Here is a 55,492-nt window from a genome sequence, read left to right on the forward strand (position 1 = left end):
GCGGGTGTAGCTCAGTTGGTTAGAGCGCCGGCCTGTCACGCCGGAGGTCGCGGGTTCGAGCCCCGTCACTCGCGCCATGCCCCTCGACAGACGATCGTCGCGATTGACTTCGGCGGCTCCGAAGCCTTCAATGCCATGCAACTATAATGGTCGCGACTGCGTGCATCTGGGGAGATGGCGATGCGGCGCCCTGTGCTTTTGTTGCTTCCGGTTCTGTTCGTCTGCAGTCATTGCTCGGCGCCGGAACCGGGCCCGGCACCGAATCCGAGTACCGACAGCGCGATGATGGGCCCGGACGAGCCGGTGCCCGTTCCGCAGCCTGCGCCGTCCACCGAGGCCGGCGACCCACCGGAAATCCCGGTCGAGAATCATTCCCCGCCGCTTGCCTCGGCGGGGCCGCAGGCCGGCGGAGCAGCCGGGATGCCGCCTCGCACCGCAGCGCGCGAGGCGGAAGGCGGATTGGTGCCCTGCGACGCGGTGGACGATGATGTCCCGGCGGCCGATTGTCGCGAATATACCCGGCAGAAATCGCGGTTGCGCCCCGGCGTACTGGCGTTCGATCCGCCCGCGAAGATGACCGTTGATACCACCTATGATCTGACTCTCAGCATCGGCAAGGCTGCGGACGTCGAGGAAGTGCGCGCAGTGGTGCGCCGCGCGGGGCGTCGGCTCGAGGAGCGCGCGCTGCAGGTCGGCGCGTTCATGACCGCGACGCTGACCGGAAATGCGTTCGAGATCGCGCTGCAGGGAACCGAAGGGCCGTCGCGCAGCCTCGGCGCCGACCGCCGCGACGTCTGGCAATGGCAGGTCAAGCCCCTGCGCGCCGGTTCCCAGCGCCTGCTGCTCACCGTTTCGGCCGACGCGATGGGGCCCGACGGCAAGCGCCGCCGCTTCTCGCTGGCGAACCGCCCGGTGGACGTGCTCGTCGAGGTCTCGGCGTCGCAACGTCGCGAGGATCGCACCAAGGCGATCGAGGATTCGCTTGGGCGGGGCGCGCGGGTGATGGGCGCGCTGCAGAAATGGCTGATCGGGCTGGCGGCGCTGCTGGCGGCGGCGGGCGGCGCGTGGCTGGCGATGCGCAAGTTCGGCAAGCGGAAGGACCCGACGGGCGACAAACCTTCCGCCAAACCTTAGCGGCGCGATCCTCCGAACATCGCGTCGACTGCGTAGCGGCCGGCGCCGAGCGTCGCGAACAGCAATCCGAACAGGATCAGGCTGGTCGCCGGAAAGGCGGCGCGGATGCCGAGCCTTGCATCGACCATCGCGATCGCCACGGCGAAGTGGATCGCGCAGAGCAGCCCCGTCCAGCGCGTGGCGAGCCCCAGCACGAAGCTGACTCCGCAGGCGAACTGTGCCCAGACCGAGACCGGAGCGAGCCAGCGCGGCTCGGGAAAGCCGTGCGCGCCGAGGAAGCGGGCGAATTCCGCCATCCGTGCCGCGCTCTGGATATTGTCCCAGGCGCCCCAGATCAGAAAGGCGCCGACAACCAGGCGGGCCAGCAGGAGTGCGGCATCCGAATAGCCCGCGAGCCCCACGGTACGATTGCGCCTGAAAGCCATGTTTCCTCCGCTAGTGCCGGGCCTCCGCTAGCGCGCTTTCGCGACGCTTGCGACTGCTCAATTGCGCGGAAGGCGCCAGTTTCCGGTCTCCATCCAGCGCAGCAGCGGCTTGAGCGGCGCGATCCAGACCACGCCGAGCACGACATAGATCGCCAGCTGGACGAGGATCGGCAATGCGCCGATCTGGGCCGAGAAGCTGGCGACCAGCACCACCCAGACGAGGATGAGCAGGAGGATCGCCAAGGTGCCCGCGGGCTTGCGCCAGCTGGCCTTCACTTCTCCGCGTGCCACAACATGCCCTCCTCGGTGATGATCGCCTGCAGCGGCACGTCCCAGATGTCGGCGGGAATGGCGGGAACCTCCTGCACCGACCAGGCGATCCCGACCCGCCATGCATTCTCATAGCGCGCGAATGCCCGGTCATAATGGCCCGCGCCCTGGCCGAGGCGATTGAGCCGGCGGTCGAAGCCGACCAGCGGCGTGAGGATGATGTCGGGAGCGACTTCCGGGCTCGTCGGATCCGGCTGGTGAAGACTGAACGGACCCGCGACCAGCGGTTCGCCGAGCTGCCAGGCGAGGAAGCGAATCGGCGAGGCGCGATCGACTACGAAAGGCAAAGCGAGGGTGCAGCCTGCGGTCGCCGCGGCGGCGGCGAGCTGGGTCGGGTCGGCCTCGCTGCCCACCGGGCAATAGGTTGCGATGGTGAGGCCGGGCCGGAGTCGCTCGACGAAGGCCTCGGGCGCGAGGATCGCGGTCGACGATTGCGCCGCGAAGCGGTCGCGGTCGGCGCGGAGCTTGGCGCGCAGCGCGGGCTTGTCGAGCATCATCGGGGAAGAATGCGGTGGCGGGACCGCCATGGCCGTTTGCCAGAATATCCTCTGACGCGCGTTACGTCAGGTGGGAACCATGTGCGACAGACCTGGATCTGCACAGGGACAGCTCCCATGGATGATGAATAGCCTCAGGGATATGCCAAGGCTCGTACCGGGCAGTTCCCGCCGCGGATGCATGTAGGATGGCGAGCGGCGCGGCGCAACCGGGGATCCCGAAATCCCTCTCCCCCTGTGGGAAAGGCAGGGAGCCGATGAAATCGGCGGAAGGGTGAGGGGGCGTGTGACTTGACCAACATCCCCTTATCCTTCCCCCTCGCTAATGCGAGCGGGCCCCTTCCTTCTCCCACAAGGGGAGAAGGAGGCTACGTCTCAAGCCTCCGCCGCGTCTTCCTCGAGCGCCGCCGCCACGGCCTCGAGCCGGTCGGCGATGCGTTCGAGCAGCACCGGCGACACGCCCGCGGGCGGATTGCGCTGCACTTCGTCGACCATGTCGGCGAGGATCAGCGAGAGATAGACCAAAGTGCGCTCGGCGTTGAGCCCGCCCGAGGCGCGATGCGCGGTCTCCGCATGCTTCTGCAGAATCGATTCGAGGTGGCGCAGATGCGGCTCGTCGCCGTCGCGCGCAGCGACCGAATAGCTGCGACCGGCGATGCTGATGTCGATCTCGGCCATCAATCGGCCTCGACGCTCTGGCTCTCGCGCGCGATCAGCACGTCGAGCGAGGCCACCGCTTCCTCGATCCGGGCGCGCAACTTGCTGTGGCGGCGCGCGAGCCGCGCCGTCGCATAAGCGCGCGCCGCTGCTGCGGTCTCGATCCGCGCGAGTGCCTGTTCGATACGATCTTCCGGGCTTGGGGCCATGATTGCGTGGATTAGGCAGCGCGGGCCGGCGCGGCAAGAGTCGATGCGGCTAACCGTCCGTCGTTTTTGCGTGGCGAACGAACGGCTTCGCAAAACCGGCCGGCGCGGCGGTTGACGCGCGGGCGGCTGCGTCCCAAAGGCGTCCGCGACCAGCATGGGGAGTCCCGGTGACCGTTTCCTTCAGCGATTGCGCCAATGCGATCCGCGCCCTTTCGATGGACGCCGTCGAGGCCGCCAATTCGGGCCATCCCGGCATGCCGATGGGCATGGCCGACGTCGCGACGGTGCTGTTCCAGCGCTATCTGAAATTCGATCCCGCCGCCCCCAAATGGGTCGATCGCGACCGCTTCGTGCTGTCGGCCGGCCATGGCTCGATGCTGATCTATTCGCTGCTCCATCTGACCGGCTATGCCCGCCCGACGCTCGACGACATCCGGCGCTTCCGCCAGGTCGGCAGCCCCTGCGCGGGGCATCCCGAGAATTTCGAGCTAGCCGGCGTCGAGGCGACCACCGGTCCGCTCGGCCAGGGGCTGGCGATGGCGGTCGGCATGGCGATCGCCGAGCGGCACCTCAACGGCGTGTTCGGCGACGATCTGGTCGATCACCGCACCTGGGTGATCGCCGGCGACGGCTGCCTGATGGAAGGCATCAACCACGAGGCGATCGGGCTCGCCGGGCATCTCAAGCTCGACCGGCTGATCGTGCTGTGGGACGACAACAAGATCACCATCGACGGTTCGGTGTCCTTGTCGTCGAGCGAGGACATCCCGGCGCGCTACGCAGCCACCGGCTGGCATGTCGTCGAGTGCGACGGCCATGACGAGTTCGATATCGTCTCTGCGATCGAGGAAGCGATTTCGGACGACCGGCCGTCGTTGATCCGCTGCCGCACGATCATCGGCAAGGGGGCGCCCAACAAGCAGGGCACCTCCAAGGTGCACGGCGCCGCGCTCGGCAAGGACGAAGTCGCCGCCGCGCGCGAGACGCTCGGCTGGCACCACCCGGCGTTCGAGATCCCCGGCGACATCCGCGAGGCATGGCTCGCCGCCGGCAAGCGCGGCGCGAAGCCGCACGCCGAATGGCAGGCACGGCTCGACGCGCATCCCGACCGGCTCGGCTGGAACCGGCGCGGCGAGGTGCCGGCCGATCTGCTCAAGCCCTATGTCGAGCAATTGCTCGCCAATCCGCAAAAGGTAGCGACGCGGAAGGCGTCCGAGATGGCGCTCGAGGAAATCAACACCTTGCTGCCCGAGACGATCGGCGGCTCGGCCGATCTCACCGGCTCGAACAACACGCTGACCAAACAGCTCGTCGCGCTCACCGCCGGCACCTATGAGGGGCGCTACCTCTATTACGGCATCCGCGAGTTCGGCATGGCCGCGGCGATGAACGGCATGGCGCTGCACGGCGGGGTGATCCCCTATGGCGGCACCTTCCTCGTCTTCTCGGACTATGCCCGCGGCGCGATCCGTCTCTCGGCGCTCCAGCAGGCGCGAGTCGTCTATGTGATGACGCACGATTCGATCGGGCTCGGTGAGGACGGCCCGACCCATCAGCCGATCGAGCATCTGATGAGCCTGCGGATGATCCCCAATCTCCACGTCTATCGCCCGTGCGACACGGTCGAGACCGCGGAGTGTTGGGAGCTCGCGCTCAGCCGGAGCGACGGCCCGGCATTGCTCGCGCTCAGCCGCCAGAATTTGCCGCAATTGCGCACCGAAGCTGCCGAGAATCGCTGCGCGCGCGGCGGCTATGCGCTGTTCGAAGCCGAGGCGCCGCGCAAGGTGGTGCTGATCGCCACCGGATCGGAAGTCGAGGTTGCGGTGTCGGTCCGCGCGGCGCTGGAAGCGCAGGGCATCGGCGCCGACGTCGTGTCGATGCCGAGCTTCGAGCATTTCGAGACGCAGGATGCGCAGTACAAGCGCGACATCCTGCCGCACGACGCGCTCAAGGTGTCGATCGAGGCCGGCGCGACCTTCGGCTGGGAGCGCTACACCGGCAGCGACGGGCTTCGTTTCGGGGTCGATGTATTCGGCGCCTCGGGTCCCTATCTGGGGCTCTACGAGCATTATGGGCTCACCGCAGGGAACATCGTCCCGCGGATCATCGCCAGGTTGAACGGAGAACAGGCATGACGAAGGTTGCGATCAACGGTTTTGGGCGCATCGGACGGCTGGTCGCGCGCGCGATCCTCGAGCGTCCCGACAGCGGGCTCGAGCTGGTGACGATCAACGACCTCGCCGACGCCAAGTCCAATGCCTGGCTGTTCAGCCGCGACAGCGTCCACGGCAAATATCCGGGCACCGTCTCCGCCGACGGCAACGACCTCGTCATCGACGGCAAGCGCATCAAGGTCACCGCGGAGAAGGACCCTGCCAACCTGCCGCACGCCGCGAATGGCGTCGAGCTGGTGCTCGAATGCACCGGCTTCTTCACCGATCGCGCGTCCGCCCAGAAGCACATCGACGCCGGCGCCAGAAAGGTGCTGATCTCGGCCCCCGGCAAGAATGTCGACCTCACCGTCGTGTTCGGCGTCAACCATGACAAGCTCGAGGCAGCCCACACGATCGTCTCGAACGCATCGTGCACCACCAACTGCCTCGCGCCGGTCGCCAAGGTGCTCAACGACAGCGTCGGCATCGAGCGCGGCCTGATGACCACCGTCCACGCCTACACCAACGACCAGAAGATCCTCGACCAGATCCACCCGGACCTGCGTCGTGCCCGCGCCGCGGCGATGAACATCATCCCGACCACCACCGGCGCCGCCCGCGCGGTCGGCGAAGTGCTCCCCGAGCTCAAGGGCAAGCTCGACGGCTCGGCAATCCGCGTCCCCGTGCCGGACGGCAGCCTCGTCGACCTGACCTTCACGCCCAAGCGCGACACCAGCCGCGACGAGATCAATTCGATCCTCAAGGCGGCGTCGGAGAACGGCCCGCTCAAGGGCGTGCTGGTCTATTCGGACGAGCCGCTCGTCTCGATCGACATCGTCCACACGCCGGCTTCGTCGACCGTAGACAGCCTCGAGACCGCGGTCATCGACGGCAAATTGGTCCGCGTGGTCAGCTGGTACGACAATGAATGGGGCTTCTCGAACCGCATGGTCGACACCGCGACCGCGATGGCGAAGCTGGGTTAAGCTGTTCCCCTCCCGCTCGCGGGAGGGGCTAGGGGAGGGGAGTGCCTCGGCGACGCATTTGCGGCCAGGGCCCTCCCCAGACCCCTCCCGCAAGCGGGAGGGGAGCGCATACGGACAAGGGTCGACATATGCCGCGCAACTTCAAGACGCTCGACGACATGGGCGACGTCACCGGCAAGCGAGTGCTCGTCCGCGAGGACCTCAACGTGCCGATGGCCGATGGTCAGGTGACTGACGACACTCGGCTGCGCGCCGCGGTGTCGACGGTCGCCGACTTGGCCGACAAGGGCGCGAAGGTGATCGTCCTCGCCCATTTCGGCCGCCCCAAGGGCCAGCGTAACCCCGAAATGAGCCTCGCATTGGTCACCAGACCGTTCGAGGCGGTGCTTGGCCGCCCGGTCCGCTTCATCGACGATCAGGACGCCGAGGGCGTGATCGCGACGATGGCCGACGGCGAGGTCGGCATCCTCGAAAATACCCGCTTCGATCCGGGCGAGGAGAAGAACGCCCCCGAGACCGTCGACCGGCTCGCCGCATTGGGCGATCTCTATGTCAACGACGCCTTTTCCGCCGCGCACCGCGCCCACGCCTCGACCGAGGGCCTGGCGCACAGGCTTCCCGCCTTTGCCGGCCGCCAGATGGAGGCCGAGCTCGACGCGCTCGACAAGGCGCTCGGCAATCCCGAGCATCCGGTCGCCGCGGTGGTCGGCGGCGCCAAGGTCTCGACCAAGCTCGACGTGCTCAAGCATCTCGTCGCGCAGGTCGATCACCTGATCATCGGCGGCGGCATGGCCAACACCTTTCTCGCCGCGCGCGGCGTGAATGTCGGCAAGTCGCTGTGCGAGCACGACCTCACCGGCACCGCCGAGGCGATCCTCGACGCCGCCGACAAGGCCAATTGCACGGTGCATCTGCCCTATGACGTGGTGGTGGCGAAGGAATTCCGCGCCAATCCACCGGTGCGCACGGTCAACGTCCACGAGGTCGCCGAAGACGAGATGATCCTCGACGTCGGCCCCGCCGCGACCGAGGCGCTGGGCGACGTGCTCAAGAATTGCCGGACTTTGGTCTGGAACGGTCCGATGGGCGCGTTCGAGACCCCGCCGTTCGACGCCGCCACCGTCGCACTCGCCAGGACCGCCGCGGCGCTGACCAGGGAGGGATCTCTGGTCTCGGTAGCCGGGGGCGGGGACACCGTCGCCGCGCTCAACCAGGCCGGCGTGGCGGACGATTTCACGTTCGTCTCGACCGCCGGCGGTGCCTTTCTCGAATGGATGGAAGGCAAGGAACTGCCCGGGGTCGCCGCGCTGGTGGGCTGAGCGGCCTGGGTAACGTCCCGCTAACCAGTTGTTATCGCGGGCCGGACGCAGCCTGACGCTACGTCGGCCTATAATGATTCCGAGTATCTCGGACGCTTCCGTCGCGTCCGCAGTTTCGGAACCCTGTCATGCTGCGATCCCTGTCGATTTCCAAAAAACTCGCCGCTGCGTTCGCAGCGATCATGGCGGCGGCGGCGATCACGCTCGGCTATGTCTTCCTCGTATCGGCGCATGTCTCGGCGCTCACCGCGACCAACGAGCAGGTCGACAGGGAGCAGGCGCTTTCGGCGCAGGTCGAGAATGCGCTGCTGACCGCGGTCGCGGACCTGCGCGGCTTCGCGGTGAGCGGCGATCCGCGCGACGCGGCGGCGTTCGAGAACAGCATGAAGCGCTTCGACGCCGCGGCGAAGCAACTCGCACCGATGCTGTCCGATCCCAAGGACGCAGCACTGTTGCGGAAGACTTTGGCGGCGACGGCGGCATGGCGTCAGAGCGCGGCGGATCCGCTGCTCGCGCGCATGTCCGAAACCCAGGCCAGCCGGATCCACGAGCTCGCCGGCAGCAGCGGCGCCTCGCATGCCGTGGAGGACATGACCGGCGGCGCCGAGGCGCTGCGCGAAGAGAAATATGCCGCGGTCCAGGCCAGCCTCGAGGAAATGAGCGCTGCCAGCCACGATCAGGAATGGGCGGTCGGCACCGGGGTGGTGGTGATGCTGCTGGTCACGCTGGCCCTGTGGGTGCTGCTGCGCGGCCTGCTCGGCCGTCCGGTCGTCGCGCTCACCGGGGTGATGAAGAAGCTCGCCGGTGGCGAGAACCGCGTCGACGTGCCCGAGGGCGATCGCGACGACGAACTGGGCGACATGGCCCGCGCGGTGCTGGTGTTCCGCGACGCGGCGGTCGCCAAGCAAGCCGCCGATCGCGCCAAGGCGATTGCCGACGCCGAGCAGAAACTGGTGGTCGACACGCTGGCCGCAGGTCTCGGCAAATTGTCGCAGGGCGACCTCACTGCCGAGATCGGCGCGGGCTTCCCCGCGGATTATGCCGTGGTGAGGACCAATTTCAACGACGCGCTCGGCGCGCTGCGCGATCTGATCGGCAGCGTCCGCGAGGGCGCCGAGGCGATCCAGGCGGGTTCGGGCGAGATCGCCACTGCCTCGGAGGATCTCGCCCGCCGCACCGAGAGCAACGCCGCCAGCCTCGAACAGACTTCCGCCGCGATTGCCCAGATGGACGGCCGGCTCAAGGCCGCCGCGCGCGCGGCGGTGGAGACGGTGCATAGCGCCGACGACGCGATCTGCGACCTCCGCGACGGCCGTGCCGTCACCGACGAGGCGGTTCAGGCGATGGAACGCGTGTCGGAAAGCGCCAAGGGCATCGACGACGTGATCGAAGGTCTCGACAAGATCGCCTTCCAGACCCGCGTTCTCGCGATGAACGCCGCGGTCGAGGCCGGCCGCGCCGGCGAGGCGGGCCGCGGCTTCGCGGTCGTCGCCGACCTCGTCTCCGCGTTGGCGATGCGTGCCGAGGAAGAAGCGAAGCGCGCCCGCGAGCAGCTCGTCGCCACCCAGGACGAGATCGGCACCGCCGTCGCGGCGGTCCAGAAGGTCGACGGCGCGCTCGCCGGCATCGCCTCGGGCGTCAGCGACGTCCATAAATTACTGGGCACGATGGCTGCCGACAATCAGGCGCAAGCCACCGCCGTGACCGAGATCAGCGCCGCAGTCGCCACGATGGACCAATCGACCCAGAAGAATGCGGCGATGGTCGAGGAAACCTCAGCGGCGTCGCGCGCGCTCAGCAACGAGGTCGTGGCGCTCGTGCGGCAGGCGGCGCGCTTCAAGGTGGCGCGGAGCGCCCCGGCTACCGGGCGGCAATTCGCGATCCACTGAGCCGTTCGCCATGGATGACCCCGAGTCGGAAAACCGGCTCCCCTCTTGCCGTGCGGCGAAGGCGGCTCGCCTTGTCTGTCGTTGTCAGGCTTTCGCAGGTGCGAAGGGCTGGCTAGAGCCCGCGGCACAGGGACAATCCAAGGGGAAGTCATGAGCATCACGCCCGCAGTCCGCGCCATCCTCGCGAACTACGAATCGGACAATCCCGGGGTCAAAGCCAATCTCGCCCGCATCCTGATGCAGGGCCGGCTCGGCGGAACCGGCAAATTGATCATCCTGCCGGTCGACCAGGGCTTCGAGCACGGACCGGCGCGCAGCTTCGCGGTCAACCCCGACGCCTATGATCCCCATTATCACTATCAGCTGGCGATCGACGCCGGCCTCAGCGCCTATGCCGCGCCGCTAGGCATGATCGAGGCCGGCGCCGACACCTTTGCCGGCCAGATCCCGACGATCCTCAAGCTCAACAGCTCGAACAGCTGGGCGACCGGGATCAACCAGGCCGTCACCGGCGGAGTCGACGATGCGCTGCGGCTCGGCTGTTCGGCGATCGGCTTCACCATCTATCCCGGCGCCGACGACGTGTTCGACATGATCGAGGAGATCAAGGAGCTGTCGGCCGAGGCCAAGGCGGTCGGCATCGCGACGGTGCTCTGGTCCTATCCGCGCGGCGGCAATCTCTCGAAGGAAGGCGAGCTGGCGCTCGACGTCGGCGCCTATGCCGCGCACATGGCGGCTCTGCTCGGCGCGCACATCATCAAGGTCAAGCTGCCCTCCGCGCATATCGAGCAGAAGGATGCAGTGAAGGCCTATGAGGGCACCGACTGGTCGGCCCAGTCGGACCGGGTGAAGCATGTGGTGAAGAGCTGCTTCAACGGCCGCCGCATCGTCGTCTTCTCGGGCGGCGCGGCCAAGGGCGAAGACGCGATCTATCAGGACGCGCGCGACATTCGCGACGGCGGCGGCAACGGCTCGATCATCGGCCGCAACACCTTCCAGCGCAAGCGCGCGGACGCCATCGCGATGCTCGACAAATTGATGCGCATCTACAAGGGCGAGGAATGATCGCGGCGTGACCCCGAGCGAACACCCCTATCATCGCAGCCTTGCGCCGATGATGTGGGTGTTCTTCGGGCTCGCCTGCACCGAATTGGTGGTCGTCCACTTCCTCGTCGCTCTGTGGGACTGGCGCGTCGCGCTCGCGCTGTCGCTGGCCAGCCTCTCGGGAATCGTCTGGCTGGTCATGATCATCGCTTCGTTCCGGCGGTTGCCGGTGCTGCTCGGCGAGGACCAGCTGCTGATGCGCGCCGGGCGATTGCGGGCGATCCGCAGCGTGGCGCACCGGTCGACGGCCCGGCGGCGTTCCACGCCGCGCTCGCAGCTGCTATCGATGCGGCCGACAGGGAGGTGGCGGCACCATGAACAGCAATTTCGGGCGTCGGCCCGTGCTCGCCGGGCTCGCGCTCGCGCTGATCGGCACGCACGCATCGGCAAAGGGGATCAAGATGGAAGACCAGATACCGTTCGGAATGATCGGCAAGATCAAGGCGCAGCCGGGCAAGCGCGCCGAATTGATCGCGATCCTCGGCTCGGGCACCGGGGCGATGCCCGGATGCCGCGCCTATCTGATTGCCGAGGACGGCAAGGATCCCGACGCGACCTGGATCACCGAGATCTGGGACGATGCGGCGAGCCACAAGGCGTCGCTGCAGCTTCCGGCAGTGCGCGACGCGATCGCCAAGGGCCGCCCGCTGATCGCCGGGTTCGAGCTCAGCGCGGAGACTCGGCCGGTGGCGGGCGCGAGTTTCCTGCGGGGCTGAGGTCCATATACAATACCTATCGCCGTCATCCCGGATGTTAGACTTTCCCGGAAAACCGAAGGTTTCACGTCGGAAAGCCTTACAGTCCGGGATCCACCGCGCCGCTGGGCATTCGCCTCTCGGATGACGGTAAAAGAGCCAAGACTCTGGGATAGGGCTTCACCCCTGCAATGTAGGATTTCGCCTGCTGGCCTCGGGCGGCCGGTACTGCCGGCCGTTCTTTGACATCGTCGGATCAGCTCGCAACTTCGTCGGCGCGAAGATGCCGCGTGCGTGTGGCCTGGGCGTCGCCCGGGCGTGACTTTGGTGTCGCGCGGGTGTGACCTTGGCGGCGCGAAAGCAGCGCCTGGGTGAAGCCTCGCTGTCGCGTCGGGATAATTTCGTGAGCGCAGGATCGCCAAAACTGCGCCAGATCCATAACTTTCGCAACTTCCGTCCCGCAAAACCTTGTTCTCCGGCGAAGGCCGGGGCCCAGTTTCGGTTACGGCGGGTAACCCGGGGGGGGCGAACTACGCCTGTTGAGGTGAAAGTGGAGGCTCATCGCCGGAATTGCCCCACCATCCCCTTGAGCGTCAGCGCGTCCTGAATCGCGTGACCTTCGATATCGTTGTTGAAATAGGCCCAGACGCTTCGCCCGCCGCGCGCTTGCTCCAGCATCCAGTCGGCCCAGCCGAGCAGGCGTTCGTCGGGATAGCGTCCCCAATATTTGCCCTCGCCGCCATGGAAGCGGACATAGGCCGCAGGTCCCGTCGCCACTCTCGGGCTCTCCAGTCCGGGCATGTCGTGCGCGCAGAAGCCCGCGCCATGGCGGTCGAGCAGCGCGAAAACCTCGTCGACGTACCAGCTTTTATCCCGGAACTCGAAGATGTTGACTACATCTCTTGAGAGTAGCTGCAAGAAGCTGTCGAGCCGCTCCAGGTTGAGCCTGAAGCGCGGCGGAAGCTGGTAGAGGATCGGGCCCAGCGCCGGCGCGAGGTGGCGGAACGGCGTCATCATCCGGTCGAGCGGCTCGGCGCAATCCTTGAGCTTCTTCGCCTGGGTGAGGAAGCGGTTGGCCTTGACCGCATAGCAGAATCCCGGCGGCGCCTGGTCGCGCCACGCGTCGAACGTCTCGGCCTTGGGCAGGCGGTAGAAGCTGTTGTTGATCTCGACCGTGTCGAAATGCTCGGCATAGAAGGCGAACCAGTTCTTGACCGCCAGCTTCTCGGGGTAGAAGCGGCCACGCCAATGGGCGTAGACCCAGCCCGAACAACCGATGCGGATTTCCGCGAGCCCGGAGTTGACCATGCACGATCCCGAAGACGATTTCGACGCCGACAACGCGCTGGAAGGCTTCGCGGATCAATTCGTTCGCGATTCGCGGCGGCCGGCGTGCCAGCTCTATCTGGTTTCGCCGCTCGACGTGACCGGAGGGTTCGCCGATCGGCTGGCGCGCGCGCTCGATGCCGGGCCGGTGGCGGCGTTCCAGTTCCGGGTCAAGAATGTCGACCAGCACGAGGCCGCGAAGCTCGCCGAGCCGCTCCAGCGCATCTGCGGCGATCGTGACGTGGCGTTTCTGGTCAACGACAGCATCAGCCTCGCGAAGCGGCTCGGCACCGACGGCGTGCATCTCGGCCAGGAGGACGGCGACCCGCGCGAGGCGCGCGCGGTGCTCGGCCCTTCGGCGCAGATCGGAGTGACGGCGCACGACAGCCGCCACCTCGCCATGGAGGCGGGCGAGGCGGGCGCCGATTATGTCGCGTTCGGCGCTTTCTATCCGACGCGCACCAAGGAAGTGCGCCACCGTGCCGAGCCGGTGCTGCTGAGCTGGTGGACGACCGTGTTCGAGATTCCGTGCGTCGCGATCGGTGGGATCACCCCCGAAAATGCACGCCCGTTGATCGCTGCCGGGGCGGACTTCCTCGCGGTCTCGGGAGCGGTCTGGGGTGGCGACGAGGCCGCCGCGATCAAGGCGTTCGAAGCAGTGCTGGCGGGCTGACGCCCGGTCGGACCGGAAACAAGGGCGCGCGCATTCGTTCTCCCGGCCAACCCATGTTGGTCAGGAGCTTGTCTTTGCGTAAAAAATTGCTTGCCGCCGCGGGGCTCGCCGCGATCGCCCTCGCGCCGCTCGCCGCCGCTCCCGAGGCGCCCAAGGGCAAGCCGCCGATCGACTGGACGATCATGCACGCGCAGGTGATTCTCGACGCGCTCGGCTTCTCGCCCGGGATCGTCGACGGGCGCGAGGGCCAGTCGCTCACCGCGGCCCTGAAGGCATTCCAGCTGACCCGCGGGCTCGAGACCAGCGGCGAGCTCGACCGCGCGACCTTGTGGGCGCTCCACGAATATCGTGCCCGGCGCCCGGTTACCCGGGTGACGATCGACCCGGCGATGCTGCGGGGCCCGTTCATCAATCCGATGCCTAGGGAGCCCGAGGACCAGGCGAGGCTGCCCGCGCTCGGTTATACCCGGCCGCTCGAAAAGCTCGCCGAGATGTTCCACACCACCCCCGAGGTGCTGGTCGAGCTCAATCCGGGCGGCGGCACGATCGCGCCGGACACCGCCTTCTTCTTCCCCAATGTCGTGGCCGAGTCGCGCGATTATCAGGGCGAGCTCAAACCCGAATGGCGCCAGACCCTGACCGATCTCAACGTCGATGCGCGCCAGCCGGCGGGCGATCACGTCGTCGTCGACAAGTCCGAGAAGGTGCTCAAGGTGTTCGACGCGAGCGACAAGCTCGTTGCCCAGTTCAGCGCGACGATGGGCAGCCAGCACGATCCGCTGCCGATCGGCACGTGGAAGATCAACGTCATCGATACCAATCCGAAGTTCCACTACAATCCGGACCTGTTCTGGGACGCCAAGAAGGATGACGAGAAGGCGATGCTGCCGCCGGGGCCGAACGGTCCGGTCGGGGTGGTGTGGCTGGACCTTTCCAAGGAGCATTACGGCATCCACGGCACCCCGGAGCCGCAGACGATCGGGCGCACCCAGAGCCATGGCTGCATCCGGCTGACCAATTGGGACGCGGCGCGGCTGGCGCTGATGATCAAGCCCGGCGCCGAAGCCGTGTTCCAGGAATAGTCCCGTGCTAAAGCGGGTGACGATGGGGGTAGGGGCGATCTTGCTTCTGGCGTTGGCCGGACTGGCGTCGATGATCCGCATCGTCCCCGGCGAACCCGCGGCGCCGGTTGCCCCGCCGGCGGTCCAGACCGCCGAAGCGCCGGCGGCGCCCGCCGGCAACTGGACCCATCCGCTGCTGACGGTGCCGGTGCAGGGCGTGTCGCGAGCGCAGATCGTCGACACCTGGGGCCAGTCGCGCGCGAATGGCGCGCGGGCGCATCAGGCGACCGACATCATGGCGCCGGGCGGCACTCCGGTGATCGCCGCGGCGCCGGGCATGGTCGAGAAATTGTTCTACAGCCAGGGCGGGGGCGGGATCACGCTCTATGTGCGCTCGCCCGACCGGCAATGGAGCTATTATTACGCTCATCTCCAGCGCTACGCACCGGGCGTGGCGGAGGGCATGCATGTGAAGGCGGGCGATCTGCTCGGCTTTGTCGGCGACACCGGCAATGCCGGGGCCGGCAATTACCACCTCCATTTCGCGCTGGCGCACATGCATCCGTCGGAGAGCTGGTGGAAGGGCCAGCCGGTCAATCCTTGGCCGCTACTTGCGGGCCGACGCTGACGTTCGTATTATGTTCCCCCACGGCAAGGGAGAACCAATATGCAGGGCGGGTGCAATTGCCGGTATATCCGCTTCCGGATGGTTTCGCCGCCGATCTTCGTGAACGGGTGTCACTGCCGCGTCTGTCAGCGCGAGACCGGATCGGCGTTCGCGATCAATGCGATGATCGAGGCGGACCGGATCGAGATGCTGACCGACGGCGAGCCGGAACTCTTCGTCACCCGGTCCGGGAGCATGGTCACGCGCGGCGCGCGCTGCCCGCGGTGCGGCGTCGGGCTCTGGGGCACCCATCCCGATTTCGGCGATGCCATACGCTTCGTCCGGGGCGGGACGCTCGACGAGCGGATCCTGCCCGACGCGCATTTCTTCACGGTCACGCGGCACCCGCTCGCCCGTGTGCCCGACGACGTGCCGAGCTTTCCGGGCCTGCCGGAACCCGGAGATCCGGAGATCTGGAGCGCCGAGGCGCAGGGCCGCATCGACGCGGCCATGGCGGCGCGCTTGCCCGAAGCGTGATGCATCGCTAAAGGCCCGGCCTTCGCTCTTTCTCAGCTTACAGGTCTCGATCCATGAAGATCAGCGGCGTGGACATCCGTCCCGGCAACATCATCGAATATGAAGGCGGCATCTGGCGTGCCGTGAAGATTCAGCACACCCAGCCGGGCAAGGGCGGTGCGTACATGCAGGTCGAGATGAAGAACCTGCGTGACGGCCGCAAGAACAATGTCCGCTTCCGCTCGGCCGAGACGGTAGAGCGCGTCCGGCTCGACACCAAGGATTTCCAGTTCCTGTTCGCCGAGGGCGACATCCTGACCTTCATGGACAAGGAAACCTACGACCAGACCACGCTGCCGCGCGATTTGCTCGGCGACGCGGCCGCCTTCCTGCAGGACGGCATGGACGTGGTGATGGAACTCTATGACGAAGAAGCGATCAGCGTGCAGCTGCCCGATACGATCGAAGCGACGATCGTCGAGGCCGATGCGGTGGTGAAGGGCCAGACGGCATCGTCGTCGTACAAGCCGGCCGTGCTCGACAATGGCGTGCGCATCATGGTGCCGCCGCACATCGCGTCGGGGACCCGGATCGTCGTCGACGTCTACGAACAGACCTACGTCCGCCGCGCGGACTGAGGATGTTCGCGCGCCTGCTCCTCGCGGCGGCGCTGCTCGCCGCCACGCCGGCAGTAGCGCAGACCCGGCCGGCAGATCCGCTCGTGGCGGTCGGGGACTGGATCGGGAAGTTCGCTGCCTTGTCGGCCGAGCCGGCGAGTGCGGCAGCGGCTTGCGGGCCGCAGCTCAACAGCGTGATTGGGGCGCGCGATGCCGCCGCCGCGCGCGCCGCTGCGGTGCAGGTCCGGCCGTGCACCGATCGGATTAGGGCCGCATATCGTCGTTCGGCGGAGGCGCTGGGGCAGTTCCCGCCGATGCCGGCCGAGCTGCGGGCGGCGGCCCTCAGGTTCGATCCGGATCGGCTCATCGAAAGCCAACGGGTCCAGTTTGCCGCTGCGGTCGATTATATGGACCAGCTCGACTTGCTCCTCGCCAAGGTGGCGGCGGATGATCGCGCGGGTGCAGTGCAATTGCTGCCCAAGGTCCGCGCGGGCGCCGGAATCCTGATCGATGGCACCATCCTGCCGCTGCGCGCCTTTCAGGCCGCCGCGCGTTTCGGTTTCACCCGCAACGGGTTGGAGCTGCGAATCGTTGCAGCGGAGGCGGCCAAACTGACATTGACCGGTCCGATGAGCCGGGCCGGCGTCGATATCGGGAAGGCGCTCGGTGCCTTGGTCCCGCGCGCGACGCAGGCGACAGCCGGGGTTCGAACTAGTTGGGAGCAAGACAAGGTGGCGCTTCGCGCGCTTGGCGGCGGAGGCGCGGCGATGGATCCGCTGCTTGATATCGCCACGCCGCTGGTAGGCGATATGGCATCGGCAGGGGACCAGATGGTATCGGCGCTGCAGCAGGCGGCCCGGCGGCCGGTGGTTCCGCCTGCCGAGGCGCTGGCGCTGCTCAACGCGCTGAACCGCAACGAGATCATGATCGCGAAGTCCATCCAGGGCTTCGCACAAACCCTTCAGACGATTGGCAAGTAATGGTTTCTCACTCCGGCATCATCACCGTCATCGAGCGCGCGGTTCGCAAGGCGGGGCCGCGGCTGCGGCGCGACTTCAACGAGGTCCAGCACCTCCAGGTGAGCCGCAAGGGGCCGGCCGACTTCGTGTCGGTCGCCGACAAGCGCGCCGAGGACACGCTGATCGAGGAGCTCCAGAAGGCGCGGCCCGATTGGGGCTTCCTCGTCGAGGAGCGCGGCGAGATCGCCGGTGATCCCGACAAGCCGCGCTGGATCATCGATCCGCTCGACGGCACCAGCAACTTCCTGCACGGCATCCCGCATTTCTGCATGTCGATCGCGGTAGAGGATCCCCACGGCGCGCAGGGCAAGCCCGAGATCACCCACGGCTATATCTATCAGCCGATCACCGACGAGAGCTTCTGGGCCGAGAAGGGCCGCGGCGCGTGGCTGCAGGACCAGCGCCTGCGCGTCTCGGCGCGGCGCGACCTCGCCGATGCGCTGATCGCCACCGGCATCCCGTTCCTCGGCCATGGCAATTTCGCCGAATGGAGCCGCATCTTCGGCGCGGTCGCGCCCGAAGTCGCCGGAATCCGCAGGATGGGTGCCGCGGCGCTCGACCTCGCCTGGGTCGCGGCGGGGCGCTTCGACGGCTATTGGGAATCGGATCTCAAGCCGTGGGACGTCGCGGCCGGCATGCTGCTGGTCAAGGAGGCCGGCGGCTTCCTTACCGACTATCGCGGGCAGGACATGGCGCGCGAGCGCAACCAGTTCCTCGCCGCCAACGACGTGCTCCATTCGAAGCTGCACAAGCTCGTCGCGAATTCGCTCCGGTGATCCGCGCGGGCGCGCTGCTGCTGGCCCTCGGTGCCGCAGCGGACGCGCCACAGACCCTGTTCGCTGCGCCGGCCGAGCATCGGCTTGTCGAGGGCATCGCCACCGACGGCAAGGTCGTTTGGTTGTCCAGCGTCCTCGATCGTACGATCCTCGTCCGAACGTCGGGCGGGCTCGGCCGTTTCGCCATGCCGAAGGGCACGCTGTATCCGCTGGGGCTGGCGTTCGACGCGCGGCGCGACTGGCTTTGGATCGCGACCGATTGTCCTGAGCTTCCAGGGATCGCGCGGTGCGACAGCGGCGCACTGGTGGCGGTCGACAGGAAAGGGCGGCTGAAAGCGCGGCTCGCGCCAGCGAAAGGCTTCCACCCCGGCGACGTATCGGCGGACGAAGGCGGTGTGTTCGTCTCGGACGCGCTCAACGGCGCGGTCTATCGGCTGGCGCCCGACGCGCGCAGTTTCCGCACCCTGATCGCCCCGGGAATCGGCCGCTCGGCGCAAGGAACCGCGCGCACCCAGGATGGCACGCGCCTGATCGTCGCGGATTACGGCCGGGGCATTGCCGGCGTGGATCTGGCGAGCGGGGAGCGCGCGCTGCTGCCGCTGCCCGACGGCAAGCCGTTGCGCGGCGTGGACGGACTGGTACGCGTGGGAGATCGCTATTTCACGATCTACAATGCCGGCAGCCCCGCTTCGCTGATCGCTTTTCGCGTAACCGGCACCGGGATCGAGTCCGAGGTCGTGCTCCGTGGAGCGCCGCTGACCGACCCGACGCAACTCGTCGCGGACGGCAAGCGTTTGCTGATCGTCGCGGATGCCGGCTGGCCGGCTGCGGCCAAGGGCGAGACGGCGCCGCGCAAAGGGGCTGCGATCGTCGCGTTCGGCGTGCCTTAACCGCTGCTAGTTGCGAGTGATTCTCAGGGTTTTCCGCCCTTGCCGCACTCCTTTCACAGTCCTAGAAGCCCCCCAAGTTTCCGCATCTGCGAGAAGGCATCTTGGTCGATCTATCGCAATATCTGCCGATCCTGCTGTTCCTCGGCGTCGCGCTGTTGCTCTCGGGCACCTTCGTGTTTCTGCCGATGCTGGTAGGCCGGCTCACCGGCACCCATCAGCCGACGCCGGAGAAGCTCACCGAATATGAGTGCGGCTTCCCGGCCTTCGAGGATTCGCGCAGCCAATTCGACGTGCGCTTCTATCTCGTCGCGATCCTGTTCATCATCTTCGATCTCGAAGCCGCGTTCCTCTATCCATGGGCCGTCTCGGTGTTCGACCTCGGCTGGACCGCGTGGATCTCGATGATGATCTTCATTGCCGAGCTTGCGCTCGGGCTTGTCTATGCGTGGAAGAAAGGTGCGTTGGAGTGGGAGTAGAACTCAGCCCTCCGCCTGCGGGGACGCTTCCCAATGTGGCGTTCCTCGACGACATCAATGCCGAGATCGGCGACAAGGGCTTCCTCGTCACCTCGACCGAGGAGCTGTTCCAGTGGGCGCGCACCGGCTCGCTGTGGTGGATGACCTTCGGGCTCGCCTGCTGCGCGGTCGAGATGATCCACGTCAACATGCCGCGCTACGACATGGAGCGCTTCGGCGCCGCGCCGCGCGCCTCCCCGCGCCAGTCGGACGTGATGATCGTGGCGGGCACCTTGTGCAACAAGATGGCTCCGGCGCTGCGCCGGGTCTATGACCAGATGTCCGAGCCGAAATACGTCATTTCGATGGGCAGCTGCGCCAATGGCGGCGGCTATTATCACTATAGCTACAGCGTCGTGCGCGGCTGCGACCGGATCGTTCCGGTGGACATCTATGTCCCGGGCTGCCCACCGACCGCCGAGGCGTTGCTCTATGGCGTGATGCAGCTCCAGCGGAAGATCCGCCGCATCGGGACGCTCGAACGGTGAGGGCGCCCGCTCCAAGATATGCGCCCAACGATGGCGTGATCGCCACGGCCGAGGCTGCGCTCGGCGGCATGCTGGTCGAGAGCAAGGATGCCGTGGGCGAGGTCTCGCTGACCGTCGCGCGCGAGTCGCTGGTGCCGGCGATGCTGGCGTTGCGCGACACGCCGGGGCTCGAATATCAGCAATTGAGCGAGATCGCCGGCGCCGATTATCCGTCGCGCGCCGAGCGCTTCGACGTGGTGTATCAATTGCTGTCGTTCACCCGCAACCACCGCATCCGCGTGCGGGTGACCACCGACGAGGAAAAGCCGGTGCCGTCGGTCACGGGCATCTGGCCGGTGGCCGGCTGGCTCGAGCGCGAAGTCTACGACATGTACGGCGTGCTGTTCGACGGCAATACCGATTTGCGCCGCATCCTCACCGATTACGGTTTCGTCGGGCACCCGCTTCGGAAAGATTTTCCGCAGACCGGCTATGTCGAATTGCGCTATTCCGAAGAAGCCAAGCGCGTGGTCTATGAGCCCGTCAGCCTTGCGCAGGATTTCCGCAATTTCGATTTCATGAGCCCGTGGGAAGGGGCCGCCTATGTGTTGCCCGGCGACGAGAAAGCGGTGCCCGGACCCGGCCCTGCCGACACGCCGCAGGCCAAGCCCGCCGCTCCGGCGCCTGCGCCGGTCGACGCCCCCAAGGTTCCCGAAGCCAAGGGCGCGCCGACGCCGTTGAGCGCCGACGAGATCCAGAAGGCCGACGCGCCTGCGACCAAGGCGGCAAAGCCGCGTGCCAAGCGGGCCAAGACCGATGACAGCACGGCGTCGACCGGCGCGGGGGAAAACTCCCCGGGCAACCGGCGCAAATCCAAGCCCAAAGACCCCGATGTGGTCCCGTCCAAGGGTGAGGGGCAGAACGAATGACCGACACCGTCGAAACGATGATGGACCGCGCCGGCGAGGGTCTCAGCGACCCGGCCACCGGCGACGTCGCCATCGCCAATTACACGATCAATTTCGGCCCGCAGCATCCGGCGGCGCATGGCGTGCTTCGCCTCGTCACCGAACTGGACGGCGAGATCATCGAGCGGATCGATCCGCATGTCGGGCTGCTTCATCGCGGCACCGAGAAACTGATCGAGTACAAGACTTACACCCAGGCTTTGCCCTATTTCGATCGCTTCGATTATTGCTCGCCGATGGCGATGGAGCACAGTTACGTGCTCGCCGTCGAGAAGCTGCTCGATCTCGAGGTGCCGCTTCGCGCGCAATATCTCCGCGTGTTCTTCGCCGAGCTGACCCGCATCAAGAACCACATGCTGAACCTGGGTTCGCACGTGATGGACGTCGGCGCGATGACGCCGAACCTGTGGCTGTTCGAGCTGCGCGAAGACTGCATGAACTTCTACGAGCGGGCCTCGGGCGCGCGTATGCACGCCAATTACTTCCGCGTCGGCGGGGTGCGGCAGGACGTCCCGCTCAAGCTGCTCACCGACATCGCCGATTGGCTCGACACCCGGCTCCCGCGGCTGTTCGAGGATGCGATCAGCCTCGTCGCCGAGAACCGCATCTTCAAGCAGCGCAACGTCGACATCGCGGTGGTCAGCCGTGAGGACGCGATCGCATGGGGTTTCTCGGGGCCGATGATCCGCGCCGCGGGCATCCCCTGGGACATACGGCGTTCGCAGCCCTATGATGTGTACGACCGCATGGAGTTCGACATTCCCGTCGGCACCCGCGGCGACTGCTATGACCGGTTCATGGTGCGCGTCGAGGAGGTCCGCCAGTCGGCGCGGATCATGAAGCAGTGCATCCGCGACATGCCCGAGGGCCCGGTGCTGACCACCGACCGCAAGGTCGCGCCGCCCAAGCGCGGCGAGATGAAGCAGTCGATGGAAGCGCTGATCCATCACTTCAAGCTGTTCACCGAAGGCTATCACGTCCCCGCGGGCGAGGTGTATGTCGCCACCGAGAGCCCCAAGGGCGAGTTCGGCGTCTATCTGGTGAGCGACGGCACCAACAAGCCGTATCGCTGCAAGGTCCGCCCGACTGCGTTCAGTCACCTCCAGGCGATGGATTTCATGTCGAAGGGCCATATGCTCGCCGACATCACCGCCGTGCTGGGCGCGATGGATATCGTGTTCGGGGAGTGCGACCGGTGAGCGGCGACAAGCTGGCAACCGCGCGCGAGATGATCGCGCGCTACAACGCGCAGGATGCCGATGCCTATGTCGCGCTGATGACCGACGGCGCGAGCGAGGCGGGCTATCGCGGCGCGGTGGTCCGTGAGGGCAAGGAAGGCGTGCGCTCGGGGTTGAAGGCGATGTTTGCCGAGTTTCCTGGCAACCGCGTCGAGATTCTCGGCGGCTGGCAGCTGGGCCAGACTGCAGTGCTGCATGAGAAGGTGATGCGCTCGCCCGAGGCCGAGCCCTTCGAAGTGATGGCTGTTTATTCGTTCTCCGACGACAAGGTCGATCGGGTGGAGTTCATTCGCTGATGGCTGACGCCCCACAAATCCCAGACGAGGCCGAGACCCGCGCGCGCTGGGGCGCGTTCGCCTGGTCGGCCGAAAATGCCGAGAAGGCGCGCGAGGTCCTCGGCCGCTATCCGGCGGGCCGGCAGATGTCGTGCACGATCCCCTATCTCGACCTCGCCCAGCGTCAGGTCGGCGCCGAGACCAATACCCAGGGCTGGCTGCCGGTGCCGGTGATCGAGTTCGTCGCGCGCGAGCTCGGCCTGCCCTATATCCGCGTGTTCGAGGTCGCGACCTTCTACACGATGTTCAATCTCGTGCCGGTCGGCCGCTATCATGTGCAGGTCTGCGGCACGACGCCGTGCATGCTGCGCGGATCGGACGACGTGATGGCGGCATGCAAGAGCCGCGGGATGCACAAGGGCCAGACCACCGCCGACGGCATGTTCACGCTGACCGAGGTCGAATGCCTTGGCAGCTGCGCTTCGGCGCCGATGGTGCAGATCAACGACGACAATTACGAGGATCTCGATTTCGACCGCACGATCGCGATCCTCGACGCGCTGGCCAAAGGCGAGCAGCCCAAGACCGGCACGCAGGAGCCGGGCCGCCACACCGTCGAAGCCGCAGGCGGCACGACCAACCTCACCGCGATGGTGACCGGGAACCACGATTATCGCGGGGAATGGGCATGAGCCAGGACACCAAGAACGTCCTGTTCGTGGCGCTCGCGGTGATCGGCGCGATCATCGTCGGCGGCTGGGTGCTCAAGATCGCCTTCAAATTGCTCGGGATCATCATCCTCGTCGGGCTCGCCGTGGTCGCCTTCATGGTGGTCCAGAAGCTCGTGGGGCAGGGGCGCTAGGATGCTGCAGGACAAGGACCGCATCTTCACCAACGTCTACGGCTTCCAGCCGTGGAACCTGTCGGCTGCGCTCCAGCGCGGCGACTGGGACAATACCAGGGCGCTGATGGCGCTCGGCCAGGATACGATCATCGACCGCATCAAGGCCTCGGGCCTGCGCGGGCGCGGCGGGGCGGGCTTCCCGACCGGCACGAAATGGTCGTTCATGCCCAAGGAACCGCGTCCCGATCGGCCCAATTTCCTCGTGATCAACGCCGACGAGTCCGAGCCGGGTTCGTGCAAGGATCGCGAGATCATCCGCCACGATCCGCACAAATTGATCGAAGGCGCGCTGATCGCAGGCTTCGCGATGCGCGCGCGCGCCGCCTATATCTATATCCGCGGCGAATATATCCGCGAGGCAGAGACGCTCTTCGCGGCGGTCGCCGAGGCCTATGACAAGGGTATGCTCGGCAAGAACGCCGCGGGCTCGGGCTATGATTTCGACGTCTTCGTCCATCGCGGCGCCGGCGCCTATATCTGCGGCGAAGAGACCGCGATGCTCGAGAGCCTCGAGGGCAAAAAGGGCCAGCCGCGATTGAAGCCGCCGTTCCCGGCGGGCGCGGGCCTTTATGGTTGCCCGACCACGGTCAACAACGTCGAATCGATCGCGGTCGTCCCGACGATCCTGCGGCGCGGGCCGGAATGGTTCGCGAGCTTCGGCGCCGAGAACAACAAGGGCACCAAGCTCTTCCAGATCAGCGGCCATGTGAACAAGCCGGTGGTGGTCGAGGAAGCGATGAGCATCTCGTTCCGCGAGCTGATCGAGAAGCATTGCGGCGGCATCCGCGGCGGCTGGGACAATCTGCTCGCCGTGATTCCGGGCGGCTCGTCGGTTCCTCTGGTCCCCGCGGCGCAGATCATCGACTGCGCGATGGACTTCGACGGGCTCAAGGCAGTCGGCTCGGGCCTCGGCACCGCGGCGGTGATCGTGATGGACAAGTCGACCGACATCGTCCGCGCGATCTCGCGCCTCAGCTATTTCTACAAGCATGAGAGCTGCGGCCAGTGCACCCCGTGCCGCGAGGGCACCGGCTGGATGTGGCGGGTGATGGAGCGGCTGCGCACCGGCGACGCCGACATCAGCGAGATCGACACGCTCCACCAGGTCACAAAGCAGGTCGAGGGCCACACCATCTGCGCGCTCGGCGATGCCGCGGCGTGGCCGATTCAGGGCCTGATCCGTCACTTCCGCCCCGAGATCGAACGGCGGATCAACGAACGCAACGGCACCGGCGACGCGCCGATGCAAGAGGCTGCCGAATAATGCCCAAGCTCAAAGTAGACGGTATCGAAGTCGAGGTGCCGCAGGGCGCCACCGTGCTTCAGGCCTGCGAAGCCGCGGGCAAGGAGATTCCGCGCTTCTGCTATCATGAGCGGCTGTCGATCGCGGGCAATTGCCGGATGTGCCTCGTCGAGGTGAAGCCCGGGCCGCCCAAGCCCCAGGCCTCGTGCGCGCTTCCTGCCGCCGACAATCAGGAAATCCGCACCGACAGCCCGATGGTCAAGGCCGCGCGCGAAGGCGTGATGGAGTTCCTGCTGATCAACCATCCGCTCGATTGCCCGATCTGCGATCAGGGCGGCGAGTGCGATCTGCAGGACCAGTCGGTGGCCTATGGCAAGGGCCATAGCCGCTACACCGAGCACAAGCGCGCGGTGACCGAGAAATATATGGGTCCGATCCTCAAGACGATCATGACCCGCTGCATCCAGTGCACCCGCTGCATCCGCTTCGGCGAGGAAGTGGCGGGCGTGGACGAGATCGGCGCGATCTATCGTGGCGAGAACATGCAGATCACGACCTATCTCGAAAAGGCGTTCAAGAGCGAGCTTTCGGGCAACACCGTCGATCTCTGCCCGGTCGGCGCGCTCACTCACAAGCCGGTGGCGTTCGAATATCGTCCGTGGGAATTGAAGCGGAACCTGTCGATCGACGTGATGGATGCGGTCGGCACCAACATCCGCGCCGACAGCCGCGGCCGTCAGGTGATGCGCGTGCTTCCGCGGATCAACGAGGACGTCAACGAGGAGTGGGCGCACGACAAGACTCGCTATCATGTCGACGGGCTCGTCCGGCGGCGGCTCGATCGCCCGTTCGTGCGGCGCGACGGCAAATTGGTCGAGGCGAGCTGGGACGAGGCGTTCGACGCGATCGCCGCGGTCAATGCCGGATCGAGCGTCGCGGCGATCGCCGGCGATCTGCTCGATTGCGAGACGATGTACGCGGCCAAGGCGCTGCTCAAGGGCCTCGGCTCGGAGCTGCTCGAAAGCCGCCAGACCGGCATGGCCTATGACGTATCGAGCCTCGGCGCGGTGGCGTTCAACCCGACCATCGCCGGCGTCGAGGATGCCGATGCGATCCTGCTGATCGGCAGCAACCTCCGCTGGGAGGCGCCGCTGATCAACACGCGGGTTCGGAAAGCGATCAAGAAGGGCGCCAAGGTGTTCGCGCTCGGGCCCGAGGTCGATCTGACTTACAAGCTCGAATGGCTGGGCAATGATCTGTCGCTGCTCGGCAAGCTGCCCGATCAAGTGGTCCAGGCGTTCGAAGGCGCGAAGAAGCCGCTGGTCATCGTCGGCCCCGGCGCGCTCAAGGATGGGTTCGGCGCAGCGCTGGCGCTGGTCGAGCCGATGCAACTGGTCCGTGAAGGCTGGAACGGCTTCGGCGTGATCCACACCGCCGCGGCGCGGATGGGCGCGCTGATGCTCGGCTTCGCGCAGACGGGCGGCATCGCCGATGTTGTGGCTGCGGCACCGAAGCTGACCTTCTTCCTCGGCGCCGACGAAGTCGATTTCGCCAAGTTCGATGGCAGCTTCAAGGTGTTCATCGGCCATCATGGCGACAAGGGCGCGCATCACGCCGATGTGATCCTGCCCGCGGCGACCTATGCCGAGAAGCCGGGCACCTATGTGAACCTCGAAGGCCGCGTCCAGCGCGCCGAGCGCGCGGTGTTCGCACCGGGCGACGCGCGCGAGGACTGGTCGATCCTGCGGGCGCTGTCCGACCGGCTCGGCCGCACGCTGCCGTTCGACAGCTTCGAGGAACTGCGCGCGGCAATGGCAGCCGAAGTGCCGGCGCTGGGGCAGGAAGGCCTCGTGACGTTCGAATGGAAGGCGCCTGCGCTTTCGGCCACCGCGTCGGGCTCGGTGGCTTATCCGGTAGCCGATTTCTATCTGACCAACGCGATTTGCCGCGCGTCGCCGACGATGCAGCGCTGCTCGGCCGAACTGCTCCATGGCGAAGACTTTGCGGAGGCCGCGGAGTGATCCTTTTCCATCCCGGTGCTCCTGCGAAAGCAGGAGCCCAGAGCCCCAAGCTCATCGCCCGTGATTCCTGGGCTCCTGCTTTCGCAGGAGCACAAAGGTGCTGCCAATGACCGCCTTCTTCCAGAACACCATCGGCCTGCCGTTCGGCTGGGCGTGGTTCATCGCGACGATCGTCGGCATCCTCGTGATCGCATTGCCGCTGATGCTGGCGGTCGCGATGATCATCTATGCCGATCGCAAGATCTGGGCGGCGATGGCGCTGCGCCGTGGCCCCAACGTGGTCGGCCCGCTCGGGCTGCTGCAGAGCTTCGCCGACGGCCTCAAGGTGTTCCTCCAGGAAACCATCATCCCGTCGAGCGCCAACAAGACCCTGTTCCTGATCGCGCCGATCATCACCTTCACGGTCGCCCTGATCGTCTGGGCGGTGGTGCCGTGGCAGGCGGGCGTGGTGCTCTCGAACATCAACGTGGGACTGCTCTACATCCTCGCGGCATCGTCGCTCGGCGTGTACGGGATCATCCTCGCGGGCTGGTCGTCCAACTCGAAATATCCGTTCTACTCGGCGATCCGCGCTGCGGCGCAGATGGTGAGCTACGAAGTCTCGATCGGCTTCGTGCTGATCTCGGTCGTGCTCTGGGCGGGGACGTTCAACCTCGGCGGCATCGTCGAGGCGCAGCAGGGCCATGTGCTGGGCCTGTTCAACGGTTTCGGATTCAATCCTTTGCTGTTCCCGATGGCGGTGGTGTTCTTCATCTCGTCGCTCGCCGAGACCCAGCGCGCCCCGTTCGACCTGACCGAGGCCGAATCCGAGCTCGTCGCGGGCTACCAGACCGAATATTCGTCGATGAGCTTCGCGCTCTACTGGCTGGGCGAGTACGCCAACGTGTTGCTCATGTGCACGCTCAACGCGACCCTGTTCTGGGGCGGCTACCTGCCCCCGGTCGACTGGGCGCCGCTGTACCTCGTGCCGGGCATCCTCTGGCTGTTCGCCAAGATCCTGTTCTTCTTCTTCGTGTTCAGCTGGGTGAAGGCGACCGTTCCGCGCTATCGCTACGATCAGCTGATGCGGCTGGGCTGGAAGATCTTTCTGCCGCTGTCGCTGACCTTCGTGTTTCTCGTTTCCGGATACCTGATGTGGCTCCGGGTAGGATTTCCCGCATGAGCATCGCCCAACTCGTCCGTTCCTACACTTTGTGGGAATTCATCAAGGCGCACTGGTTGACCTTGCGGTACTTCTTCAAGCCCAAGGCGACGATCAACTATCCGTACGAGAAGAACCCGATCTCGCCCCGCTTCCGCGGCGAGCATGCGCTGCGCCGCTATGCCAATGGCGAAGAACGCTGCATCGCGTGCAAGCTTTGCGAGGCGGTGTGCCCGGCGCTGGCAATCACGATCGAGGCCGAGCCGCGCGACGACGGCAGCCGCCGCACCACGCGCTACGACATCGACATGACCAAGTGCATCTATTGCGGGCTGTGCCAGGAGGCCTGCCCGGTCGATGCGATCGTCGAGGGGCCGAACTTCGAATTCTCGACCGAAACCCGCGAGGAACTGATTTACGACAAGAACAAGCTGCTCGCGAACGGCGACCGCTGGGAACGCGCGATTGCCGCGAACCTTGCCGCCGATGCACCGTACCGTTAAGCGCGCGCCAACAGTGGGACGCACGATGATACACACATTCTCCGTCATTCCGGCGAACGCCGGGATCTCAGGCCGCAAGCGCGCAGCTCCATCGCACGAGACCCCGGCATTCGCCGGGGTGACGAGGGTGTTTTGATCCAGCTCATCGCCTTTTACCTGTTCGCAGTCGTCGTCATCGCCTCCGCGGCGCTGACCATCCTGTCGCGCAACCCGGTGCATTCGGTGCTCTGGCTGATCCTCGCATTCTTCAACGCGGCGGGGCTGATGGTTCTCGCCGGTGCCGAGTTCATCGCGATGCTGCTCGTCATCGTCTATGTCGGCGCGGTTGCGGTGCTCTTCCTGTTCGTCGTGATGATGCTCAATATCGACTTCGCCGAATTGCGTGCGGGCGTGATGCGCTACGCCGCGATCGGGCTGGCTTTGGCCGTGGCATTGGTCGCCGAGATCATCATCGCGATCGGCGCCTGGAGCGCGGGCGGTCTCGAGCTCGGCCGCCGCATCGCGCCGATCGAGGCGGACGTGTACAATATCGAGGCGATCGGACGGCTGCTCTACACGCGTTATCTGTTCATCTTCGAAGGCGCCGGGCTCGTCCTGCTCGTCGCGATGATCGGGGCGATCGTGCTGACCTATCGCCAGCGCAGCGACGTCCGCCCGCAGAACATCAACCGTCAGATCAACCGCCGTTCCAAGGATGCGACGCGCAACATGAACCCACCGGTCGGGCAGGGGGTCGAGCTGTGATCGGCGTCACCCATTATCTCGTCGTCTCGGCGATCCTGTTCACGCTGGGCGTGCTCGGCATCTTCATGAACCGGAAGAATTTGATCGTCATCCTGATGGCGATCGAGCTCATCCTGCTCGCGGTGAACCTCAATCTCGTCGCTTTCTCGGCGGCGCTTGGCGATCTCGTCGGGCAGGTCTTCGCGATGTTCGTGCTGACCGTCGCTGCGGGCGAGGCCGCGATCGGGCTCGCCATTCTCGTCATCTACTTCCGTAGCCGGGGCACGATCTCGGTCGACGACGTCAATCGGATGAAGGGCTGATGCGCGTGCCGAGTTCCGTCATCCCGGCGAAAGCCGGGATCTCCTGGTTTGAAAGCGTGCGCTCGCGGCACGAGACCCCGGCTTGCGCCGGGGCGACGAGGTCCTGCTGATGTCGCCGATTCTCATCATCGTATTCCTGCCGCTGCTTGCGGCGGTGGTCGCCGGGCTGTCGAACAAGGCGTTCGGCAGCGTGCTGCCCAAGGCGCTGACCACGGGCGCGCTGTTCGCGTCGTGCGCATTGTCGTGGCCGATCTTCCTGCAGTATCTCCATGGCGCCGAGGCGACCGTGGTCCCCGTGCTCACCTGGATGAGCTCGGGCGATTTCCATTCGGAATGGGCGCTGCGGGTGGACTCCCTCACCGCAGTGATGCTCGTGGTGATCACCAGCGTCTCGGCGCTCGTCCACCTCTATAGCTGGGGCTATATGAGCGAGGACCCCGATCAGCCGCGCTTCTTCGCCTATCTCAGCCTGTTCACCTTCGCGATGCTGATGCTGGTGACCGCGAACAACCTCGTCCAGATGTTCTTCGGCTGGGAGGGCGTCGGCCTCGCCTCCTATCTGCTGATCGGCTTCTGGTTCCGGAAGCCCTCGGCGAACGCCGCCGCGATCAAGGCATTCGTGGTCAATCGCGTCGGCGATCTCGGCTTCATGCTCGGCATCTTCGGCACCTTCCTCGTGTTCGGCACGATCGACATTCCGACGATCCTCGCCGCGGCGCCGGGCATGGCCGGGTCGACGATCGGCTTTGTCGGGATGCGCTTCGACACGATGACCGTGCTCTGCCTGCTGCTGTTCCTCGGCGCGATGGGCAAGTCGGCGCAGCTCGGGCTCCACACCTGGTTGCCCGACGCGATGGAAGGCCCGACTCCGGTGTCGGCGCTGATCCACGCCGCGACGATGGTCACCGCGGGCGTGTTCATGGTCTGCCGCCTGTCGCCGATGTTCGAGACCAGCCCGACCGCGATGGGGGTGGTGACCTTTGTCGGCGCCGCGACCTGCCTGTTCGCCGCGACCGTCGGCCTCGTCCAAACCGACATCAAGCGCGTCATCGCCTATTCGACCTGCTCGCAGCTCGGCTACATGTTCTTCGCCGCGGGCGTCGGCGCCTATGGCGCGGCGATGTTCCATTTGTTCACCCACGCCTTCTTCAAGGCGTTGCTGTTCCTCGGCGCCGGCTCGGTGATCCATGCGATGCATCACGAGCAGGACATGCGCTTCTACGGCGGGCTTAGGAAGCACATCCCGCTGACCTTCTGGACGATGATGGCGGGCACGCTCGCGATCACCGGAGTCGGCCTGCCGGCAGTGTTCGGCAACCATCTCGCGATCGGCTTCGCCGGCTTCCACTCGAAGGATGCGATCATCGAGGCGGCCTGGGCTGCCGGAGTGCCGAGCGCCTTCTGGGTCGGCGTTTTCGTCGCTCTGCTCACCAGCTTCTATTCATGGCGGGTCGTCTTCCTGACCTTCTACGGCAAGCCGCGCTGGGCAGGCTCGGAGCATATCCAGCACGCAGTCCACGACGCGCACGGCCATGACACGCATCACGATGATGCACCGTCGGCCGAAGACGCCGGTCACGCGCCCGATGCGCATCACGCCGCGCACGACGATCATGCCCATGAGGGCACTGCGGGCTATCACCCGCACGAGAGCCCGTTCGTGATGCTGATCCCGTTGCTGCTGCTGTCGCTCGGCGCGATCGCCGCGGGCTTCGTCTTCCACGGCTTCTTCATCGAGGCGGAAGAGGGCGCGCATTTCTGGAATGGAGCGATCGCGTTCGACGCGCATCTGATGCATGCGATGCACGAGGTGCCGACCTGGGTGAAGCTGTCGGCGACGACCGCGATGCTGCTCGGCCTGCTGGGATCGTGGTATGCCTATATCGGCAAGCCCGGCTTCGCTGCGGCGGTCGCAGGCCATTTCCGCGGCCTCTACGCCTTCCTGCTCAACAAATGGTATTTCGACGAGCTCTACGACTTCCTGTTCGTGCGCCCGGCATTCGCCATCGGCCGCGTGTTGTGGAAGGCGGGTGACGAGAAGACCATCGATCGCTTCGGCCCCAACGGGCTCGCCAACATCGTCCGCCTCGGCAGCGTCGGCGCGGTCAAGCTACAATCGGGATATCTCTACACTTATGCCTTCATCATGCTGATCGGCCTCACTGCGGCGCTGACCTGGGTGATCGCAGGATGAGCGGCTTCCCGATCCTCACCGTCATGCTGCTCGTCCCCGCCGTGGCGGCGGTGGCGTGCCTGTTCGCCAATGCGCAGACCGCCCGCTGGATCGCGCTGGCGGCGACCTTGGTGGACTTCGCCCTCGGCATCGCTCTCTGGGCGAATTTCCAGGCCGGGCCGGACGCGCCGCAATGGCAGTTCGTCGAATATGCCGCCTTGTTCGGCAAGCCCGAGGGCGTGAACATCGCCTGGGCGCTGGGCATCGACGGCTATGCGCTGATGCTGATCATGCTCTCGGTCTTCCTGATGCCGATCTGCATCGGCGCCAGCTGGAAGGCGATCGAGAACCGCGTGCCCGAATATATGGCCGCGATGCTCGCCACCGAGCTGCTGATGATCGGTACCTTCGCGGCGCAGGACATCTTCCTGTTCTACATCTTCTTCGAAGGCGGCCTGATCCCGATGTTCCTGATCATCGGGATCTGGGGCGGGGCGAACCGCATCTACGCGTCGTACAAATTCTTCCTGTACACGTTGCTCGGATCCCTCGTGATGCTGATCGCGATGCTCTACATGGCGATGGACGCCGGCACCTCGAGCATCCCGGCGCTGATGGCGCACGACTTCCCCGCGCAAATCCAGACTTGGCTGTGGCTGGCCTTCTTCGCCTCGTTCGCGGTCAAGATGCCGATGTGGCCGGTCCACACCTGGCTTCCCGACGCGCACGTCCAGGCGCCGACCGCTGGGTCGGTGATCCTCGCCGGCGTGCTGCTCAAGCTCGGCGGCTACGGCTTCCTGCGCTTCTCGCTGCCGATGTTCCCCGAAGCGTCGGCGCAACTGATGTGGCTGGTGTTCACGCTGTCGTGCGTCGCGGTGGTCTACACCTCGCTGGTCGCGCTCGTGCAGTCGGACATGAAGAAGCTGATCGCCTATTCGTCCGTCGCCCACATGGCGATCGTGACGATGGGATTATTCGCCTTCAATGCGCAGGGCATCGACGGCGCGATGATGGTGATGCTCGGCCACGGGCTCGTCTCGGGCGCGCTGTTCCTCTGCGTCGGCGTGATCTACGACCGGCTGCATACCCGCGAGATCGACCGTTACGGCGGCCTCGCGATCAACATGCCGCGCTATGCCACCCTGTTCCTGCTGTTCACCATGGCATCGGTCGGCCTGCCCGGCACCAGCAACTTCGTCGGCGAGTTCCTCGGGCTGGCGGGAGTGTACAAGGTCTCCACCCTGACCGCGCTGATCGGCACCACCGGCATCATCCTTGGTGCCGCATATATGCTCTGGCTGTTCCGCCGCGTCGTCTGGGGTGACCTGACCAAGGAAGACGTCCGCGCGATGCCCGATCTTTCCATGCGCGAGCTGTGGCTGCTCGGGCCGATCGCCGGGGCGGTGCTGTGGATGGGCGTGTATCCCGAGAGCTTCCTCGCACCGATGCGCGCCGATACCGCGCGCCTCGTCGAGCGGCTGTCGCGCGCGGCGCCCGCTGGTGATTCCATGCCCACTCCTGGTAAACCCGCTGCGGCGCCGGCGCATGGCGAAGGCCATGGTGCGGCGCCTGCTCAGGCACCCGCGCATGGGGGTGCGCACTGATGGATTATTCGACGCAATTGCTGATGAGCCTGCCCGAGCTGGTGCTGGCGGTCGGCGCGATCCTGCTGATGCTCGTCGCCGCATGGGGCGGGCAGGCCTCGACGAAGCTGGTGAGCTGGACTTCGGTCGCGGTGCTGATCGGCGCGGGCATTGCGCTCGCGGGTCCGGCATCGGCCGGCGGCGAAGCGTTTGGCGGGCTCTACCGCGCGGACATGTTCGCGGCGTTCGCCAAGGTGCTGATCTTCGCCGCCGCGGCGATCTCGATCCTCATCGCACCTGCTTTCTTCCAGCGCAGCTCGGGCGACGATCTGCGCCCGGAATATCCGGTGCTGATCCTGCTCTCCGCCGCGGGGATGGGGATGATGGTCTCGGCCGGCGATCTGCTGACGCTCTATGTCGGGCTCGAGCTGCAGAGCCTCTCGGCCTATGTGCTCGCGAGCTTCATGCGCCGCGACACGCGCTCGGCCGAAGCGGGCCTCAAATATTTCGTGCTCGGCGCGCTGGCTTCGGGCATCCTGCTCTACGGCATCAGCCTGGTGTACGGATTCTCGGGCACGACCTTGTTCGACGGCATCGCCAGTGCCTATGCCGGCGAGCGCTCGATCGGCCTGCTCTTCGGTCTGGTCTTCGTCTTCGCCGGGCTCGCCTTCAAGATGAGCGCAGTGCCGTTCCACATGTGGACGCCCGACGTCTATGAAGGCGCGCCGACGCCGGTGACTGCCTTCTTCGCCTCGGCGCCCAAGGTCGCGGCGATCGCGCTGGCGGTGCGGGTCGCGGTCGAGGCGATGGGCCCGGCGCTGCACGACTGGCGCCAGATCGTCATCTTCGCGGCGCTTGCGTCGATCCTGCTCGGTGCGGTCGCGGCGATCGGGCAGACCAATTTCAAGCGGCTGCTGGCTTACTCGTCGATCAACAATGTCGGCTTCGCGCTGATCGGCCTCGCCGCCGGTACCGAGCGCGGCGTGGCCGGCGTATTGGTCTATATGACGATCTACGTGGTGATGACACTCGGCTCGTTCCTCGTCGTGCTGCAGATGCGCGGACCCGATGGCGAGCCGGTCGAGAGCATCGCCAGCCTGTCGGGCATGTCGCGTACGCGACCTGGCCTCGCGCTGGCGCTGGCGATCTTCATGTTCAGCCTGGCGGGCATTCCGCCGCTGTTCGGCTTCTACGCCAAGTTCGCGGTGTTCGAGGCGGCGGTGGCCGCCGGCCTGTTCCCGCTGGCGGTGGTCGGCATCGCCATGTCGACGATCGGTGCCTTCTATTACCTCAAGATCGTCAAGACGATGTACTTTGACGAGCCGGCGCGGGCGTTCGAGGGCAAGACCGACGTGGTCGAGGGCGGGCTGATCGCGCTGTCCGCGCTGTTCGTCTCGCCGCTCGGCTATGCGCTGATCCCGGTGCTCGGCGCCTGGACCACCCTCGCGGCGAAGGCGCTGTTCTGACGGCGGTGATCCGCACCGTCGCCGAGACGGGCTCGACCAATGCCGATATGCTGGGTCTCGCGCGGAGCGGCGCAGCCGAAGGGCTGTGGCTCAGAGCCGAGCGACAAACCGGGGGCAGGGGCCGGCAGGGCAGGGCCTGGGCCTCGCCTGAGGGCAATCTCTTCGTTTCGACCTTGGTCCGGGTGCGCCTCGGCGAGCCGCCGGCTGCTACCTTGGCGCTGGTGGCTGCGGTGGCACTGGAAGAGACAGCGCGGGTCTTCGGGCTGGAGACCGTGCTCAAATGGCCGAACGACCTTATGGTCGACGGCGCCAAGCTTTCCGGGATCCTGCTCGAGCGCGCGGACGATGCGGTGGTCATCGGCTTCGGCGTCAATCTCGCGCATCATCCGACCAACATCGACCGGCCGGCGACGAGCTTCGCTGCGCACGGTGCCGCGCCGGACCCTGGCATCTTCGCCGAAACCCTCGCCGAAAGCTTCGCGCGCTGGCTGTCGCGCTGGCGCGACGGGATCGCGCCGGTGCGCGAGCGCTGGCTGGCGCGGGCGCATCCGATCGACACGGCGCTGACCGCGCGGCTCGCCGACGGCAGCTCGGTCGACGGGCTGTTCGGCGGGCTCGATCCGCAGGGCGCGCTCATCCTGCGCTTGGCCGACGGCACCAGCCGTGTCATTCACGCCGGCGACGTGTTCCTGCTCTGAGAGGAAGGCAAATGCTGCTCGCCGTCGATGCCGGCAACACCAATGTCGTTTTCGCGCTCGTCGAGAATGGCGAGATCCGGGCGCGCTGGCGGATCGCCACCGATCCGCGGCGGACCGCCGACGAATATGCGGTATGGCTGAGCCAGCTGCTGAGCCTCGAGGGCTATGACCGGTCGGCGGTGACCGGGGTGATCATCGGCACCGTGGTGCCGCGCGCGCTGCACAATCTCGAGGTGCTGAGCAGCAAATATTTCAAGACCGAGGCGGTGATCGCCGGGCAGGGCAAAGCCGAGTGGGGCTTTGCGCTCGACGTCGAGGAGCCCGGCAGCCTCGGCGCCGATCGCGCGCTCAACATGATCGCCGGCCATGCCCGCCATGCCGGCGATCTGATCATCATCGACTTCGGCACCGCGACCACCTTCGAGCTGGTCGACTATAGCGGCGCGTACAAAGGCGGGATCATCGCGCCGGGGATCAACCTCTCGCTCGACGCGCTGTTCACCGCCGCCGCCAAATTGCCGCGCATCGCGATCTCGGCTCCGGCGACGACCAGCGTGGTCGGGCGCAATACGGTCGACCAGATGCATATCGGCATCTATTGGGGCTATATCGCGATGATCGAGGGCCTCGTCGCCCGGCTCAAGGCGGAGGTGGGGCGCCCGCTCAAGGTCATCGCCACCGGCGGACTGGCGGTGCTCTTCGAAAAGCACACGACGGTCTTCGATACGATTGAACCCGACCTCACCATCCAGGGGTTGGCCATGCTGTGGGAACGATCCCGCAGCGCGTGATTTGCTTTTTTGCGTCACCCCCGCGAAAGCGGGGGCCCATCTCCTCACCGTTCGGCTTGGTGAGACCGAGGGAGATGGGTCCCCGCTTCCGCGGGGATGACGATCGGCTGATAGGAACATTGTGACTCCAGGCAACGAACTCCTCTTCCTCGCGCTCGGCGGCTCGGGCGAAATCGGGATGAACGTCAATCTCTACGGCACCCAGGGCAAGTGGCTGATGGTCGATTGCGGCATCACCTTCGGGGACGCCAATTATCCCGGGGTCGACGTGATCCTGCCCGACCTCCAGTTCATCGAGGACCGGCTCGACGATCTGCTCGGCATCGTGCTGACCCATGGCCATGAGGACCATATCGGCGCGCTGCCTTATTTCGCCGCCGATCTCGGCGTGCCGCTCTACGCCACGCCGTTCACCGCGGGGCTGATCTACGGCAAGCTCGAGGAAGAGGGCATTACCGACAAGGTCGAGCTCAACGTGGTCAAGGAGGAGGGCCCGTTCAGCGTCGGGCCGTTCACGATGACCTATATGCCGCTCGCCCACTCGATCCCCGAGGGCAATGCGATCCTGATCGAGACGCCGTACGGCAAGGTCTTCCACACTGGCGACTGGAAGCTCGACGATGCGCCGGCACTCGGCGGCGCGTCGACCGCGGCGGAGCTGACCGCGATCGGCGATCAGGGCGTGCTGGCCTTGGTCTGCGACTCGACCAACGTGTTCAACCCCGAGGCGTCGGGCTCCGAGGCAGATGTCCGCAAGGGACTCGACGAAGTCGTCGCGGCGATCAAGGGCCGGGTGCTCGTCACTACCTTCGCGTCGAACGCGGCGCGACTGCAGACGCTCGGCGAGGTCGCCACCGACACCGGGCGCCAGCTCTGCGTCGCCGGGCGCTCGCTCGACCGGATCCTGCGGGTTGCCAAGGCGACCGGCTATCTGCGCGACTTCCCCGACACGATCGACTTCGACACCGCGATGAGCCTGCCGCCCAATCAGGTGATGATCGTCGCGACCGGCGGTCAGGGCGAGCCGCGCGCCGCGCTCAACCGCATCGCCGAGGATACCCATGTCCTCAAGCTCCACGCCGGCGACACCGTGGTGTTCTCGTCGCGGCAGATCCCGGGCAACGAGATCGCGATCGGCAAGATCATGAACACGCTGGCGAGCAAGGGCGTCGAGATCATCACCGACCGCCAGGCGTTCGTCCACGTCTCGGGCCATCCGGGGCGGCCCGAGCTGGCGGAGATGTACAAGTGGATCCGGCCCGAGATCATCCTGCCGGTCCACGGCGAAGTGCGGCACATGCACGAGCAGGCGCGCTTCGCGAAGGAGCAGGGGGTTCCGCAGGCGATCAACCAGGTGAATGGCGACATCTGGCGGCTGGCGCCGGGCAAGCCCAAGCCGGTCGGGCACGCCCCCGCCGGGCGGCTGGTGCTCGACGGCGACGTGATCCTCCCCGCCGACGGCACGACGATCAACGAGCGCCGGCGGATCGCGCTCTACGGCCAGATCTCGGTAGCGGTCGCGCTCCAGGGCGGACGCCTCAAGGGTTCGCCGCAGATCCGCGTGCAGGGCGTCCCGGTCGAGGAAGATCGCGATACGTTCCTCGAGGAAGCGGCGCAGGCCGCCGCTGACGCGGTCAAGAAAGACGGCCGCGACGTGGAGAAACTGCGCGAGAGCCTGCGGCTCGCGGTGCGGCGCGCGGCGGTGCGGTTCACCGGCAAGAAGCCGGTGGTCGACGTGCTGATCGTGGAGCTCTGAGGCCATGCGCTGGCAGTCGATGCTCGCGATCTACATCTTGTTCTGGGCGTTCTCGGTGTTTCTCGTGCTGCCCTTCGGGGTGCGCACTGCGCATGAGGCAGGGGCGGAGCTCGTCCCCGGCCAGGCCGAGAGTGCCCCGCACGGGTTCAATCCGGGCAAGATCGCCCTGCGCACGACGATTGTCGCGAGCGTGCTGTTCGGACTGTTCTACCTCAACTACGTCAATGGCTGGGTGACGGCGGACATGCTCGACTGGGTCCACCGATAGGAAATCACCGGCCAAGATTCACGGTTTGCACGTAAATCGTGCAATGAAGTTGCGCGCGAAAGCAAGATTGTTTCGTTCGCGCGCGGGTCGATTCACCGGATTCAAAGAGCCCGGAGATGCTGGCACGGCAAATCCTATTTTTGAAGGTCTAGATAGACCCTCCCTGCAAGGGAGGGGAGCTAGTCAGCGCAAACGTTCGATCGCCTGGGCGAGGGCGACGTAGAGCTTGCCCATGTCCGACGAGAGCAGCGTGACGCCCAAGGTCGATCCGTCGCGCAGCGCGAGGATGTGGCGCAGCATCGCCTCGAAATCGTGGATGTAGCGATTGACGTGCTCGCTGAACGCCGGATCCATATCGTAGAGGCGGGCGATCTCACGGGTGTCGCCCGCATCGAGCAGGCGCACCGCACGGCGGGTGAACACGCCGCGATCGCCCTTGAGATAGGCCGCCCAGGCGCTGTCGGTGACTTCGGCCGAGAAGGCCTTGGCGATGTCGATCGACGCCGAGTTGAGCGCCTCGATCAGCAAGGTGGTGCGGCGAGCGAAATTGTCGCTGTCGGCGCGTTCGCGATCGACGCGCTCCTCCTCGATCCGCGCCTCGAGCCGCGACGTGGTGTCGGCGAGCGCGAGCATCTGCTGGGTGAGCCGTTCGGAAGCACGCGCAGCCGCGGTGACCGCAGCCTCGGTGGTATCGGCGAGCTCGGTCATCTCGCGGCGCACGCCGGCATCGACGACGCGCCGGAGCGCGGCGCCGCTGGCTTCCTCGAGCGCCGCCGTGGCGCCGGGGACGATCGTGGCCAAGGCCTCGCGGGCATGCGCGGCGGCGGCGCTGGCGGTCTCGCGGACGCTGATCAGCGCATCGACGAGCTGCGGCGCCGCGGTCTCGGCGAAGCGACGGGTGGTTTCGATCGTATCGTCGACGATCCCGCCGAGCGAGGCGGCCTGCTCGCTGCCGGTGGCCAAGGTTTCCAGCAACGAGGCCTGGGTCTTGGCGAGCGTGTCGCGTTGCTGCGAGACGACGTCGGCGATCGCCTCGATCGCGTCATGGGTGCTCTCCGCGGCGGTGACCAGCGCGAGCAATTCGGGCTTGGCGCCGGCGACGAACTTGCGGCTCGTGGCGATCCGTTCGTCGAGCCGGGCGAGCGCCTCGGGCAAGGTCTCGTCGATCTCGCGCGCCGAAGCGTCGAGCGCGGTGAGCAGATCCTCCGATGTGCCGATGACCTTCCGCGCGAGTTGATCGCCGGTGCGCAAGGCCTCCGACATCGCATCGGTCGAGCCCTGCAGCGCGCCGATCGAGGCGGCGAGCGACTCGGTGCGATCGGTGCCCGTGGCGTGGAGCGCCTGAAGCTCGCGGTCGAGGCGGTCGACGCCTGCAGAAAGGCCGGCGAACAGCGAATCGCCGCGGCCCTGCTCCTGGGCGAGACGTTCGCCGACGCGGCCGATCGCGTCCTCGATCACCGCCATGCGCGCGCCGAGCGCCTCGGCGCTGTCGCGGCCGGCGCGATCGAGCGCGGCCTGATTGGCGCTGAGCATGGCGAGGATCGCCTCGCCCTGGGTGGCGATGCCCTTGCGCGCCTCGTCGACCGCACCCGCGGCGCGATCGAGCACGGCATCAACTGCGACCGACATCTGGCCGGTAACCTGCTCGAGCCGGCTGCTCGCGGTCTCGCTGGTCGCCTCCATCCGCGCGATGTGCGCGGCGAGCCGTTCGGCGGCGCCGCCGGCGATCTGATCGGCCTCGCGGCCGCGCTCGGACAGTGCAGTGAGCTGGGTGTCGAGCGCCGCGGCGCGCTGGCTGGCGAGCAGACCGGCGGCGTCGATGCGGCCGGCGAGCCCCTGCATCTCGTCATGCGCCTTGGGCAAAGTGGTGAGAATGATCTCGAAGCGCCGCTCGGCCTGGTCCATCGCTTCGCCGAACACGCGGATGCCGCTGTCCATGCGCTGGGCCTGGCGCTCGACCATGCCGGCGGCGCCCTCGACCCGCTCGGCCGCGCGTTCACCGAGCGCGGTTAGGGTGGTGGTGTGCTCGGCGAGCACGGCATGGTTCTCGGCGACTTTCCGCGAGATCGTGGCGAGCACGCGCTCGAGCGCGGCGGCCTCGGCGCGCATTGCGCGGGCAGTGGTGCCGAAGCGACGCGCCTCCGCGCGGCTGGTGCGCAAGGCGAGCATGTAGAGGATGCCGACCAACGCCGGGGGCACGCAGATCGCGGCGATCAGCTGGATCAGTGCGACGGGCTCGATTCCGCGCTGGATCGTCGGCAGCGCGAGCCAGATCGTGGCGATGAACCAGCCGGCGACGGCGACCCACGCGACGGTCGGCAGCACCCAGCTGCCGCGATGATGCGCGTCGTCCTCGTCGAGCGCGAGCTCCTCGAGCGGCGCGGGAAGCGACGAAGTATCGGAAAGGACGAGCTCTTCGTTGCCGTTGGACGGCCCGATGGCGGCGTGCGCGGTGTTTCCCCCAGTCATGCGCAACCTGTACCATGTTTGGACAATTCGCCAAACAGGCCGCAACCACCCGTTAACCCCGTTCGGATAGTCCCGGGGCATGGCATATGACCCGGGTGCGATCGATGCGACGCTGGCGGCTGCGGTGGGCGACGAGCCCGCGCTGATCGCCGAGCTGCGCGAATCCTTCCTCGACAGCGTGCGGCGCTGCGTCGGCGCGATGAAATCGGCGGAGACGCCGGATGCATGGGCGGCGGGGGCGTTGCGGCTCAAGGGACTGGCGGCGAGCTTCGGCGCGGTGCGGCTGATGGCGCTCGCTTCGGAAGCAGTAAGCGGGCCGGCGCACGACAATGCGGTGCTGCGGCGGCTGCACCGGGCAATCGACCGGCTCTAGTTTCGTACTCCCCTCCCTGCAGGCAGGGGGCAGGGGTGAGTAAGAAAAGGTCGGGTTCGACGCCCGGCCTTTTCTTTTTCTCCACCGCACCGTTGGGCTCCCCCGGCCCTCGCCGGGGTCGCATCCACCCCAGCCCCGCCCTTGCAGGAAGGGGAGCTTACCTTTTCCGGCTCAGTTCGCGCATCGCGGCGTCGAGCCCTGCCAGCGTCAGCGGATACATGCGGTCCTGCATCAGCTCGCGGATGATGCGTACCGACTGGGTATAGCCCCAATGCGCCTCGGGCAGGACGTTGAGCCACACCGCGGCGGGATAGGTGTCGACCAGCCGCTGCATCCAGACGCCGCCGGCCTCCTCGTTGAAATGCTCGACCGAGCCGCCGGGATGGCTGATCTCGTACGCGCTCATCGAGGCGTCGCCGACGAAGATCAATTTATAGTCGTGGCCATATTTGTGGAGCACGTCCCAGGTCGGCGTGCGCTCGGTGAAGCGGCGGCGATTGTCCTTCCACACGCCTTCGTACGGGCAATTGTGGAAATAGAAGAATTCGAGATTCTTGAACTCGGACGTGGCCGCCGAGAACAATTCCTCGCAGAGCTTGACGAACGGGTCCATCGAGCCGCCGACGTCGAGGAAGAGCAATAGCTTGACCGCGTTGTGGCGCTCGGGGCGCATCCGGACGTCGAGCCAGCCCTGTTTGGCGGTGCCCTCGATCGTCGCGTCCATGTCGAGCTCGTCGGCAGCGCCTTCGCGGGCGAAGCGGCGCAGGCGGCGCAGCGCGACCTTGATGTTGCGGGTGCCGAGTTCCTTCGTGTTGTCGAGGTTGCGGAATTCGCGCTGGTCCCACACCTTGAGCGCGCGCTTGTGCTTGCTCTCTCCCCCGATGCGGACGCCTTCGGGATTGTAGCCCGAATTGCCGAACGGCGAGGTGCCGCCGGTGCCGATCCATTTGCTGCCGCCCTGATGGCGTTCATGCTGCTCGGCGAGCCGCTGCTTGAGCGTCTCCATGATCTCTTCCCATGAGCCGAGCGACTGGATCGCCGCCATCTCTTCCGGCGTGAGGAATTTCTCGGCGATCGCCTTGAGCCAGTCCTCGGGAATGTCAGCGCGGGCGACGCCGTAATTGGTGGCGATGCCGCGGAAGACCTTGGCGAAGACCTGGTCGAAGCGATCGAGCAGTCCCTCGTCCTTCACGAAGGTGGCGCGGGCGAGATAATAGAACGCCTCGGGGGTGCGCTCGATCACGTCGCGGTCGAGCGCCTCGAGCAGGACCAGATGCTCCTTGAGGCTGGCCGGGATGCCGGCAGCGCGCAGTTCGTCGAGGAAAGAGAAGAACATGGCGCCTTCTAGGGCTGGCGCTGGTAGAGCGTCCAGTGGGTGCCCGACATGCCGTGGGCGCGCGCGCCGGCGATCGGCATGAAGCGGGCGCCGCAGAGTGCGATCGCGGCGGGCGGCTCCTCGCCCTTGAAGCGATCGGCGAAGAAGAAGGGCGCGGCGGTGCAATCGGCGAGCTGGACCTTCAGCGGATAATGCGCGGCGGCGGCCGCCGCCTCGAGCGTGGCGATGCCGGGCTCGCGATCGAGGATCAGGGTGGCGCCCTGCGGCGCGCGGGCCTGCATCGCGCGGATCGCGGCGCCGACATCGCCGCGCCGGTTGATCGCGAGATCCATGTCGAGGACGAGACTGGCGGCGGTGATCGTTGCGAGCGCTGCGCCGGCCAGCCAGCGCTTCCAGCCGCCGGCGCGCCAGCCGAGCCAGATCAGTTCGGCAACGAGGATCAGCAACGCAATGCCGACGAGGAGATAATAACGCGGGTGCGCGACATTGCCCGAACGGAGCAAGGCGAGCGCCAGCGGGAAAGCGAGGATAGCGAGACGGTGAAAGGCGATGCGCGTCACGCCGGCGGAAGGCGCGAGCACCACCAGCGCGGGGATCGCGGCGAACCACCAGATGCTGACGATCGGGAAGCCCAGAATATATTGGACCATCTCCGAGACGCCGTGGAGCAGCTCCATCGTATTGTACGGATCGTAGCGGCCGAACTTGAAGCCGGTATGCGCGGCGGCGGCGCCGAGGATGATCGCGACGACGAGGCCGAGCGTGATCGCCGAGGGGAGGAAGAGCCTGAAGCTGCCGAGGATCGCCGGCTTGAGCCCGTCGCGCTTCCACAAAGCGAAGAACACCCAGCCGGCGAGCGCGCAGAAGCCGAAGAACATGGTCAGCTGCGAAAAGGCACCGAGGAAAAAGGCGATCGCCAGCGCCGTCGCGGGGCTGCGCTCGGCCTCGCCGGCCAGCCAGCGGTCGATCAGCAGGATCGCGACGAGCAAGGCGAGCACCATCGGCGCATAGCCGCGGGCCTCTGAGCCGAAGGTGACCAGCGCGGGCGAGACCGCGAAGAGAAGCCCGGTGATCAAGCCGAGCGCAAGGTGGCGGCGCGCGCCGATCAGCGCGGCGATCAGGATCGCGGCGGTGCCGGTGACGATCGACAGCGCCCGGGCGAGCGGCGGGGCGGCGTCGAACCCGACGAACTGCATCCACAGCGAATTGAGATGGTGGTTGTTGTCGTGATTGATGTTGAGGAACACGCCGAGCGGGGTACCGGCGTCGTGCGCCTGCTTGGCCGACCAGGCCTCGTCGAGCCACAATGCGCCCTGCGCGCCGGCGATGCGCAAGGCGAGGCCGAGCAGCACGAGTCCGCCGAGCAGCCACCAATATCTTCGCGCGATGCTGCCCCCCTGCATGCCGCTCCTAATGCTTCAGCGCCGCGAGGCGCACAAGTCAGCGGGCATAGGCATCGATCAGCGAGCCGACATAATCGGGCTGGCGGCTGCTCAATTCGGGCGCGGGGCGGGCGGGGCGGATCGCGCCGCCCGCCGCCGGATCGGGCGCGCCATAGATGAAGCCGTGCGCGGGATAGACCGAGCTGCCGAGCCCGTTGGTGTCGCGGTACCAGACCTTGACCTGGCTCCAGTCGCCGCGCGGCGAAACGTCGAACAGAGTGACGTCCTGCTCGGCATGGCCGCGCTTGCCGTCGACGCGCGACCAATTGGCGTGGGTGACCATCAGCACGCGCTTGTCGACGATGCGGCTGACCACCGCGACATGGCCGAGCGGCAGACGGCCGCTTTTGGCGAAAGCGAGGACGGCGCCGACGCGCGGCCTCTGCCCGCGCTGGTAGCGGCCATCGGCCTGCGCCCACCATGTCCAGGCGTCGCCATAGATCTGGATGCCCGAGGCTTGGCGGGCGAAGGGCACGCACTGGCCGACATATTCGAGAAGCGATTGCGCCTGCGCGGGAACGGCCGCAGCGGCGGCGGCGGCGAGCAGGACGGAGAACGCGAAGCGACGCATACACGGGTACCGTTACAGATACCCCCCCGTGCGCCGGGTATCGGGAACCGGTTAAAAAAGCGTTAACCCTGTTTTTGCGGCGGCGGCGGCTGCCGCGGAAAACGTTCGAGCGCCGGATCGATCACTGCCCAAGCCGGCGCATCCTCGGTCCAGATCGCGACTTGCGGGGCGAGATCGTTGGGCGCGTCGAGGAAACCGAGCCGCAGGGTGCGGAATTGCGGGCGCGCCGAGGACTGCCCCATCACCTGGGTGCCGCACTTGCCGCAAAAGCTCTGGGTGAGCGTGTTGCCGCTCGCCGCGACATAGGAAGTGGCGGCGAGTTCGCCCGAGATCGCGACCGCGTCGGTGGCGAACATCGCATTGGTGGTCGGCGAGCCGGCGGCGATCTGCTGGCACTGGCGGCACCAGCATTGGCGGACGGCGACCGCCGTGCCGTCGACCGTGGCGGTGACCGCGCCGCAGGCGCAACGGCCGGTATAGCGGCTCATTTGCTCTGCCGCCGGCTCATGAAGGCGAGCCGTTCGAACAGCATCACGTCCTGCTCGTTCTTGAGCAACGCGCCGTGGAGCGGCGGGATCGCCTTGCTCGTATCCTGTGACTGGAGCACGTCGAGCGGCATCTCCTCGTGGAGGAGCAATTTGAGCCAGTCGAGCAGCTCGGAGGTGCTCGGCTTCTTCTTGAGCCCGGGGACCTCGCGGATGTCGTAGAAGATGTCCATCGCCTTGCTAACGAGGATCTTCTGGATGCCGGGGAAATGGACGTCGACGATGGCCTGCATCGTCTCGCGGTCGGGGAATTTGATGTAGTGGAAGAAGCAGCGACGCAGGAACGCGTCGGGCAATTCCTTCTCGTTGTTCGAGGTGATCACCACGATCGGGCGCTCGGCGGCGCGGACGGTCTCCTTGGTCTCGTAGACATGGAATTCCATGCGATCGAGCTCGAGCAGAAGATCGTTGGGGAATTCGATATCGGCCTTGTCGATCTCGTCGATCAGCAGGACGGGGAGCTGCGGCGCGGTGAACGCCTCCCACAATTTGCCCTTGCGGATGTAATTGGCGATGTCGTGGACGCGTTCGTCGCCGAGCTGGCCATCGCGCAGCCGCGCGACCGCGTCATATTCGTAGAGGCCCTGCTGCGCCTTGGTGGTCGACTTGACGTTCCACTCGATCAGCGGGGCGCCGACCGCTTTCGCTATCTCATAAGCGAGGACGGTCTTGCCGGTCCCCGGCTCGCCCTTGACGAGCAACGGACGGCGGAGGGTGACGGCCGCGTTGACGGCGACCTTGAGGTCCTCCGTCGCGACATAGCTTTGGGTGCCTTCGAAGCGCATGGCGCGGGGATAGAGGCGGAGGGTTGCTGGTTGCAACCCGTTACTCGATTCCCCTCCCGCAAGCGGGAGGGGAGCGCATGGGGCAAGGCTCGCGGTGTCAGCCCCGCGCGCGGGCGCTGGCGCGGGCTTCGAGCAGGTCCCACAGGCCGCGATGCTGGGCGAAGACCTGTTGCGCGCCGAACAGCATCGCGCGCTCCATCGCGCCTTCGCGGGCGAGCGCGTCGACGACGCTGACGGTCTCCTCGGCGAGCGGCAGGGTAGAGACGGGCACGGTCAGGCCCAGCCGGCCGGCGACTGCATCGAGTACCGAGCGGATCGTCGCCCAGTCGATCGCCACCGCGAGCGCGGCGCCCGCGGCGCAGCCGGCCCGGTCGGACTGGGCGAGCATGTCGAGCGCGTGGCGCTGCGCCTGCGCGGCGGATTCGGATTCGGCATGGCCGGGCGTGCTGGGCAGCGGCCCGGCAGCAGCGACGATGCGGACGAGATAGGCGCGTTCGGTGGCGAAGGCGTCGGCGGCGGCCTCGAGCCAGTCGCGCTCGAGCGAGACGCGGGCATGATCGAGCGCATGATCGATCACCCCGGGATGGCGGCCGTGGAGCACGCAGATGAAATGGGCGGCATCGGCAAGGTCACGCAGCGGCTCGGGGTTCCGGGCGATGCGCTGGAGCCAGGGGTGGTTCGCGCTGCCATCGGACGCGACGAGCGATCCCATCGCTCCCCATGTGCCGCCGAGACGGGCAATCTGTGCGGTATCGAACGGCATATGCCCCCAAATTCCTGAGATACCGGGAGTACCGGTGCGCCCTTATGCAAGCCGGGGGTATACCGAAGCACGTAAATACGTGGTTGATGCGGAATTTACGCTTTGGTCGGGGATTGTGGAGGGAGAATGCCGGCGCTTCGGCGAAGGCAGGAGGGGTGGCGACCGAAGCCTTTCCTTGCCGGCGCTCCGGCCTTTGCCGGAGCACGATATTCTGTCCTCGACGCGTTCGATGAGGCGCATACCGGTGCTCCGGCAAAAGGCCGGAGCGTTGAAGGGTGCGGCCTTCCCTTGCCAGTGCTCCTGCGAAAGCAGGAGCACTAAAGCCTCACCAGTTGAACATCGTCCCGTCCTCGAGCCGGTTCACCGGCAAATAGGCGCGCTTATACGCGTATTTCGCGGCCAGCGCCTCGTCGATATCGACGCCGAGGCCGGGCTTGTCGCCGGGATGCATCAGGCCGTTCGACAGCGAATAGGCGTGCGGGAACACTTCGTCGGTCTCGGCGGAGTGGCGCATATATTCCTGGATGCCGAAATTGGGCACCGACAGCCCAAAATTGAGCGCCGCCGCCATGCTGACCGGCGACAGGTCGGTCGCGCCGTGGCAGCCGGTGCGGACCTGATAGAGATCGGCGAGGCCGGCGATCCGGCGCAGATGGGTGATGCCGCCGGCATGGACCACCGTGGCGCGGATATAGTCGATCAATTGCTCCTCGATCAGCTGCTTGGCGTCCCACACCGAATTGAAGATCTCGCCGACCGCGAGCGGGGTGGTGGTGTGCTGGCGGATCAGCCGGAAGCCGGCCTGATTCTCGGCCGGGGTCGCGTCCTCTAGCCAAAACAGGCGGTACGGCTCGAGATCCTTGCCGAGCCGCCCGGCCTCGATCGGAGTCAGGCGGTGGTGGACGTCGTGGAGCAGATGGATGTCCCAGCCGAGCGCCTCGCGCCCGCGTTCGAACAATTCGGGCACGTGACGCATATATTTCGAGGTCGACCAGAGCGTCTCTTCGGGAAGCGACCCTTTGGCGGGCTCGTAGTAGAAGCGCTCGCCCGAGACGCCATAGGTCGCGGCGAGCCCGGGGACGCCCGACTGGAGGCGCACTGCCTTATAGCCCTGCTCGAGATATTCGTGCGCGCGCTCGATCGTCTCCTCGACGTCCGAGCCGTTGGCATGGCCATAGACCATGCAGCCTTCGCGCGCCGCGCCGCCGAGCAATTGATAGACCGGCAGTCCGGCGACCTTGCCCTTGATGTCCCACAAGGCCATGTCGACCGCGGCGATCGCCGACATCGTCACCGGGCCGCGGCGCCAATAGGCGCCCTTGTAGAGATATTGCCAGATATCCTCGATCCGGTGCGCGTCGCGGCCGATCAGGCAGGGAATGACATGATCCTCGAGATAGCTCGCCACCGCCAGCTCACGGCCGTTCAGGGTGGCGTCGCCGACGCCGTAGACGCCCTGGTCGGTCTCGATCTTGAGAGTCACGAAGTTACGGCCGGGGCACGTCACGATCACGCGTGCAGAAGTGATGCGAGGCAAGGTCAGCATTTCCCTAAAAGTGGTCAGGCCAATATCTGCTTGTGACGGGTATGCTGTCAACCTAGAGTGGTGCAAAGAGGGCGTTATGAAGATCAAAGGCAACAAGCTGTACCAGCGGGTGGCGGCTTCGATCACCGAGGCGATCGAGGGCGGGCGCTGGTCGCCGGGCACCCGGCTTCCCGGCGAACGCGACCTCGCCGAGGAATATGGCGTCAGCCGCCCGACGATCCGCGAGGCGATGATCGCGCTCGAGATGAAGGGCTGGATCGAGGCGCGGCACGGCTCGGGCCTCTATGTCACGCCGCGCGACCACGGCACCGGGCAGCGCGAGGATTCGCTCAATTTCGACGTCGGCGCGTTCGACCTGACCGAGGCGCGGATCCTGTTCGAAGGCGAGGCAGTGGCGTTGGCGGCGGTATCGATCACCGACGAGCAACTCGCCGAGCTCGACGAATTGCTCGTCGAGATGGCGGCGGACGATTCGAACGAGCCCTCGGTGATGGACGCCGATCATCGCTTTCACCTCGCGATCGCCAATGCGACCGGCAATGCCGCGATCCGCAGCGTGATCGAATATCTGTGGGATTTGCGCACGCGCTCGCCGCTCGCCGCGAACATGTTCGCGCGGGCGAAGCGCGGCGGAATCACGCCGCGGGTCGAGGAGCATCGCCCGATCGTCGCGGCGCTGCACGCGCGCGATCCGCATGCCGCGCGCGCCGCAATGCGGCGGCATCTGCGCGGGGTGGTCGACGATCTGCTCGAGGCGACCGAGCTCGAGGTGATGGAGCGGGCGCGGAGCGAGCTCGATGCACGGCGCGACAGCGTGGCGCGGCGGCTGAAGATCGGGTCGGCTTAGGTGCGATTGGTCTGACCAAGCCGCGCCGGCGGTGCCCCGAAGGGCCGCCTTTTCGCCTCATGCCCGGCCGGATCCGCTGATGCAGGCGCCGCTGCGTCTTTGCCCCGCCGACGCGCCGGGCTATCAGGGCGCATGGCCAAGGCGGACCAGACCGAGATCGACCTTCGGATCATCATCGAGCAGCCTGTGATCGGGGTGCTTCACAGCCTGCAGGCGAGGGATGAGTCGCCGCTCGATCCAAAAGCGTCGCGCGCGGGCGAACCGCTGATATTCGACCTCTCCGTCCGTGTGGCGCCGGGCCCCAAATTCTATGGCGACCAGGTCCGTCGCGAAGGCCCGGTGCGAAGATTCGTCTATGTTCGTATCGGGCAAATGGCCGGAGACTCTTCCTCTCCCTGGTCCCGTCGAATGAAGGTCGACATTCACGACATCGACGCCGACATGCTGGACCGTGCGGCGGGGGGCGGCGGAGCCATCGAGATTCGCGTCCCCGGCACCGCGGCGGACGGCACTCCGGCCTGCGCCACCGTGCGGCCCATCGCGCGCCGCGTCGCCGGACGCTGAGGAACCCACTTTCGGGCGAGGAAGCAAAGGACGGCGTGGCGGAGAGGGTGGGATTCGAACCCACGGTGAGCTTGCACCCACGGCGGTTTTCAAGACCGCTGCCTTAAACCACTCGGCCACCTCTCCGCTGACGCCCCCGCTATCGCGCCGCGCGACAGTACGCCAGAAAATCTTGCTCATCTGCGCGCCAAAGGGGGTTCATGCCCGGGCACGGCTGTGGCACAAAATCGCGCATGTTCAGCTTGCGTGCGATGTTCGGGAAAGCGGCGGTGCTGGCCGCGGCGGTGATTTTGGCGAGCCCGGCGGCAGGGCCGGCGATCGCGCAGGACGAGGCGGGCTTCCAGGCCTATCTTCAGACGCTCGGCCGCCAGGCGCTGGCCGAAGGGGTGACCCGGCGCACGGTCGACCGGGTGATCCCGACCCTGACCTACAATGCCCGGGTGGTCGAGCTCGACCGCCAGCAGCCCGAAACCCGGCCCAATGCGCCGATCTCCAATTTCGAGCCTTATCGCGTCAAGCATGTCGACGCGGCGCGGATCGGGCAGGGGCGCGCCGCCTGGCAGCGGGTGCGCAGCCGATTGGCGCGGATCGAGCGCGAGACCGGGGTGCCCGAATCGATCATGGTGGCGATCTGGGGGCACGAGACCAATTACGGCCGGGTGATGGGCGGGTTCGACTTGCCGCGGGCGCTCGCCAGCCTCGCTTATGAGGGGCGGCGGCGCGCCTTGTTCGCCGAGGAATTCATCGCGACGCTCAAGATGATCGATCGCGGGGTGCCGCGCGAGAAACTGGTGGGCAGCTGGGCGGGGGCGTTCGGCGGGCCGCAATTCCTGCCCAGCGTCTATCTGCGGCTGGCGGTGGACGGCGACGGCGACGGGCTCGCCGACATCTGGACCAGCGAGCCCGACACGCTCGCCTCGATCGCCAATTATTTCGTCAATGCCGGCTGGCGGCCGGGCCAGCCCTGGGGCGTCGCGGTGCGCGTGCCGGCGGGGTTCAATCGTGCGGCGGTGGCAGGGCGGACGGTGCCGACGCGCTGCCCGCGGGTGCACGAGCGCCACAGCCGGTGGAAGACGATGGCCGAATGGCGCGCGCTCGGGCTGACTCCGCAGGGGCGGAGCTGGCCGGCGGACCATGTCCAGGCGACCCTGCTCGAGCCCGACGGCCCGGGAAAGACCGCTTATTTGCTCACCGGCAATTATCGCGTGATCCTCGATTATAATTGCTCGAATTTTTACGCTTTGTCGGTAGGCCTGCTCGCCGATGAAGTCGAACGCTAGCGCCGTCGCTGCCCTTCTCCTCCTCGCCGGATTCGGCGGGGCGCGAGCCTTTGCCACCGCCGCACCGCAGGATCGCCCCGGCGCAAGCTATGCCGCGCCCGGCGCCGCGCAGCCTGGGCCGGCCGCGCCGCGGCTCGATTATGCGCCGCAGGAGGATCCGACCAGCGGCATGGACGGGCCGCGCGGGTCCTCCCAGCGCGCGCCGGGCGAGCAGCGTTACGACGAGGTCGGCTATGCCGCGGTCGAGGATCCGGGCACGGGCGTGACCGGGGTCCACGCGTCGCTGCCGGTCGACACGCTGGTCGAGGTGACCTCGCTCGACAATGGCCGGACGATCGTGGCGCTGGTCAATGCAACCGATCCCGGCGCGGCGCGGCCGATCACGCTTTCGGCCGGCGCCGCTCGCGCGCTAGGCCATGACGGTTCGGCGACGATCCCGGTGCGGGTGCGGCGCGTCGCCGCGGCACCGGGCGACCTGCTGGCGCTGCGCGCGGGCAATCCCGCGCCGGCGCGACCCGATACGCCGCCGGTCCTGCTCAATGCCCTGCGCAAGCATCTCGGCGCGCCGGCACGGGCGCCGGCGACTACATCGGCCGAGCCGGCGCGACCGGCGCCGGCACGCGCCGCTCCGGTAGTGCGCGCACCGCGGCCGGCGGCGCGCGGCAATTTCTGGGTGCAGGTCGCCGCACTTTCTAACGCGCGGAACGCGCAGGCGCTTGCGCAGAGGCTCGGCGGATCCGTAAAGCAGGGCGGAGGGCTCTATCGCGTGCAGCTCGGCCCCTTCGCCACACGGGCGCAGGCCGATGCAGCGCGGGGCGGGGCCGCACGCGCGGGTTATGGGGACGCGCGCGTACTCGCCGTCAACTGAGTAACCCGGGGACCCGGACATCATGAACAAGCTGATCGCCGCTTCGATCCTGGCGCTCGCCGTCGCGTATCCGACCACTGCGCAGACCCCGCCTTTCGATACGCCCGCCCCGATCGCCTATCTCGAGGACCTGTCCTCGGGCGCGGTCCTCTATGCCAAGGATGCCGATCGCCGCATCCCGCCGGCATCGATGGCCAAGATGATGACGGTCTATGTCGCGTTCGACCTGATCAAGCAGGGCAAGCTCAAGCTGAGCGACACCACCACCGTCGCGCCCGAGACGTGGAAGAAGTGGCATTCGCAAGGCTCGACGATGTTTCTCGCGGTCGGCGAGACGCCGAAGGTCGAGGATCTGCTCAACGGCATCGTCACGCTGTCGGGCAACGACGCCTGCGTGGTGCTCGCCGAGAAGATCGCGGGGACCGAGGAAGCCTTCGTCAATCTGATGAACCAGCAGGCGAAGAGGATCGGGCTGACCAACAGCCAGTTCGGCACGTCGAACGGCTGGCCCGACGAAGGCCGCACCTATGTGACCGCGCGCGATCTCGCGCATCTCGCCAAGGCGACGATCGAGGATCATCCGCAGCTCTACGAGCAATTCTACAGCCGCACCTCCTATACCTGGGGGAAGACTTTGGGTGCCGGCGACGCGATCACCCAGGGCAATCGCGATCCGTTGCTCGGGCGCGTCGCCGGTGCCGACGGGCTCAAGACCGGGCATACCGAGGAAGCGGGATACGGCTTCACCGGATCGGCCGAGCAGAATGGGCGGCGGCTGGTGATGGTCGTCGCGGGGCTCGATTCCTATGGCGGCCGCGCCGAGGAATCGGTGCGCTTCATGAACTGGGGCTTCCGCGCGTGGAGCCCGCACGCGATCGCGTCGAAGGGCAAGAAGATCGGCGAAGTCGAAGTGCAGGGCGGCGGCGCGGGGAGCGTCGGCGTGGTCGCGCCGCGTGCGCTCAACGCGACGGTGCCTGCGGGGACCACGCCAAAGATGACCGGCAAATTGGTCTATCTCGGCCCGGTCAAGGCGCCGATCAAGGCGGGCGCGCATATCGCCGACCTGGTGGTCGAGACCCCGGGGATGCCGACCCAGACGCTGCCTCTGGTGGCGGAGGCCGATGTCGGCGAGGCGGGGTTCTTCCGCCGGGTGTGGCTCGGGCTGACGTCGCTGTTCGGGTGACTTTTCACTCCTCCCTGCTCGCAGGGAGGGGCAGGGGGCGGGTGCGCGTGTCTGCGCGCCCAGAAACTCTTGCCAGGATCGAAGCGTCGGCCGCGGCATCGAGCCTCGTCCGCCGCTACCCACCCCTTGCCCCTCCCTGAGAGGGAGGGGATAGAGAGACTGATGGCTTTTCTCGGCAACGAATCCGCGCGCGACGCGCTTGCCGCCGCCATGGCCAGCGGGGTGCTCCACCATGCCTGGCTGATCGCCGGGCCCGAAGGGGTGGGGAAAGGGGCGTTCGCCCGGGCCGCGGCGGCGCGGATGCTCGCCGAGGCCAGCGAGCCGCACAAGCTCAACCCCGGCTGGGACGTGCCCGAGACGACGCAGACCGCGCATCTGATCGCGGCGGGCGCGCATCCCGACTATCGCGCATTGGTGCGGCTGCCCAAGGACGCCGCCAAGCCCGAAGAGGCGCTCGCCCGCTCGATCACCATCGCGCAGGTGCGCAGCCTCCAGCCCTTGTTCGCGACCAAGCCGTCGCTGAGCGGCCGGCGGGTGATCGTGATCGATTCGATCGACGATCTCGAACGCGGCGGCGCCAATGCCCTGCTCAAGAATCTCGAGGAGCCGCCGGCGGGAACGATCTTCCTGCTCGTCAGCCACGCCCCGGGGCAATTGCTGCCGACGATCCGCTCGCGCTGCCGGCTGCTAAGGTTCGAGGCATTGCCGGCGGAGCAGGTCGCCGGCATCTTGCGGGCGGAGCTCCCGCAAGCGAGTGCGAGCGAAATCGACGCGCTGGTCCGTGCGGGCGAGGGTTCGCCGGGGCGCGCGCTGGGCTTTGCCGGGCTCGATCTCGCCGCGCTGGAGGGCGAGATGGCCACGCTCGCCGAGACCGGCGATCCTTCCAACGCCGTGCGTTCGCGGCTCGCCAAATTGCTCGGCGCCAAGGCCGCGCAGCCACGCTACGAGGCGTTCCTGCAGCGCTCGCCGAGCTTCATCGCCGAACGCGCGCGGACCCGTTCGGGCGAGCCGCTCCGCGCCGCGCTCGATGCCTATGCCGCGGCACGCGAACTGGCCGAGGCGGCGGTCGGGCTGTCGCTCGATGCCGGCGCGACCGTGTTCGAGATGTCGGGGCTGATCGCGCGCCTCTCGGCGCGAACTGCTTGACGTTCACGTAAAGGTAAAGCTATAAAGCGGGCATGCCAACCACCGCTGCCGCCTTTCCCGTCGAGGCCCTGGCGCCCATCGAGCCGCGTCCCCAGCAGGATGCCTTCTCCATTTCGGATCTGTGCGCCGAGTTCGCGGTCACGCCGCGCGCATTGCGCTTCTACGAGGATGAAGGGCTGATCGGCCCCGAACGCCGCGGCACCCAGCGAATCTATTCGCACGCCGACCGCGCGCGGCTCGCCTGGATCCTGCGCGGCAAGCGGGTCGGCTTCAGCTTGGCCGAGATCAAGGAGATGATCGATCTCTACGATGTCGGCGAAGGCAGGCGGGTGCAGAAGCAAGTGACGCTCGAGCGCTGCCGCGACCGCATCCATTTGCTCGAGAATCAGAAGCGCGACATCGACGCGCACATCACCGAGCTCCAGCAATTCGTACAGCTGCTCGAAAGCAGCGACGCTCACTGAGGAAGCCAGAAATGCCGCAATATACGCCGCCGGTGCGCGACACGCGCTTCATCCTCGATTCGGTGATCGGGCTCGATCGCTACGCCAATCTGCCGGGCTTCCAGAATGCGACGCCGGACGTGGTCGAGGCGGTGCTCGATCAGGGCGGTCAGTTCGTCGCCGACGTGCTGTTCCCGATCAACCATTCGGGCGACCAGCAGGGCTGCACGCGCCACGACGACGGCAGCGTCACCACGCCCGACGGCTTCAAGGAAGCGTACAAGGCCTTCGTCGAGAGCGGCTGGGGGACGCTGAGCGCGCCGGCCGCGTTCGGCGGGCAGGAGATGCCGCACCTCGTCTCGACCGCGTTCCAGGAATATATGATCTCGGCCAACATGGCCTTCGCGATGTATCCGGGGCTGACCCATGGCGCGATCGCGGCGCTGCTGGTCAAGGGTTCGGAGGAGCAGAAGGCCAAATACGTTCCGAAAATGGTGTCGGGCGAGTGGGGTGGCACGATGAACCTCACCGAGCCGCATTGCGGCACCGATCTCGGGCTGATCCGCACCCGCGCCGAGCCCAACGCCGACGGCAGCTGGTCGATCACCGGCACCAAGATCTTCATCTCGTCGGGCGAGCACGACCTGACCAGCAACATCATCCATCTGGTGCTCGCCAAGACCCCGGGTGCGCCCGAGAGCAGCAAGGGCATCTCGCTCTTCGTCGTCCCCAAGTTCATGGTCGGCGACGACGGATCGCTGGGTGACCGCAACGCGGTGTCGTGCGGCTCGATCGAGCACAAGATGGGGATTCACGGCAATTCGACCTGCGTGATGAACTATGACGGCGCCACCGGCTGGCTGGTCGGCGAGGAGATGAAGGGCCTCGCCGCGATGTTCATCATGATGAACGCGGCGCGCCTCGGCGTCGGGCTGCAGGGCCTCGGCGTCGGCGAGACCGCCTATCAGAACGCCGTGCAATATGCGCATGACCGCCGTCAGGGCCGTGCGCTCACCGGCCCGGCCGAGCCGCAGGAAAAGGCCGACACCTTGTTCGTCCATCCCGACGTCCGCCGGATGCTGATGGAAGCCAAGGCGCAAACCGAGGGACTTCGCGCATTGTGCCTGTGGGGGGCGCTGCAGGTCGATCTCGAGCATGCCGCGCCGAGCGAGGAGGAGCGCCAGCTCGCCGCCGATCTGATCGGGCTGCTCACCCCGGTGATCAAGGGCGTCGGCACCGATATCGGCTACAAGGTCGCGACCGACGCGCAGCAGGTCTATGGCGGCCATGGCTACATCGCCGAATGGGGCATGGAGCAATATGTCCGCGATGCCCGCATCTCGATGATCTACGAAGGCACCAACGGGGTGCAGGCGATGGATCTGGTCGGGC

The 55,492-nt window shown here is 66.8% G+C and carries 59 protein-coding genes and 2 tRNA genes (1 of these 61 cut by a window edge); 45 read left to right on the forward strand and 16 right to left on the reverse strand.

Annotated elements, in window-relative coordinates; translation table 11 throughout:
• Positions 1-77 (forward strand) — tRNA-Asp (locus Q9Q95_RS05475).
• A 205-nt stretch (positions 78-282) separates the two neighbouring features.
• Positions 283-1,134 carry a hypothetical protein gene (locus tag Q9Q95_RS05480; protein ID WP_306094712.1) on the forward strand — a complete coding sequence of 284 codons (852 nt, stop codon included), beginning with the start codon at positions 283-285 and terminating at the stop codon, positions 1,132-1,134.
• Here Q9Q95_RS05480 and Q9Q95_RS05485 read toward each other — a convergent pair.
• The 5 genes from Q9Q95_RS05485 to Q9Q95_RS05505 form a co-directional block, all read right to left on the reverse strand.
• Positions 1,131-1,559, reverse strand: a complete 429-nt coding sequence (locus tag Q9Q95_RS05485) for a DoxX family protein (RefSeq protein ID WP_306094714.1) — start codon at positions 1,557-1,559, stop codon at positions 1,131-1,133. The two genes, Q9Q95_RS05480 and Q9Q95_RS05485, sit on opposite strands and share 4 nt — an antisense overlap.
• A gap of 57 nt (positions 1,560-1,616) precedes the next feature.
• Positions 1,617-1,850 carry a DUF2842 domain-containing protein gene (locus Q9Q95_RS05490; RefSeq protein ID WP_306094716.1) on the reverse strand — a complete coding sequence of 78 codons (234 nt, stop codon included), beginning with the start codon at positions 1,848-1,850 and terminating at the stop codon, positions 1,617-1,619.
• Positions 1,832-2,416: a 5-formyltetrahydrofolate cyclo-ligase gene (locus Q9Q95_RS05495; protein ID WP_306094718.1), complete on the reverse strand. Its 585-nt coding sequence runs from the start codon at positions 2,414-2,416 to the stop codon at positions 1,832-1,834. Before Q9Q95_RS05495 ends, Q9Q95_RS05490 begins: the two co-directional genes overlap by 19 nt.
• A gap of 345 nt (positions 2,417-2,761) precedes the next feature.
• On the reverse strand, positions 2,762-3,064 hold the full coding sequence (locus Q9Q95_RS05500) for a cell division protein ZapA (RefSeq protein WP_306094720.1): 303 nt from the start codon (positions 3,062-3,064) through the stop codon (positions 2,762-2,764).
• Complete coding sequence (locus tag Q9Q95_RS05505) at positions 3,064-3,252, reverse strand: hypothetical protein (RefSeq protein ID WP_306094722.1); 189 nt, start codon at positions 3,250-3,252, stop codon at positions 3,064-3,066. Before Q9Q95_RS05505 ends, Q9Q95_RS05500 begins: the two co-directional genes overlap by 1 nt.
• Positions 3,253-3,419: 167 nt before the next feature.
• Here Q9Q95_RS05505 and tkt point away from each other — a divergent pair, with 167 nt between their 5' ends.
• The 5 genes from tkt (at position 3,420) to Q9Q95_RS05530 (ending at position 10,664) form a co-directional block, all read left to right on the forward strand.
• Positions 3,420-5,387 (forward strand): transketolase, encoded by a 1,968-nt coding sequence (tkt, locus tag Q9Q95_RS05510; protein ID WP_306094723.1) that lies wholly within the window; start codon positions 3,420-3,422, stop codon positions 5,385-5,387.
• Positions 5,384-6,391 carry a type I glyceraldehyde-3-phosphate dehydrogenase gene (gap, locus tag Q9Q95_RS05515; protein ID WP_306094725.1) on the forward strand — a complete coding sequence of 336 codons (1,008 nt, stop codon included), beginning with the start codon at positions 5,384-5,386 and terminating at the stop codon, positions 6,389-6,391. Before tkt ends, gap begins: the two co-directional genes overlap by 4 nt.
• A 128-nt stretch (positions 6,392-6,519) precedes the next feature.
• Complete coding sequence (pgk, locus tag Q9Q95_RS05520; protein ID WP_306094727.1) at positions 6,520-7,710, forward strand: phosphoglycerate kinase; 1,191 nt, start codon at positions 6,520-6,522, stop codon at positions 7,708-7,710.
• A gap of 128 nt (positions 7,711-7,838) precedes the next feature.
• Entirely contained in the window at positions 7,839-9,599 is a 1,761-nt protein-coding gene (locus Q9Q95_RS05525) for a methyl-accepting chemotaxis protein (protein WP_306094728.1), read from the forward strand.
• A 150-nt stretch (positions 9,600-9,749) separates the two neighbouring features.
• On the forward strand, positions 9,750-10,664 hold the full coding sequence (locus Q9Q95_RS05530; protein ID WP_306094730.1) for a class I fructose-bisphosphate aldolase: 915 nt from the start codon (positions 9,750-9,752) through the stop codon (positions 10,662-10,664).
• 30 nt (positions 10,665-10,694) lie between these two features.
• Here the strand turns inward: Q9Q95_RS05530 and Q9Q95_RS05535 are convergent, their stop codons facing one another.
• Complete coding sequence (locus Q9Q95_RS05535) at positions 10,695-10,967, reverse strand: hypothetical protein (protein WP_306094733.1); 273 nt, start codon at positions 10,965-10,967, stop codon at positions 10,695-10,697.
• 50 nt (positions 10,968-11,017) lie between these two features.
• Here Q9Q95_RS05535 and Q9Q95_RS05540 point away from each other — a divergent pair, with 50 nt between their 5' ends.
• Entirely contained in the window at positions 11,018-11,419 is a 402-nt protein-coding gene (locus Q9Q95_RS05540) for a putative quinol monooxygenase (protein WP_306094735.1), read from the forward strand.
• A 537-nt stretch (positions 11,420-11,956) separates the two neighbouring features.
• On the opposite strand, the gene Q9Q95_RS05545 is transcribed toward Q9Q95_RS05540, so the two are convergent.
• Positions 11,957-12,706 carry a DUF72 domain-containing protein gene (locus Q9Q95_RS05545; protein ID WP_306094736.1) on the reverse strand — a complete coding sequence of 250 codons (750 nt, stop codon included), beginning with the start codon at positions 12,704-12,706 and terminating at the stop codon, positions 11,957-11,959.
• Here Q9Q95_RS05545 and thiE point away from each other — a divergent pair.
• The 28 genes from thiE (at position 12,705) to Q9Q95_RS05685 (ending at position 37,939) form a co-directional block, all read left to right on the forward strand.
• Positions 12,705-13,397 (forward strand): thiamine phosphate synthase, encoded by a 693-nt coding sequence (thiE, locus tag Q9Q95_RS05550; RefSeq protein WP_306094738.1) that lies wholly within the window; start codon positions 12,705-12,707, stop codon positions 13,395-13,397. The genes Q9Q95_RS05545 and thiE overlap by 2 nt on opposite strands.
• Positions 13,398-13,471: 74 nt before the next feature.
• Positions 13,472-14,479, forward strand: coding sequence for a L,D-transpeptidase family protein (locus tag Q9Q95_RS05555; RefSeq protein ID WP_306094740.1), 1,008 nt, complete (start codon positions 13,472-13,474; stop codon positions 14,477-14,479).
• Between the two features lie 40 nt (positions 14,480-14,519).
• Positions 14,520-15,086, forward strand: coding sequence for a M23 family metallopeptidase (locus Q9Q95_RS05560; RefSeq protein WP_306094742.1), 567 nt, complete (start codon positions 14,520-14,522; stop codon positions 15,084-15,086).
• Between the two features lie 39 nt (positions 15,087-15,125).
• On the forward strand, positions 15,126-15,602 hold the full coding sequence (locus Q9Q95_RS05565; protein WP_306094744.1) for a GFA family protein: 477 nt from the start codon (positions 15,126-15,128) through the stop codon (positions 15,600-15,602).
• A gap of 53 nt (positions 15,603-15,655) precedes the next feature.
• The gene (efp, locus tag Q9Q95_RS05570; RefSeq protein ID WP_306094746.1) at positions 15,656-16,219 is read left to right on the forward strand and encodes an elongation factor P; all 564 of its coding nucleotides are present in this window, start codon (positions 15,656-15,658) and stop codon (positions 16,217-16,219) included.
• Positions 16,220-16,221: 2 nt separating this feature from the next.
• Positions 16,222-17,178 carry a hypothetical protein gene (locus Q9Q95_RS05575; RefSeq protein WP_306094748.1) on the forward strand — a complete coding sequence of 319 codons (957 nt, stop codon included), beginning with the start codon at positions 16,222-16,224 and terminating at the stop codon, positions 17,176-17,178.
• Positions 17,178-17,993 carry an inositol monophosphatase family protein gene (locus Q9Q95_RS05580; RefSeq protein ID WP_306094749.1) on the forward strand — a complete coding sequence of 272 codons (816 nt, stop codon included), beginning with the start codon at positions 17,178-17,180 and terminating at the stop codon, positions 17,991-17,993. The genes Q9Q95_RS05575 and Q9Q95_RS05580 overlap by 1 nt, the downstream gene beginning before the upstream one ends.
• Positions 17,990-18,883 carry a hypothetical protein gene (locus tag Q9Q95_RS05585; RefSeq protein ID WP_306094751.1) on the forward strand — a complete coding sequence of 298 codons (894 nt, stop codon included), beginning with the start codon at positions 17,990-17,992 and terminating at the stop codon, positions 18,881-18,883. Before Q9Q95_RS05580 ends, Q9Q95_RS05585 begins: the two co-directional genes overlap by 4 nt.
• 101 nt (positions 18,884-18,984) lie before the next feature.
• Complete coding sequence (gene ndhC / locus Q9Q95_RS05590) at positions 18,985-19,359, forward strand: NADH-quinone oxidoreductase subunit A (RefSeq protein ID WP_306094753.1); 375 nt, start codon at positions 18,985-18,987, stop codon at positions 19,357-19,359.
• Complete coding sequence (locus Q9Q95_RS05595) at positions 19,350-19,886, forward strand: NADH-quinone oxidoreductase subunit B family protein (protein ID WP_306094755.1); 537 nt, start codon at positions 19,350-19,352, stop codon at positions 19,884-19,886. Before ndhC ends, Q9Q95_RS05595 begins: the two co-directional genes overlap by 10 nt.
• Complete coding sequence (locus Q9Q95_RS05600; protein ID WP_306094757.1) at positions 19,883-20,794, forward strand: NADH-quinone oxidoreductase subunit C; 912 nt, start codon at positions 19,883-19,885, stop codon at positions 20,792-20,794. The genes Q9Q95_RS05595 and Q9Q95_RS05600 overlap by 4 nt, the downstream gene beginning before the upstream one ends.
• On the forward strand, positions 20,791-22,032 hold the full coding sequence (locus tag Q9Q95_RS05605; RefSeq protein ID WP_371876691.1) for an NADH-quinone oxidoreductase subunit D: 1,242 nt from the start codon (positions 20,791-20,793) through the stop codon (positions 22,030-22,032). The genes Q9Q95_RS05600 and Q9Q95_RS05605 overlap by 4 nt, the downstream gene beginning before the upstream one ends.
• Positions 22,029-22,367, forward strand: a complete 339-nt coding sequence (locus Q9Q95_RS05610; RefSeq protein ID WP_306094758.1) for a nuclear transport factor 2 family protein — start codon at positions 22,029-22,031, stop codon at positions 22,365-22,367. The genes Q9Q95_RS05605 and Q9Q95_RS05610 overlap by 4 nt, the downstream gene beginning before the upstream one ends.
• Complete coding sequence (locus Q9Q95_RS05615) at positions 22,367-23,038, forward strand: NAD(P)H-dependent oxidoreductase subunit E (protein WP_306094760.1); 672 nt, start codon at positions 22,367-22,369, stop codon at positions 23,036-23,038. Before Q9Q95_RS05610 ends, Q9Q95_RS05615 begins: the two co-directional genes overlap by 1 nt.
• Complete coding sequence (locus Q9Q95_RS05620) at positions 23,035-23,208, forward strand: hypothetical protein (RefSeq protein WP_306094762.1); 174 nt, start codon at positions 23,035-23,037, stop codon at positions 23,206-23,208. The genes Q9Q95_RS05615 and Q9Q95_RS05620 overlap by 4 nt, the downstream gene beginning before the upstream one ends.
• A gap of 1 nt (position 23,209) precedes the next feature.
• Entirely contained in the window at positions 23,210-24,514 is a 1,305-nt protein-coding gene (nuoF, locus tag Q9Q95_RS05625; RefSeq protein WP_306094764.1) for an NADH-quinone oxidoreductase subunit NuoF, read from the forward strand.
• Positions 24,514-26,514, forward strand: a complete 2,001-nt coding sequence (nuoG, locus tag Q9Q95_RS05630) for an NADH-quinone oxidoreductase subunit NuoG (RefSeq protein WP_306094766.1) — start codon at positions 24,514-24,516, stop codon at positions 26,512-26,514. Before nuoF ends, nuoG begins: the two co-directional genes overlap by 1 nt.
• 106 nt (positions 26,515-26,620) lie before the next feature.
• Entirely contained in the window at positions 26,621-27,676 is a 1,056-nt protein-coding gene (gene nuoH / locus Q9Q95_RS05635; protein ID WP_306094768.1) for an NADH-quinone oxidoreductase subunit NuoH, read from the forward strand.
• Entirely contained in the window at positions 27,673-28,158 is a 486-nt protein-coding gene (nuoI, locus tag Q9Q95_RS05640) for an NADH-quinone oxidoreductase subunit NuoI (protein WP_029934381.1), read from the forward strand. Before nuoH ends, nuoI begins: the two co-directional genes overlap by 4 nt.
• A gap of 132 nt (positions 28,159-28,290) precedes the next feature.
• Complete coding sequence (locus tag Q9Q95_RS05645) at positions 28,291-28,902, forward strand: NADH-quinone oxidoreductase subunit J (RefSeq protein ID WP_306094772.1); 612 nt, start codon at positions 28,291-28,293, stop codon at positions 28,900-28,902.
• Positions 28,899-29,204, forward strand: coding sequence for an NADH-quinone oxidoreductase subunit NuoK (nuoK, locus tag Q9Q95_RS05650; RefSeq protein ID WP_029724228.1), 306 nt, complete (start codon positions 28,899-28,901; stop codon positions 29,202-29,204). The genes Q9Q95_RS05645 and nuoK overlap by 4 nt, the downstream gene beginning before the upstream one ends.
• A 109-nt stretch (positions 29,205-29,313) precedes the next feature.
• Positions 29,314-31,398: an NADH-quinone oxidoreductase subunit L gene (nuoL, locus tag Q9Q95_RS05655; protein ID WP_306094774.1), complete on the forward strand. Its 2,085-nt coding sequence runs from the start codon at positions 29,314-29,316 to the stop codon at positions 31,396-31,398.
• Positions 31,395-32,981, forward strand: coding sequence for an NADH-quinone oxidoreductase subunit M (locus Q9Q95_RS05660; RefSeq protein ID WP_306094776.1), 1,587 nt, complete (start codon positions 31,395-31,397; stop codon positions 32,979-32,981). Before nuoL ends, Q9Q95_RS05660 begins: the two co-directional genes overlap by 4 nt.
• Positions 32,981-34,426: an NADH-quinone oxidoreductase subunit NuoN gene (gene nuoN / locus Q9Q95_RS05665; RefSeq protein WP_306094778.1), complete on the forward strand. Its 1,446-nt coding sequence runs from the start codon at positions 32,981-32,983 to the stop codon at positions 34,424-34,426. Before Q9Q95_RS05660 ends, nuoN begins: the two co-directional genes overlap by 1 nt.
• A 47-nt stretch (positions 34,427-34,473) precedes the next feature.
• Positions 34,474-35,124: a biotin--[acetyl-CoA-carboxylase] ligase gene (locus Q9Q95_RS05670; RefSeq protein WP_371876709.1), complete on the forward strand. Its 651-nt coding sequence runs from the start codon at positions 34,474-34,476 to the stop codon at positions 35,122-35,124.
• An 11-nt stretch (positions 35,125-35,135) separates the two neighbouring features.
• The gene (locus tag Q9Q95_RS05675) at positions 35,136-35,915 is read left to right on the forward strand and encodes a type III pantothenate kinase (RefSeq protein ID WP_306094783.1); all 780 of its coding nucleotides are present in this window, start codon (positions 35,136-35,138) and stop codon (positions 35,913-35,915) included.
• A gap of 121 nt (positions 35,916-36,036) precedes the next feature.
• On the forward strand, positions 36,037-37,671 hold the full coding sequence (locus Q9Q95_RS05680; RefSeq protein ID WP_306094785.1) for a ribonuclease J: 1,635 nt from the start codon (positions 36,037-36,039) through the stop codon (positions 37,669-37,671).
• Between the two features lie 4 nt (positions 37,672-37,675).
• On the forward strand, positions 37,676-37,939 hold the full coding sequence (locus Q9Q95_RS05685; RefSeq protein WP_306094786.1) for a DUF1467 family protein: 264 nt from the start codon (positions 37,676-37,678) through the stop codon (positions 37,937-37,939).
• A 183-nt stretch (positions 37,940-38,122) separates the two neighbouring features.
• On the opposite strand, the gene Q9Q95_RS05690 is transcribed toward Q9Q95_RS05685, so the two are convergent.
• Positions 38,123-40,408 (reverse strand): hypothetical protein, encoded by a 2,286-nt coding sequence (locus tag Q9Q95_RS05690; RefSeq protein WP_306094788.1) that lies wholly within the window; start codon positions 40,406-40,408, stop codon positions 38,123-38,125.
• 79 nt (positions 40,409-40,487) lie between these two features.
• On the opposite strand from Q9Q95_RS05690, the gene Q9Q95_RS05695 reads away from it, so the two are divergent.
• A complete protein-coding gene (locus tag Q9Q95_RS05695) occupies positions 40,488-40,781 on the forward strand; it encodes an Hpt domain-containing protein (protein ID WP_306094790.1) in 294 nt (97 codons plus the stop codon).
• 157 nt (positions 40,782-40,938) lie between these two features.
• On the opposite strand, the gene Q9Q95_RS05700 is transcribed toward Q9Q95_RS05695, so the two are convergent.
• The 7 genes from Q9Q95_RS05700 to manD all read right to left on the reverse strand — a co-directional run bounded on the left by Q9Q95_RS05700 (position 40,939) and on the right by manD (position 47,760).
• Complete coding sequence (locus tag Q9Q95_RS05700; protein WP_306094792.1) at positions 40,939-42,117, reverse strand: VWA domain-containing protein; 1,179 nt, start codon at positions 42,115-42,117, stop codon at positions 40,939-40,941.
• Positions 42,118-42,125: 8 nt separating this feature from the next.
• Positions 42,126-43,520, reverse strand: a complete 1,395-nt coding sequence (locus tag Q9Q95_RS05705; RefSeq protein ID WP_306094794.1) for a hypothetical protein — start codon at positions 43,518-43,520, stop codon at positions 42,126-42,128.
• Positions 43,521-43,557: 37 nt separating this feature from the next.
• A complete protein-coding gene (locus Q9Q95_RS05710) occupies positions 43,558-44,130 on the reverse strand; it encodes a CHAP domain-containing protein (RefSeq protein ID WP_306094796.1) in 573 nt (190 codons plus the stop codon).
• Between the two features lie 62 nt (positions 44,131-44,192).
• On the reverse strand, positions 44,193-44,618 hold the full coding sequence (locus Q9Q95_RS05715) for a GFA family protein (RefSeq protein WP_306094798.1): 426 nt from the start codon (positions 44,616-44,618) through the stop codon (positions 44,193-44,195).
• Complete coding sequence (locus tag Q9Q95_RS05720; RefSeq protein ID WP_306095553.1) at positions 44,615-45,460, reverse strand: MoxR family ATPase; 846 nt, start codon at positions 45,458-45,460, stop codon at positions 44,615-44,617. The genes Q9Q95_RS05715 and Q9Q95_RS05720 overlap by 4 nt, the downstream gene beginning before the upstream one ends.
• Positions 45,461-45,557: 97 nt before the next feature.
• Complete coding sequence (locus Q9Q95_RS05725; RefSeq protein WP_306094799.1) at positions 45,558-46,223, reverse strand: hypothetical protein; 666 nt, start codon at positions 46,221-46,223, stop codon at positions 45,558-45,560.
• A 325-nt stretch (positions 46,224-46,548) separates the two neighbouring features.
• Positions 46,549-47,760, reverse strand: a complete 1,212-nt coding sequence (manD, locus tag Q9Q95_RS05730; RefSeq protein WP_306094801.1) for a D-mannonate dehydratase ManD — start codon at positions 47,758-47,760, stop codon at positions 46,549-46,551.
• A gap of 85 nt (positions 47,761-47,845) precedes the next feature.
• Here manD and Q9Q95_RS05735 point away from each other — a divergent pair, with 85 nt between their 5' ends.
• Positions 47,846-48,616 (forward strand): FadR/GntR family transcriptional regulator, encoded by a 771-nt coding sequence (locus tag Q9Q95_RS05735; RefSeq protein ID WP_306094803.1) that lies wholly within the window; start codon positions 47,846-47,848, stop codon positions 48,614-48,616.
• 132 nt (positions 48,617-48,748) lie between these two features.
• Positions 48,749-49,180, forward strand: a complete 432-nt coding sequence (locus Q9Q95_RS05740) for a DUF5990 family protein (protein ID WP_306094805.1) — start codon at positions 48,749-48,751, stop codon at positions 49,178-49,180.
• A gap of 36 nt (positions 49,181-49,216) precedes the next feature.
• Here Q9Q95_RS05740 and Q9Q95_RS05745 read toward each other — a convergent pair.
• Positions 49,217-49,306 (reverse strand) — tRNA-Ser (locus Q9Q95_RS05745).
• Between the two features lie 125 nt (positions 49,307-49,431).
• Between Q9Q95_RS05745 and Q9Q95_RS05750 the strand changes: the two genes are divergently transcribed.
• From Q9Q95_RS05750 to Q9Q95_RS05775, 6 genes are all read left to right on the forward strand, one after another.
• Positions 49,432-50,460 (forward strand): lytic transglycosylase domain-containing protein, encoded by a 1,029-nt coding sequence (locus tag Q9Q95_RS05750; RefSeq protein ID WP_306095554.1) that lies wholly within the window; start codon positions 49,432-49,434, stop codon positions 50,458-50,460.
• A complete protein-coding gene (locus Q9Q95_RS05755; RefSeq protein WP_306094807.1) occupies positions 50,444-51,328 on the forward strand; it encodes an SPOR domain-containing protein in 885 nt (294 codons plus the stop codon). The genes Q9Q95_RS05750 and Q9Q95_RS05755 overlap by 17 nt, the downstream gene beginning before the upstream one ends.
• Positions 51,329-51,350: 22 nt before the next feature.
• Positions 51,351-52,511, forward strand: a complete 1,161-nt coding sequence (locus Q9Q95_RS05760; protein WP_306094809.1) for a D-alanyl-D-alanine carboxypeptidase family protein — start codon at positions 51,351-51,353, stop codon at positions 52,509-52,511.
• A gap of 162 nt (positions 52,512-52,673) precedes the next feature.
• Positions 52,674-53,657, forward strand: a complete 984-nt coding sequence (locus tag Q9Q95_RS05765; protein WP_371876693.1) for an AAA family ATPase — start codon at positions 52,674-52,676, stop codon at positions 53,655-53,657.
• 32 nt (positions 53,658-53,689) lie between these two features.
• On the forward strand, positions 53,690-54,121 hold the full coding sequence (locus tag Q9Q95_RS05770) for a MerR family DNA-binding transcriptional regulator (protein WP_306094810.1): 432 nt from the start codon (positions 53,690-53,692) through the stop codon (positions 54,119-54,121).
• Between the two features lie 11 nt (positions 54,122-54,132).
• Positions 54,133-55,492: the 5' portion of an acyl-CoA dehydrogenase C-terminal domain-containing protein gene (locus Q9Q95_RS05775; protein ID WP_306094812.1), read on the forward strand. The gene runs 443 nt beyond the window's last position; the window shows 1,360 of its 1,803 coding nt (coding positions 1-1,360); it begins with the start codon at positions 54,133-54,135; the stop codon falls past the right edge of the window.

The organism is Sphingomonas sp. DG1-23, from assembly GCF_030730875.1.
Classification (GTDB): Bacteria; Pseudomonadota; Alphaproteobacteria; order Sphingomonadales; family Sphingomonadaceae; genus Sphingomonas.

Bases quoted from the DNA above. Each gene is read 5' to 3' on its own strand.
- Q9Q95_RS05480 (WP_306094712.1), top strand. From the start codon at position 283: ATGATGGGCCCGGACGAGCCGGTGCCCGTTCCGCAGCCTGCGCCGTCC.
- Q9Q95_RS05485 (WP_306094714.1), bottom strand. From the start codon at position 1,559: ATGGCTTTCAGGCGCAATCGTACCGTGGGGCTCGCGGGCTATTCGGAT.
- Q9Q95_RS05495 (WP_306094718.1), bottom strand. From the start codon at position 2,416: ATGGCGGTCCCGCCACCGCATTCTTCCCCGATGATGCTCGACAAGCCC.
- Q9Q95_RS05500 (WP_306094720.1), bottom strand. From the start codon at position 3,064: ATGGCCGAGATCGACATCAGCATCGCCGGTCGCAGCTATTCGGTCGCT.
- Q9Q95_RS05505 (WP_306094722.1), bottom strand. From the start codon at position 3,252: ATGGCCCCAAGCCCGGAAGATCGTATCGAACAGGCACTCGCGCGGATC.
- gap (WP_306094725.1), top strand. From the start codon at position 5,384: ATGACGAAGGTTGCGATCAACGGTTTTGGGCGCATCGGACGGCTGGTC.
- pgk (WP_306094727.1), top strand. From the start codon at position 6,520: ATGCCGCGCAACTTCAAGACGCTCGACGACATGGGCGACGTCACCGGC.
- Q9Q95_RS05525 (WP_306094728.1), top strand. From the start codon at position 7,839: ATGCTGCGATCCCTGTCGATTTCCAAAAAACTCGCCGCTGCGTTCGCA.
- Q9Q95_RS05530 (WP_306094730.1), top strand. From the start codon at position 9,750: ATGAGCATCACGCCCGCAGTCCGCGCCATCCTCGCGAACTACGAATCG.
- Q9Q95_RS05540 (WP_306094735.1), top strand. From the start codon at position 11,018: ATGAACAGCAATTTCGGGCGTCGGCCCGTGCTCGCCGGGCTCGCGCTC.
- thiE (WP_306094738.1), top strand. From the start codon at position 12,705: ATGCACGATCCCGAAGACGATTTCGACGCCGACAACGCGCTGGAAGGC.
- Q9Q95_RS05545 (WP_306094736.1), bottom strand. From the start codon at position 12,706: ATGGTCAACTCCGGGCTCGCGGAAATCCGCATCGGTTGTTCGGGCTGG.
- Q9Q95_RS05565 (WP_306094744.1), top strand. From the start codon at position 15,126: ATGCAGGGCGGGTGCAATTGCCGGTATATCCGCTTCCGGATGGTTTCG.
- efp (WP_306094746.1), top strand. From the start codon at position 15,656: ATGAAGATCAGCGGCGTGGACATCCGTCCCGGCAACATCATCGAATAT.
- Q9Q95_RS05575 (WP_306094748.1), top strand. From the start codon at position 16,222: ATGTTCGCGCGCCTGCTCCTCGCGGCGGCGCTGCTCGCCGCCACGCCG.
- Q9Q95_RS05580 (WP_306094749.1), top strand. From the start codon at position 17,178: ATGGTTTCTCACTCCGGCATCATCACCGTCATCGAGCGCGCGGTTCGC.
- Q9Q95_RS05605 (WP_371876691.1), top strand. From the start codon at position 20,791: ATGACCGACACCGTCGAAACGATGATGGACCGCGCCGGCGAGGGTCTC.
- Q9Q95_RS05615 (WP_306094760.1), top strand. From the start codon at position 22,367: ATGGCTGACGCCCCACAAATCCCAGACGAGGCCGAGACCCGCGCGCGC.
- Q9Q95_RS05620 (WP_306094762.1), top strand. From the start codon at position 23,035: ATGAGCCAGGACACCAAGAACGTCCTGTTCGTGGCGCTCGCGGTGATC.
- nuoF (WP_306094764.1), top strand. From the start codon at position 23,210: ATGCTGCAGGACAAGGACCGCATCTTCACCAACGTCTACGGCTTCCAG.
- nuoG (WP_306094766.1), top strand. From the start codon at position 24,514: ATGCCCAAGCTCAAAGTAGACGGTATCGAAGTCGAGGTGCCGCAGGGC.
- nuoH (WP_306094768.1), top strand. From the start codon at position 26,621: ATGACCGCCTTCTTCCAGAACACCATCGGCCTGCCGTTCGGCTGGGCG.
- nuoI (WP_029934381.1), top strand. From the start codon at position 27,673: ATGAGCATCGCCCAACTCGTCCGTTCCTACACTTTGTGGGAATTCATC.
- nuoL (WP_306094774.1), top strand. From the start codon at position 29,314: ATGTCGCCGATTCTCATCATCGTATTCCTGCCGCTGCTTGCGGCGGTG.
- Q9Q95_RS05660 (WP_306094776.1), top strand. From the start codon at position 31,395: ATGAGCGGCTTCCCGATCCTCACCGTCATGCTGCTCGTCCCCGCCGTG.
- nuoN (WP_306094778.1), top strand. From the start codon at position 32,981: ATGGATTATTCGACGCAATTGCTGATGAGCCTGCCCGAGCTGGTGCTG.
- Q9Q95_RS05670 (WP_371876709.1), top strand. From the start codon at position 34,474: ATGCTGGGTCTCGCGCGGAGCGGCGCAGCCGAAGGGCTGTGGCTCAGA.
- Q9Q95_RS05675 (WP_306094783.1), top strand. From the start codon at position 35,136: ATGCTGCTCGCCGTCGATGCCGGCAACACCAATGTCGTTTTCGCGCTC.
- Q9Q95_RS05685 (WP_306094786.1), top strand. From the start codon at position 37,676: ATGCGCTGGCAGTCGATGCTCGCGATCTACATCTTGTTCTGGGCGTTC.
- Q9Q95_RS05690 (WP_306094788.1), bottom strand. From the start codon at position 40,408: ATGACTGGGGGAAACACCGCGCACGCCGCCATCGGGCCGTCCAACGGC.
- Q9Q95_RS05695 (WP_306094790.1), top strand. From the start codon at position 40,488: ATGGCATATGACCCGGGTGCGATCGATGCGACGCTGGCGGCTGCGGTG.
- Q9Q95_RS05700 (WP_306094792.1), bottom strand. From the start codon at position 42,117: ATGTTCTTCTCTTTCCTCGACGAACTGCGCGCTGCCGGCATCCCGGCC.
- Q9Q95_RS05705 (WP_306094794.1), bottom strand. From the start codon at position 43,520: ATGCAGGGGGGCAGCATCGCGCGAAGATATTGGTGGCTGCTCGGCGGA.
- Q9Q95_RS05710 (WP_306094796.1), bottom strand. From the start codon at position 44,130: ATGCGTCGCTTCGCGTTCTCCGTCCTGCTCGCCGCCGCCGCCGCTGCG.
- Q9Q95_RS05715 (WP_306094798.1), bottom strand. From the start codon at position 44,618: ATGAGCCGCTATACCGGCCGTTGCGCCTGCGGCGCGGTCACCGCCACG.
- Q9Q95_RS05720 (WP_306095553.1), bottom strand. From the start codon at position 45,460: ATGCGCTTCGAAGGCACCCAAAGCTATGTCGCGACGGAGGACCTCAAG.
- Q9Q95_RS05725 (WP_306094799.1), bottom strand. From the start codon at position 46,223: ATGCCGTTCGATACCGCACAGATTGCCCGTCTCGGCGGCACATGGGGA.
- Q9Q95_RS05735 (WP_306094803.1), top strand. From the start codon at position 47,846: ATGAAGATCAAAGGCAACAAGCTGTACCAGCGGGTGGCGGCTTCGATC.
- Q9Q95_RS05740 (WP_306094805.1), top strand. From the start codon at position 48,749: ATGGCCAAGGCGGACCAGACCGAGATCGACCTTCGGATCATCATCGAG.
- Q9Q95_RS05750 (WP_306095554.1), top strand. From the start codon at position 49,432: ATGTTCGGGAAAGCGGCGGTGCTGGCCGCGGCGGTGATTTTGGCGAGC.
- Q9Q95_RS05755 (WP_306094807.1), top strand. From the start codon at position 50,444: ATGAAGTCGAACGCTAGCGCCGTCGCTGCCCTTCTCCTCCTCGCCGGA.
- Q9Q95_RS05760 (WP_306094809.1), top strand. From the start codon at position 51,351: ATGAACAAGCTGATCGCCGCTTCGATCCTGGCGCTCGCCGTCGCGTAT.
- Q9Q95_RS05765 (WP_371876693.1), top strand. From the start codon at position 52,674: ATGGCTTTTCTCGGCAACGAATCCGCGCGCGACGCGCTTGCCGCCGCC.
- Q9Q95_RS05770 (WP_306094810.1), top strand. From the start codon at position 53,690: ATGCCAACCACCGCTGCCGCCTTTCCCGTCGAGGCCCTGGCGCCCATC.